Origin of the sequence: Rubritalea profundi (assembly GCF_002954445.1) — a bacterium.
GTDB classification, from domain to species: Bacteria; Verrucomicrobiota; Verrucomicrobiia; order Verrucomicrobiales; family Akkermansiaceae; genus Rubritalea; species Rubritalea profundi.
This window is the reverse complement of record NZ_MQWA01000001.1, coordinates 3505156-3562826: the sequence shown is the minus strand read 5'-3', so window position 1 is coordinate 3562826 and position 57671 is coordinate 3505156. Positions and strand designations below refer to the sequence as shown.

The window sequence follows — 57671 nt, the reverse complement described above, 5'->3', positions numbered from 1 at the left end:
GGCGGATCACGAGTAGCAATCGCCTCAATCGATAAGGACCTCAAGTACCATTGTAATCTCAGCTCCAACACACACGAACTACAGGCAGCTCTCAAGCAACTAGAGCCGAGCCAATTCCCGCTCTCACCCCAATCACTCTCTGAGCTGTCCATGCTAGAGAAATCCTCTGACGGAACTCGAGGATGCAGGATCATTTTGCTTTCAGATCTGGCCAATCCAACTGACCAGATGCCCGACCAAATCGAACTAGTCAGCATTGGCGAACCGACTAGCGACAATATTGGAATAACTTCGGTCGACATGGCGCCGCTCCCTGGCCAGCGAGCAAAACTATTCTTCACCCTCTATTCGAATGCTGAAGAAGAAACCGAGCTGGAATTAGAGCTCATAGAAAAATCGAGCGGTCGCATAGCCAAACTCATCACCGTCAATATCCCAGCAAAAGAAACGCTCAGCGAAGTCATAGAGATCGATGACGCACAAGCTGGGCTTTGGGTGCTCGAACTCCGACACGACGATTCATTCACAGAAGACAACAGAGTAGTCCTAGGACTCAGCCAGCCTAAGGCCATTGGCGTTTCCATTGCGGCAGCTAACCAGTACTTCTACTCGCGCTGTATCAATGCCTTTAGCGCAGCAGACAACCTATTAGAAATCCTTCCAGAAGGAAAAGCTGAAGTCCACATTACCGAGTCAACAGCACTAGAAAAACAAGGAGCCACACTCATTTTTGCGCCCCAAGAAGCCAGTCCCTACTGGATCAGCGCCACTGATGAGATCGAGCATGTCGTGGTGGAAAAGGTGGTCAAAAACCACCCACTAACCCAACACTTGAAGATTGATAACCTCACATTTTCAGGTGCCAGAAATCTAACCGCCCCGGAAGGAGCCATCGTGATCCTCCAAGATATCAGCGGCTCACCATTACTCTATGAAATCTCTGACGCCGGTCAAAAGGTTGTCGTCGCCAACTTCCAACCATCTAGAGATAACTTCTACCTTTCACCATGGTTTCCGATCATGGTCCACAATGCAGCACGGTATTTAGCTGGTCGAGAAGCCGACCTACCATCCGTCGTTAGAAATGGCTCCACAGTCCGGGTCCCTAGCCAGACTGCAGATGTCATCCAGCATTTCCACGCAACCGATCCTGAGAATAACATTGAGGTAGAACTCCCCACTATGCACTCGCTGCAATCTATAGGTGGCTACAGCTACGACACCCCTTCACAGAGCTGGTTTACCGGCGCCGCTGTTCTCTCAGAAGCTGAGTCGGGCGCTCAGGCTGGAACAACCAAACACCTAACTCACGGCCAACCCTCTAGTGGTTGGCCCATAGCTTGGTGGGTTTTGCTCGCTGCAGCCGCTATCGCTCTCACAGAAGAAGCCTTATATCACCGACGTAAAGTCGGTTAGACCCACATACCATGACCTTCGGAAATACCTTATCCCTCTATTTCATTCTACTGCTCATACCGATGGTATGGGTCTGGCGTCGTTCGCTTGTCGACCAAGATTCAGCTAAGAAAAAGCTTAGCCTCGTCCTGCGGCTACTGGGCTTTGTCGCCCTCGTTATTGCCCTTTGCCGACCATATCTCAAACAAGAAATCAATGACTTGCACGTTGTCTACCTCGTCGATTCATCGCAATCAATCGACCCCGCGTCACTAAGCGACGCCCAACAATGGATCGATGACAGCAGGCGTAAACAAGGCCCTAACGACAGCTCAGATATTTTCATCTTCGGCACCAAGGTGCGCAAGATGACCAGCGCCCAACTCAAACAATTTTCTGAGCAGGCGATCGCAGGCACCACTGAGAGTGGTTTCAGATCTGCCACCCCGATCTCCAAAGCTCTGCTATCCATGCGCACGGTCTTCCCGACCAATAAAGCTAAGCGTCTTGTCATCCTAACTGATGCCCGCAACACTGGCGCGCTCAGTGCCGATGCTTTAGAAACACTCAGCGATGAAGGTGTCGGTGTTGTCTACCACGTGCTCGATCCACTACAGAAGCCAGAAGTCGCGGTCGCCTCCCTCACCCCCTCCACCGACTTTGCCTACCAAGGTGAGATGCTCCGTCTCTCAGCCACCCTCATTTCTAATTGTGACCAAACAGTCGAGGCCAGACTACTCAACCGCGGCATTGTAGTCACCAGAGAAGAAGTAAAGCTCGTCTCAGATGAACAAAAGGTCATCAACATCGACGCCGAAATGCACACAGCTGGAGCCAGCCAATGGACGTTAGAGATCATTCCTAAAGAAGACTTCTTTGCCTCAAACAACTCTGCATCCACCACCATTAAGGTCAAAGGACTGCCCCGCTTCCTAGTCATCCACGAAGATGAAAAGCAGATGCGTCCCTTTGTGCGCTCCATGAAAAAGCAAGGAGTCACGCTCGAACTCCGCGGCGAATACGGCATCCCCAACAGCTTCAACGAGCTGCTCGCCTACGATGGACTAATCCTAGCCAACGTCTCCGCAACCTCGTTGAGTACTGAACAGATGGAAAACATAAGTCGCTACGTCACAGACTTTGGTGGCGGATTGCTGATGCTTGGATCAGAAAATTCCTACGGACTAGGCGGCTATTTCAAATCTCCTGTTGAAGACGTGCTACCACTCACATCTCGCTACGAAAAAGAGAAGCAAAAGCCGAGCCTCGCTATGGTGTTAGTCATCGATAAAAGTGGCTCCATGAGTGGCACACCAATCGCAATGGCAAGGGCCTCAGCGATGGCTGCAGCGGAACTTCTCAGCCCTAACGACCAAATTGCCATTGTTGGCTTTGATGGATCTCCCCAGCTCATCTGTCCGCTCACCTCTGCTGCTAACCAAGCTAGCATTCAGGCCGCCATTAGTTCACTTGCAGCCTCTGGTGGCACCAACCTCTACCCTGCGATGGTGGAAGGCCGCAATATCCTACAAGAAGCCACAGCTAAGATTAAGCACATGATCATCCTCTCTGACGGTCAAACGCGAGCAGCAAACTTCCAGTCGCTCACTCAAGAGATGGCTAATGAACAAATGACTATCTCCACTGTCGCACTCGGTAGCGGTGCAGCCAAAGACCTGATGCAGCAAATTGCCAACGAAGGAATGGGGCGCTATTACGAAACTAATGACCCGCAGAAAATGCCACAAATTTTCACCAAAGAAACGATGAAGGCATCCAGGTCGTCGATCAAAGAAGACCTCTTCAACTCACTGATTGTCGGAGATCATCCAGTGCTCAATGGCTATGCCGACGGTGAACTACCATTCGTGTTAGGATATGTCATGACTCGACCAAAGCCGACAGCTCAGGTCCTGCTAGCAGCCGAGACTGGTGACCCCTTGTTAGCTATCTCTCGCTACGGCCTAGGCATCGGAGCAGCATACACCTCAGACCTCACTGAGAAGTGGGGTGGCGAGTGGCTTAGCTCAGCCACTGGTGGACCATTCTGGGCTCAAACATTACGAGCTATTGCTAGAAAAGAAGAATCAGCTGGACTGACCTCGAAAATCACCCACGACGGAGAACGAATGATCATCACCGCTCAGCGACGCAATGAGCGCGGTGAGAGTGTAGAACTCGTCCCATGGGACATCAAGGCCAGCGACGAAAATGGCAAAGAAGTCACACTCCAACTCACCCAAAATGGACTCGGATCCTATCAAGGATCCCTATCCACTGAAGGCATCAATTCCTTAAATATTCGATTACACGACAAACTCGCCGACCTCACAAAATCTATTAATTGGCAAAGAGACTACCCCAGGGAGTACAAGCTTACCAATACCACAGACTCAGGCATCACTAGCCTACTCCAACCAAGATCCGACTCCGTATTTACCAATATCAGCCCGACTCATAGCTATAAAAATGCGTCTTGGATATTTGTCTTACTAGGCTTCTCATTGATACTTGGCGGACTAGTCATCAGAAGACTCTAAGTGTTCAGAGAGCCTGCGGCGGTCATTGGTCAAGAGTCAATGGTCATTGGGCTCGTAGGGTGGAACCTTGGACGATGAACCAAGTTTTAACCACAGGTTTACACAGATTCTCCCAGCCAGATGAATCGTTTCTACCGTGAAAAAAACGAAAGACGCTAAAAGGCCAGCACAATAAAACAGCTTTACCACGAATAGCACTCATTTCACGAATGTTCGCTAGCTCAATGAAGCGGTGAGTCGTCCTCCTAGGAGTGCTGAGCCCCAACTCGGCAGCCTACAGACCATAGTAGTGGCCCGCATTGCCTCAGGCTAACGAAAACTGCATTACTGGTAGCCCAACGGGCTTGCGGAACTCAGCCCAGTGTTGGGACGCTGTCGCAACGCTGGGATTCAATCAAAAGCCTAGGCAACTCTGAAGGAGTTGTGGAGCAATACCACCGTGATTTCAGTTACAGCTCATTCCATGTTCTGACCTTACTCATCTAGCTCGAGTCTTAATCAGAGCGAAGCAACTCAACGGTGGGTACTTCTTTTGACAGAATTGTCAGAATTTACAGAATTAGTTTCTGAGTCGTAATACTTTAGCCCTTTTGACTATCTAGTGGTATACTGCCACGCGCCATCTTTTGGGGTTTCAACGTTAAGTTTGGGCATAATAACTTAACACGTAAAACGTAACACCAGATAGCGCTGAAAGGGATCCGATTAGCTTCATCGCTCGCTCTCAGACTCACAATTCTTGATGCGCGTCAGTATATTACAGCTCATCCAATCTTCTGCCCGTACTGCTGCAACGGAATTATTAATTCTTAATTGAAGCACAGCGACTCCCACCACAGATTACACTGATTCACACAGATTTTTGGCCAAATTCTCGCACTAACTACTAACTACTAACTACTGGCTATTCGGCTATTCGGCTATTCGGCTATTCGGCTATTCGGCTATTCGGCTGCTGCAGGTGACTGCAGTTTCCAGTCTAGCCAAAGGATCTGGAAAGATTGAATCTTCATTGTCTCGAGCCATTGTCGATCTTGTTTAGCGCGTTTTAGATCTCCCTGTAAGTGGTATGCCAGACAACGATCCATAAGCAATGTGACATCTGGTCGGGTCATATTTAGCCTTTGATTCATCTCGACGACAGCTTCCGCTAACACCTGTTTGCGCTCAGTAGCCTCCAGAGGAAGTGTTTGAGCTAGGCGAATATTCCAAGTGCTTACAAACCGAGATTCCGTGCGGTATTTCAGAATCGTTGGCTTCACCTCTTTGCCCTCGCCGGCATCCAGCTTGGCATCAATCCACGAGTAGTGAAGAAGTTCGCTAGCTGATTTTTTAAACCCAATTGCCAGTTGTTGGTGGCGACGAATCAGTTCACCTAACTGCAAGTTAGTTATCGCCTGCTGTAAATACCAATCATCCGATGGCTTGGCCACTAGAGTCAGTGCTTCTGTGACACCATCGTACGAGCGCTGGTATTGCTTGGTGGTGAAATAGATATCGGATTTGGCTTTCAGCAGCCTCGCTTTACTTTCATCAGAGACAGCTCCTTTGAGTCTGCCATCTAATAGTTTTAAAGATTGATCGGGCTTTGACTGAACCGCCAATAAACGGGCTAAAGCAAGAGTGCTATTAAGATTACTCGGATCGATCCTCAGTACTGTTCTAAAATCAGCCACAGCATGGGACGCTTTCCCCAGAGATTTGTATTCAATAGCGCGCGCGTAGTAGAGCGCAGCATTTGTCGGAGTGCTTTCTATTCGATGACTCAGCTTATGAATCGTGTCGTGTGGCGATTCATGCGCGTGGAGACCGTCAGTTAGGAATATTGCCGATAGCAGGAATTCTCCCACTACCACGCGTCTAATAAAAAACCTAATAGACATCGACTATTTCTTTAAAATAAGAACCGGGTCGAGAGAGAAATCCGAGCTACCAATACCTGCATTATGCCCTTCTATAGCGATCACATTCACTCCAGGTTTGAGTAATTTTTTATTCGCCCCAAGTGGGAAATATTCTAGTTTACCTGCTTCGTGCGTATGGAACCCTTTGGCTTTAGAACCAGCCCCTGAGTCCACTCCTCTGCGTACGATTTCTTTGCCGTTGAGGTAAACAATGATCGCATCATCGTAGCTCACACCAAGCCCTAGAGCGCTAAAATCCGTTCCAGCTTCAAGCGTGAATTCCTTGCGAATATAGACCGCGCTGTACTTGTTTTTCATATCCAAATCAGTTTTATCATCCTTGTCGCTGTATCCAAATCCAGCCGCACCTAACTTCCAGTCGGAAACATCGAAAGGTGCAGATGCCCAGCCTTTTGCTGGATGAAGCTTAGCACCTGCTAGGTAGTGCCACGTCGCCCCTCTAGGAATAACATTGCTATAGTTTTTAGGCATTGAGTGTGGCTTGGATGACTTCGCCTTTGGTTCAGGTTCAATGAGTTTCGGTGCACGGGGATTTTCGACGATCGACCGAGTGACCTTGCCCCCTTTTTCTATCACGAATGTGTCTAGCACAGCTCCGTGAACATCAATCATCTCTCCAGTAAGCTTATCGCCCTTTATCTCCATGATCATTGATCCATGAAGCATGATTACCTTGCTCATAAGCGGGTGATTAGACTTTCGGCGCAGACCTGTTCCACCATGACCAGTCACAACCTGAACAGTTCCGTTGTGTGGAGCCAGCCCAGCACTTTTCTTATAAGCTCCGTCGCCCTTTGGGTCGCCATCACCATCGTCCAGCACCACTCCTTGATTGGTGCTAGGAGTAGCGTAGGCTCCATCGATCAGCATCGAACGCTCATAGATGTGCGAATGACCAGTGAATACTGCATCAACTCCAGATGCTTCAAGAATAGGCATGATATGCTCGCGCATCTCAATAAGTTGCTGTTCTCGGTCACTATCGTGAGACCCTTTGGTGTAAGGTGGATGGTGCCAAAATGCGACTAACCAATCAGCTTTTGTCTTCTGGAGATCGGCCTTTAACCACATAGCCATAGCCCCTAACGGACGACGATCCAGATCGTGTGAGTCCAAACAAATGAAGTGGGTATTAGCATAGTCAAATGAGTAATACGCTTCCGTGCCAGAGGCCAGACCTCCAGCTTCAGCTTTAGTCGGCAACACATAGGCATCGTAGTAGGGACCTTTCTGAGTCTCACCACTCGATGTCTGGCCTTCGTGATTCCCCATCGACGCCCAACACACGGTATTGCGCAGTGTTGGCTCGTACATATTGAAGAAGTTTCTTGAGAATTCTGGGTCAGTTCCTGAACGGTAGGCCATGTCTCCCACGTGAATATAGAAATCGAGCTTTAAAGATTCCATATACTTCTGCATTCCTTCGTGGACAGCTTTCTGCATAGCGCCACCTGTACCAGAATCTCCAACCACCCAAAACTTCACAGGCTTCTTGCTCCCTATAGACGGGTGAGTCGTGAATTGGTAACTGGCATCTGCTGGTGTGATACGTTTATCCTTGTCGTAAATAGCGTAAAAATACCTCACCGCAGGCTTTAGCCCAGTGACACGAGCTTCGTACTAGACTGTATTTGATGGCGCGGACACAGCCTCTTTCCCCTGCCACAGCGGATAACCAGAAGCATCTTTGCCTGCGACCATACGCACCAAAAATATCAGCCAGTGGCACAGAATTATCGAGATTATCCATCGTCGTTCCGAAACGAACAACTGGAGCTGTAGCACCATCGGTACGCCAGACAATCTGCATGCTATCAGAGGTCGCTAACTGGAGGTAGGGAGCGCGTGTCACTTCCGCAGCAAGGATAGACTGAGCATTCAGCAAACTTAGGGCGGTGAGAATAATTCGACGATTCATCATTTGCTACTATCCATGAGGTTTACGCTAGCATCTGTCCAACACCATTTACTGAAGTAAGTTACCCATGTTCTGACTCGTAACCGGTACCAACACTTTCCTCATTCTTAATTTTTAATTCTTAATTGGCCGTTCGCGGCCCCAACTCCATGTTCGAACAAACTTTCAAAATATCGATGACCTGCTCTTCAAAGACGCGAGCACTGACTCTGAGCTCAACTATATAGGCTGTCCTCGTGGATCATGTTCAAAAAAATATGATGTTAAATAAGTCCTCGCACTCCACCCGCCGCCACCGTTGGTGCGGCTGCGAGAAATGATACGCAACCACCTATAGCCTTGATGATTGCTCTCTTTTAGTGAAGCCTTACACAGATCTCGGTGAGTCAATTATGGCAAATGGAACAGTTTTCTCTCTACACAAGCATGAAGAGGATTTTTACCTCAAATTCAATGGCTTTAGAGCTGATGAGTACAGAGCAGACATACTCTGAGGAGATGCTGACTGACATCGGCTGCAAACACATTCTTCCAGACAAGAAAACAAGACCTGAGCACCCATGTGTGTTGATTGGAGAGATGGGCTTAGGCTTCACACTCAAGCGCGCCCTGCAGCTTGTGGGAAAGCCAGCCACGGTCAAAGTGTCCGAGCTGATGCCACAGCTCATCGCATGGAACCGCACGTTCTTGGTCGAATACAATGGCCCACTGCTCGATGACTCGCGCACTAAAATCACTCAGGGTGACTTCTTTGACACCATCCATAGCAAATCCACCAGCAGCTATGATGTGCTTCTGATCGATATCGACAACACGCCCGACGAGTTGATCACTGCTGGCAATTATAGACTCTATTCTCCGACTTTCCTTGCGAAGCTTCAGTGTATTCTGAAACCCGGCGGATACGTCACTTACTGGCTTTCAGAACCGGCTCCTAAGTTAAAGAAACTGCTAGGTAAAGCTGGGTTCAAGGTCGAGGAACACGCCGCCCGACCACAGATCAAGGCCAAGCGATCAAGACACTGCATTTATTTCGCACGAGATAGTACCAGAAATTATACCACTTAGATTTTTAAAAGTGACTAATGCAGGAGTTATTCCCTTAAGATACACCTAGTCCCCTCTGAATTTTATTTTGAGAATTAAAAAATGCCGCCTATAGTAGCTACATATTAAAGAACAAATATCATATGACCCATTTAACGAAGTATTGCATAAATCTGATTGGAGTCCTTGGCTTAATGACATCGACTCTCACAGCTGATACCCCGAGCGTGACTAGTATCGCTCAGCTTAAAGAGCTACAAAGTAAAATTCAAAAGGTTGTGAGCGTTGCCCAGCCCGCGACTGTAGCCCTCACCTCTAGCCGTACTGGATCTTGGGGGAGTGGAGTAGTTGTCTCTGAGAGTGGGACAATTCTCACAGCTGCCCACGTGGTTCAAGGAGCCAAGACGCTAGTTGTCATATTTCCCGATGGCACTGAGGCCTCAGCTGATGTTCTAGGTGCGAACCGTACCAAGGACACAGCTATGCTGAAAATCCGTGAGGCAGATGTGTATCCTTATGTAGAAGTCGGCGACTCAGATCCACTCGAAGTCGGAAGCTTCCTCGTTGCGATGGGCCACGCAGGTGGATATGACGCACTACGCAAACCGCCAGTTAGATTTGGCCGTTTGGTTTCTAAAAACATCGGAGGCTATTTCTCTAGTGACTGCACTTTGATCGGTGGCGACTCTGGCGGACCGATCTTTGATATTGATGGGAAACTGGTAGGGATCAATTCCTCGATTGGAGAGGACAGGAAAGCAAATAATCACGCAGGTCTGAGTGCCTTGAAGGCTGACTGGAAGAGGTTAGAAGCTGGTGAGACTTGGGGGAGCCTAGGCTCCAATCCACTGGCAAATATTGATAGCCCCATTCTCGGAGTCGCTATTCTCGGAGCAACTCGACAAGGAGTTCTTTTAGGTGAAATTGTCCCTGGTGGGCCAGCTCAACGGCTGGCATTAAATCACGTGATATTATTCTCAATGTGGAGGGGCACAAAGTGCTCGATGGTGGGCAGCTCTTGATTGAACTGAATAAATTTCGACCAGGTCAAACCGTGAAGTTGGAGATCCTTCGCAGCTCTGCCGTTATGCAAATCAAAGCCACGCTAGCCCGTAGGGGTGACCTGTACAAACAATAATCACCATATCATCTATGAAACATACAGTTCTATCAGTCAGCGTTTGGGCCACTCTCATAACCACCGGTTTTTCTCAGAGCCGTGAATCGGCTCGCCGTGGTTTGCCATTCCTTAGGCCAGACGATCAACAAATCCTCCAAAAACAATCGGAGGGTTTTTTCAAAGCAATCGATCCTATTGCGGATAAGACTGGTGAGAACGCGGTCAATGTCTTCTCATCCGGCAGAATGGTGGCACGAGGTACAGTCACCGCTGACGGAGTGCTGACTAAATGGTCCGAACTCGTTTCCAAAGGTGACAACATATGGGTTATTGGCCACGACGGGGTCAAACGTGATGCTTTTGTCAAAGGAGTCTATCTAGAATATGACCTAGCTCTACTTGACTACGGCGGCGGGCTCTCAGCTGTAGATATTAAGCAAGCCGAAGCGGTGAAACCTGGTGAGTTCCTCATCGCAGTGGGGCCAGCTAAAGAAGCGCATGGACTTGGGATTGTGAGCGTTGCTCCCAGAAGTCTCAGAGAGTCCGATAAAGCATTCCTCGGTGTGCGCATGGATTTCAATCCAATCAAAGGCGGTGGTGTGCGTCTAGAGTCAGTTGAGAAAGGATCAGCAGCAGCCAGAGCGGGCTTGGTTTCTGGAGATGTAGTGACGCAGGTGAATGAAAAAAAAGTCGACGGACTCCATGAAATGGGCAACTTTCTCCAGTCGCTCAAACCAGGTGACCAGATGGTGCTCCATTTTCGCAGAAATGCCCGAGAGTTCTCAGTCGATGTCGTTCTAGGTGCCCGCCCAGAGAGGGGGCAATTTTCTCCGCAACGTTTGAAGCAAATGAAGCGAATGGGCGGTACAATCAATGATGTAGCTGAAGGTTTCCCCGATGTACTCCAAAGCGATATGCAAATTGAAGCTCTCGATGCTGGCTCTCCAGTGTTCGATCTCGATGGGAAGTTCGTTGGATTGGTCGTCGCCCGAGCCAGTCGCATAAAGACCTATATAATCACAGCTGATAAGCTTGCTATACAGTTAGAGAAAGAGCCTAACATGTCCGTCGGTCTTGAGAAAAAAACGCGTCTCATCGATCGGCGTAAGGCCGGAATTACGGCAGTTGAAGCCAAAGAGCTGCGTCAGCTAGGCAATATCATTGAACGAGCCAAACGACGTATTCTTGAAATCGAAAATAGAGAATAAGGAGGAGTTTACTTACACGAAAAAAATTACGTACTTGTCCTTGTTTCTAAAAATAAATTAGTGCATTTTCCCGCCGTTGAGAGGGGTAACACTCACTGACAGAAAGTTCCGGCATAGCTCAGCGGTAGAGCGGGTGACTGTTAATCACTAGGTCCTTGGTTCGATCCCAAGTGCCGGAGCCATTTAATAGGCCTCATTTCCTTATAGGGAATGAGGCCTTCCTTTTGCCTACTAAACTGGTTCCTCGTTTATGAGTCCCTCTTCGTAGGCTTCCACGAGTCCTTCGAGTGCTTGAATTTGTTGATTTAGCCTTTCACCTTGTTCCGTATGTTTGATGAGTCGAGGACTGTCGTAGGTGCGAATTTTACGCATTATAGGGATAATGTCTTCCCCTGATCGAACGACTGAAACTGGGTCTTTGAAACCGTGATGTTCGGCGAGAAACTCACCACTATCAGTGAGAATGAGCGTGTACCCTCGGTCGCCGTAGGCTTCGGAGAATGCGCCATCAATAGTGACAGCATTGCCGCCTCGCTTTACAGGGTCTTCCCCTTTTTCCACTTTGACGGGGACATGTCCATTCACGATCAGACCGCCGCTCTCTACGCCCATGTCTTGGCATACTTGTTCGCAAAAATATTTGTCGTTGAGGAAGTCGAACCATGGGTTACGTGTCTCTTTGTGGGCCCCTTTATCTTCAATAAAGTAGGATTCGAAGGTTGCCATCTTGTCTTTACCAAAGAGAGGAGATCGTGGGCCGGCCCAGAGGTAGTAGAGCCAGTCTTTGTCATCTTGTTGTGCCATGGAGCCTTTGCGGAAAGCGCGTTTGATCACCTTATTGAATGCTCCAAATTGCTCTGGCCCGCATTTTTCTTCGCCATCAATTTCGAGTGGGAGATAGTCTCCATTTTCATCGAGTGAGAGGCAGGCGTGGAAAATGGCGGCTCGGTCTCTCACTTCGGCCATACTGCCGCGCTCGACTACCCACTTCATATGCTCCCAAAGGCGAGAAGAGCTAATAAATGATTCTACTAGCCTTTGCATGCAGTGTTCTTCTTCGGCTGAGAGCTTGTTAGGGTCCTGCGGGTCGATCGTTGGGAAATGTGCGTCGCGCAGCTTGTAGCTCTGGCCAGCGAGCTCGATGGAGCCGTTGGAGTAATCGATCATTTTGAGAACATTGCGGTCACTCATCTCCCATTCTGGATGACGCTCTACAATCTGGCCTTCGAGTTTGAACTGGATGATAGCGATTGCTTTTTGCATTCTGGCGATGGTGAGTTCATCGCGTTCACCACCACGCTTCGGCTTGAAAAACTCGGCGGGGTCATCGCTGTAAACATCTCTGGCTAGTAGCTCTAAAGCGTTTGTTAGAATGCCGTAGCCTTCCTCTAACTGGTACATCCGCCTGTAGCGTAACGAAACACGTAGGACGATTGCGATCAGAGCTTCGTGCCCGAGGCAGGCGCCCATCCAACTCACATCGTGATTACCCCAAACAATCGTGACGTTGGGTTGTTTCATTAGGTAGTCAACGACCCAGTCAAGACGAGCACCACGATCTCCTAAGTCGCCGGCTACAATCAGTTCTTCGACCGTGATATTACGAATGAAGCGTGAGGCGGCACGCAGCGCTTGGAAATCCATTTTTCTACGTACCAATTCTCTGATAGAGACAGTGAGGAAGGCTTCGTGATGACCATCCGCTGGGAAATTGAGCAAGATCTCAAAAAGTTCTCTGAACTGCTTTGGGGTGTAGTTCTTTATGTCTTTACGTCTCTTGGTGCGAACTTCGGCGCGGATGATTGTGAACTGTTGGGTAAGGGTCTTGAGCACCCATTGATAACGCGCTTCGTCATCATTTTTAAACTCTTCAGCTTTGAGTTGAAGGAGCTCAGTTGGGTAGTAGAGGAGGTGGAGGAATTCCTTGAACTCGCTGGACTCTGTGTCGCCACCAAAAAGTTCCGCCACCACGGGACGTAGTCTGCCTGAGGCATTGTTGATGACGTGACGCAGCTTACGCGCTTCGCCATGAACGTCAGATATAACGTGCGTGACACCTTTCGGCAGTTCGAGCTGAGCTTTGAGTGCTGCGATCTCGTAGACAGCGGACTCGGTGGACGGGTAGGACCTGGCGAGAATTTGGTGGATCAGTTTCTCCATAGAGTACTATTACTCGCAACTGTGACGCGGAGTAAGGGAATTCTATGTCCTATTTTCCATTTAATAGCTTGCCTACAATTTTACCTCTAACCATATAATCGTAGCTGAGGAGGAGGAGGGTAAAGCTGAAGAGGTTGACGAGGGGGAATTTAACCCAGCAGGATAGCGGCTAGTCTTGGAGCGCGAGTTGGAGGCCAAATACCAGCGGGAGGTGCGCGAGATAGAGCCAGTAGGAGGCGTCTGATAGGTAGCGCATTTTCGGGGATGGTTGGGAGAGCTTTTCACGGAAAAAGCCAATACAGCCGAAGATCATCAGCCAGCTGAGTAGATTAGTTAGTCACACGCATTGGCATGATGACGTAGAGGAAGGAGCCATCGATACGGATGACACCTGGACTCATTTCATCAATAAGATCGAGGTAGACATCTTGAGTGTCTAGGTTCTTCAAAGGAGCCATGAGGAATTCTGGGTTGAATGCGATGGCAAACTCAGCACCACCATAGGTCACATCGATACGCTCGGTAGCTTCACCAATGTCTTGGGTATTTGCCATGACATCGATGCTGTTAGCGCCGAATGCTAGCTTCACTGAGTTAGACTTATCTGAAGCAATCAATGAAACGCGGCGGACGGTTTCGAGGAAGGCTTCGCGGCCTACCTGGATTCGCTCAGATGTATTGTTTGGAATAACCTGACGGTAGTTAGGGTAGTTACCTTCGATCAACTTAGAGACCAAGAGGCTTCCATTGATTTCAAAAGCTACCTGGCTGTCAGTAAGGCGGATGATAACATCACCTTTGTCGGTCAAAAGACGCTGGAGTTCCTGAACTGCTTTAGACGGGATAATCACATCAGCTTCGTGGCTGGATGGGAACTCTAGATCGTTCTCAACCATTGCAAGACGACGGCCGTCGGTTGCAACAAGTGTGATTTTTCCATCTTTAAATGAAGTGTAAATACCATTGAGAACGTAACGTGTCTCGTCGGTAGAAATGGCGTAGGATGTTTTCTTCAGAGAATCTAAGAGAACTTCTTGAGACATCTTGTACTCCTTTGCCTCTTCAAACTTTGGAAGTGGTGGGAACTCATCTTCACCTAGACCAATGATCTTGAAAAATGATGGGCCAGACTTAATGCTCGCGTAGTTTTTACTATCGACTGATATTTCAACATTCTCAGCTGGCAGCTCACGGATAATGCTAACGAGACGTTTTGCTGGGAGAGTAGTAGCACCTTCCTTTTCAACATCAGCCATGACTGAACCACTCACTCCAACATCGAGGTCTGTGGTGGTAAGTTTGAGTTCACTCCCCTTAGCCTCGATCAATACGTTTGATAGAATAGGAAGAGTTGTGCGGTTACTTACCACGTGCTGCACCTGCTGGAGAGCATCGAGAAAAGACTGCTTGGAAATAGTAAATTTCATGAGTTTGGCCGTTGGTTATTCTCCCCGAGAATTAGGAAGAAGTGATGTTCGGGATTAAATTGAACTTTCCCCCAGCAAACGCAAGTCCCATTTAGAACAAACCACCACTTTTGCTCTATATGGCTACATTTACTCGCAACACCACAATATATGGTATGTTACTTTAGAGTGTGAATACCCTAACGATTTTAGAAATGTAAATGTTCCACAACAGTAGTCATCGCTGGGAACCACCTCAGAGGCTACCCTCCAAAAAAAGAGGCCCTCGCGAACGATGACCTCTTTAGTTAAAATGTATGTGTGAGTGAGACCACTAGCGCTGTAGCATTGCATCGAGCAAGTCTACAGTGTCGCGCACCATTGATTCATTACCAATGCGCTGCTCCACTTTCTTTACTGCGTGGATCACGGTCCCGTGATCGCGACCGCCAAAAGCGTCGCCAATCTCCATCAAAGAAGACTGAGTCATCTTTCGACTAAGGTACATGGCAACCTGCCGGGCAAATGCAATATTTGCTGGGCGGCGTCTGCTACTCATATCCGCAAGACGAATATCGAAGTGCTCTGAAACTGCTTTCTGAATAGCATCAATACTGACCTGCTTAGACCCTTCTTCGCGTAAAATGTCGCGGAGAAGTGTTTCTGCTCGTTCGATAGTGATCGATGTGCCACCGAGCGACGCATACGTTGCTAGTCTCACGAGCGCACCTTCTAGGCGGCGCACGTTACTGCGAATGCGCTCTGCTAAGAAGCGGATAACTTCGTCTGAGAGTTTCACATCCCAGTCATCCATCTTCTTACGAAGAATCGCTACACGAGTCTCCATGCGAGGAGTCTGCGTCTCTACAGTCAGTCCACTCTCAAAACGAGAAATGAGACGTGGCTCAAAATTCTTGATCTCACATGCTGGACGGTCACTAGTAAGGACAATCTGACTCTGGAGATCGAGTAATGTGTTGAAGGTGTGGAAGAATTCTTCTTGTGAGCGCTCTTTACCTGCGAGAAACTGAATATCATCGATGAGGAGAACATCAGCTTTGCGATACCTGCGACGGAACTTTTCGAGGTCCCCTTTCTTCACCGCATCGATAAACTCGTTAGTGAACTTTTCACTGGTGAGGTAGACCACCTTGGCATTGGGATTTTCCGAGAGCATGCGGTTCCCCACAGACTGCATCAAATGAGTTTTACCGAGCCCTGAGCTACCGTGGATGAAAAGTGGATTATAAGAAACTCCAGATCCTGAAGCGACGGCGGTACAGGCAGCGTGAGCAAACTCACTATTCTGTCCTACAACAAAGCGCTTGAAGTTGAAGAGCGGGTTCAGGCCTACTCCCTTAAGCTTCTTATTGAGGTTCGCTTTGTCGGCAGCTGGCATCGAGAGACCGGACTGTGAGCCATTCTCATCAGAATCGCCCGAGGACATCTCTTCTGAGCCTGCAACACAAACTCTGGCAACAACGGTCGCATCGAGAACTTTTGAAACTGCTGACTGAAGTTCAGGCATGAAGTTCGTTTCAATCCAAACTTGGTGGATGTCACTTGGCACTGCTATTCTGATTTCATTCTGTGAAATCTCGCCACAAGCCGCACCGTCAAACCAGCGCTGGTAGGCGTCTGGACTTAGCAGCTCTTGCAGATGTCCGGAAACGGCGTTCCAGATCGTTTGGTCTGCTGTACTGGGAGTAGTAATTTTTGATGCATATGATAGGTCGGTGGGTTTGATTTTTATTTCGGGCATTTTGGTAGCTTCCGCTCGTGTAGTATTCTTTCCTGAGGCTTGAGTAGGATAAGGATTCCTACTGCGATGTGACCGAGTTTATACACATACATTCCCTCGGTTGGAAAAACTTTTTAAAACTAGGAACTATCCAAAAAAGTTTTTAGAGTTTCCACAAGGGTTCCACGGGTATTTTTTTTTAGAGGCTTGACGAGACCGATCATTAACTTCTCTAAACTAACTTTTAACGACCGTTCACAAGTCATTGAAAAACCTACGAATGCCTTAGTTCTCAATGATTAAAGCGCACTTGAACATATTCTAACGGAATTTTTTTTGAAAAAAAAATAGGCGTAACTAAATATAAATTTTACGCTTAAAAAAAATTACTCCACCACAGCACTCGAGCGGATAACCACTTAGGATAGTTAGAAACCGCGGACACGACAGGTTTTGAGGCCCAATTTAAAATTCATCGGACTCAAGTATCAAGAGTCTGTCTGAGTTAGGTTTATTTGCTGAAAATTAAATTTACTAGAGGGTTTTCCACCTCATTTCGAATGAGGGAGATTTCTGCGCTATAGACTGAACCCACGGTGATATTTTGGCAGTTTAGCATGATTTTAAGCGTTCTAGGGAGGTTTTATCGCGAGCGGAGTGTTCGATTAGTCTCTTTACTCGTTAACTCACTTGGAGCATTTCATGCAGGCGTTTGCAGTTGTAGGCTAGACAGACAGTTCCCATTCGCCTGCCATTTTTTTGAATCCTCGGAGTCGAAAGCCACGAAAGCCAATGTCTGCTTTGATGATTCCAAAAATGGTTTCTATGGTTTGGGATTGAAGTTTGTAAATTAATTTTCCGTCTTCGCTGCTGAGTTTATCCCGCATCCTGAGATGGGTTTCGTTGCTGAGGTTTTTCTTCACCTTGGAGATTTCTGTGCGGTAATCTAGCTGCACTCGTTGTATGCGTCTTCAAGGTGGACTGTGAGGTAGATTTCGCAGTTGGTTTCTTTTGTTAAGTGTTCAATCGCCTCGTAGGCTGGGAGTAGTTCGTTTGAGTCACTTGAACACTGGCTGATGTGTTTCCTCACGATGAGGTAGCTGCCGCCGGCGTCGACACTGGCTTGAGGATTGATACTTTGGGTATAGGCTGCAGTTTTACTTTTGCGCATAACGCAGGTGTCGGAGCCTATAATTACGAATCTCTCAGCCATGCGCGAACTCTAGCAGATTTTAAAGTTGAGAGGTAGGTAAGTCCGACTGGCTCTTAGCCTCCAAAGGCTACCTCCAGCTACGCAAAACAAAGTTTAAAATAGACACAAGTCACACTATTAAAGACACCTCCAACACAGCCCCATCCCCTCTCTACTTTCCTCTTGGTACAGTCGTTCACAAACTGATACACCCCAGCATCCGTTTGCTACGCTTAGCATTCGTCAACTTTCCCCATGTTTTCCTTCCTACACACCGCTGACATTCACCTCGACAGTCCACTTCGAGGGCTCAATCAACACGCTGAGGCACCTATCGAGCAGATCCGTGGTGCCACCCGTCGGGCTCTCGAAAACCTAGTCAAACTCGCTCTTTATAGAGAAGTAGACTTCGTACTCATCGCTGGCGACCTCTACGATGGCGACTGGCCAGACTACAGCACCGGCCTCTTCTTCAACAAGCAGATGAGCCGATTGAATGAAGCTAACATCCCCGTCTATCTAATCAGCGGCAATCACGATGCCGCCTCTAAAATAACCAAGAGCCTCAAGCCGCCTTCGAACGTGACGACTCTCTCGACGAAGAAGCCTGAAACAGTCATCATCGACGGTCTCCCCGTCGCTATCCACGGTCAAGGATTTGCCACTCAGAGTGTGCCTGAGAACCTAGCCTTGGAATACCCGGTAGCCATTCCCGAGCATTTCAACATCGGCATGCTCCACACTAGTTTAGCTGGCAACCCAGAGCACGACACTTATGCCCCATGCTCCATCAGCGACCTTACGGAAAAAAGCTACGATTACTGGGCGCTCGGTCACATCCACCAACACACGATCGTCCACGAGTCCCCACACATCATCTACAGCGGAAACCCACAAGGACGTCACATCAAGGAGACCGGCGAGCGGGGGTGCTACCTCATCGAGGTCGACGAAAACCTCACCATCAAAAAGGCCACCTTCGAAGTCACTGACGTGGTGCGCTGGCAAGCTCTAGAAATCGACATCAGCGATCTATCCGATTCTGACGAAGTGCGGAAGTCAATCACCCAGTCTATCGAAGTAGCCCTAGCTGAAGCGAACGAACGTCTTCTCGCTCTCCGCATCACCCTCACAGGAGACTCAGCCCTGCACGACCAACTCCACGCAGACCTCACCCAATGGCAGGCCGAATGCGTCAGCATCGCGGCAGAAATAGAGGACGAACGGATCTGGTTCGAGCGTCTACGGATCAAAACAAAGCCCACCTATGACCCACAGGAACTTGCGGAGCGCGACGACCTCACCAAGCTCGTTCTCGAAGCTCTTGACCATTTCACACCAGCACAAGTCCCCGCCCCAGTGGCTCAGCTAAGTGAAAAGCTCAAAGGCATCGAGAGTCAAGACCTCCAAAGCGTACTCGCTACAGAGGATGACGAACAACTCAAAGAAGATGTCACCGCCATCGTCCTCCAAAGCATTTCGAGTAGCGCTCACTAACCTCACACTGGCAGTTTCATCATCCCCAGATCTGAACACTGAAACCTGAAATCTTCCCACATGCGATTCGACACCATTCACATTCCAGCCTTTGGCCCGTTCACCGACTTCTCCCGCGATTTCGTAAAAAACGGCCACGACATCCACCTCGTCTACGGAGCCAATGAAGCGGGCAAGAGCTCACTGCTCCGCGGCATCCATCAGATGTTCTTCGGCATCCCAGTGCAGTCAAAAGACAACTTCGTCCACGACAACACTAAACTGCGCATCGGCGGCACTGTCTCTAACGACACCAACAAATTCAGTTTCCTCCGTAAAAAGGGAAACAAGAACACCCTACTCGATACCCAAGGAAACACCATCGACGAAGCTCATCTAGAAGCCTTCCTCGGCACCGTCAATGGCGAGTTCTTCGACAACATGTTCGGACTCGACACCCAATCACTGCGCGATGGGGCTGGCGCATTACTCTCAGGTGAGGGTGACCTCGGCACCCAGCTCTTCTCAGCCAGCCTCGGCGGCACCCCGATCGAAGCTGCCATCACCAAGTTAGAAACCGAAGCTGACTCTCTCTACAAAGGTTCTGGCTCAAAGAACAAGACCATCCTTCCAGCGCTTAAAGCCTACAAGGAAGGTGAAAAACTAGCGAAATCTAGCGCCACCAAGGTCACCACCTGGAACGCACTTCTCAAAGACATCAAATTAGCGCAAGCAGAGTTCGAAAACATCGACCAAGGCCTCAGCGGAAATCGCTCGCGCGCAGTCAAGCTCAGCAACCTCACCAGCGCCCTGCCTACCTACAGCAAGTTCCTCCAACTCAGCAAGGAACTCTCGGAAAACACAGCCCCGGAAGTCAGCTCGGATTTTATCCCACGCTTCCGCAGCACACTCGCTCAGCAGAAAGATCTCAGCCGCAGTCTGCAGATTCAGCAGCAGATGATTGCCGACCAACAACAAGATCTAGCAAACATCCCTAGAAGCGATGAAGCCCTACAACACAAAGCCGACGTCGAAGCACTCAGCAATGGCTTCGAAACCTACCTGGCGAACCTTGAAGCTGTCGACCACCTGCAGCGTGAAATCGAATCCCTAGAGTCCACCCTCCAGCTCTATTCCGAACAACTCGAACTCGACTCGTCCGACCGAATCTCCCAGCTCAGCACTATTTCAGAAAAGCAACACAGCCAGTTCAAGCAACTCGCCCAAGCTCTCAGCAAGCAAGAACTCCGCAGACAAATCGCCGAGTCCGAACTCGCAGAGATCGAGTCCAACATTGCCCAATACCATGACGACCTGCAATGCTTCTCGAATAGCTCCGACACCACCGCACTAGAAGACCTCATCCAGCAGTGCGAAACTCATGCTGCCGAATTCCCTCACCAAGAGGACAGAGAAGAGCAAGCCCAGGGTCTCAACCGCAGTAAAGAAATTCTCATTTCTCAGCTCAATCTTGATATTACGGAAGACGACATTCCCACACTCGCAGTTCCCAGTGAGGCATCTATCAAGCAAGAATTAGAGCGAGAAAACGATCTGCTAGAAAAACTCCAGTCGCACCAACAAAAAATCGAAGACTACGATGAAGAACTAGCGACCGAGCAAACCCAACTCGATAGCCTCAAGGCGCAGGCTGCCATCTACAGCCAGGCCGACCTCACCAAAGCTCGCGAAAACAGAGACGGCCAACTCAGCCAGATCAGTGCCAACATCACTGCCGACATGAGCCTTCCTGACGACGCTATCACTCAGCTCAGCGCATCGGTCAAGCTAGCAGACACCATCGCCGACGCCCTTCACAGCAATGCTGAAAACATAGCGAAAGCGGAGACCCATCTCGTCAAAATCGAGACACTCACTCTGAAAAAACAAAACTCAGAGCGCTACAAACAAGAAGTCCTCACCGACCTCGAAAAATGGTCCACAGCCTGGCAAGCACGCTGCGCCGCCATCCCTGTGAACCCACAGTCACCTACCGACCTCCTCCAATGGAGATCCCAGTGGCTAGAGCTGTGTTCTTCCATCGAAGACCTCAACGAACTCCAGCGGAAAATTCAAAAACACAGCGACCTCAGCCAAGACCTCATCGCCCAGATGCAGGTCACTCTGCAAAGCAAAGACAGCAACTTCCGCGCCCTGCTCTCAACGCTCAAATCTGAATTCAAAGCAGCCACCCGCGGCCAAGGAAAGCTAGAAGCAGCGCAGACAGCGCTCGCATCCGCCCAACTCAAACGCACAACGGCAATCGAAAAGTTCGACTCCGCCGAGTCAGCCCTCGCTGACTCCCAGTCGTCCTGGTCAACCCTTTGCGCTAGTGATGATTTCCCCGCGAACCTGCATCCAGACCAAGTTCTCGACCTCATCGACAAGCGCAGCCTCGCTCAGCAAAAATCGATCGATTTCAACACCAGCCTCATGGAGATTGAATCGAAGACAGAGGCGATCAAAAGTTACAACTCCAAGGCCAGCGAGCTCACTCAGCTGCTTCTTGAAGAAAGTTCAGAGGATGCCACCCTCAGTGTGCCCCAGCTCAAGCATCACATCGCTCAAGCGCAGCAAGCACACACCAAAGCATCCACCATCCAGGACTCCATCACTGCCGAGGAAAGGAAACTCCCCGAGCTCGAACTCCAGAGCAAGGACCTCGATGCAGAACTTAAAAAACTCCTCGAGCAAGCTCAGGTCGATCACCTCGATGCCATGGAACCCGCCATCCTTGCAATCGAATCCAAGGCAAAACTCAGCGAAGCACTCGCCTCCCAGCGCGACACCCTCCAGTCACTCGCCGACCAAAGCAAACAGCCCGAGCTCGATTCCTTCTTTGCCGAACTCGACGGGCTCGACCGCGACCAACTCCAGCAAGAACTCGAAGCTCTGTCAGCGGCAGCTCGGCCACTACAACACGAACGCGACACCTCACTCAAAGCGCTCGACGAGTTCAAGCAACAGCAAAATGAGCTGCAGCAAGCCAGCGACGCGGCTGCCGCCCACAAACAAGACGCCGCCAATGCTTTAGCCCTCCTCGTCACCGACACCGAGCGCTTCATCCGCCTGCAGTACGCCATCACTTTCCTGCGTGATCAAGTCGAAGCCTTCCGCAAGAAGTCTCAAGGCCCGATGATGGAAAAAACCTCCCACTACTTCAGCGCCCTCACCAGCAATCTCTACAGCGGAGTCGCCGCCCAGTTAGATGACAATGATAAACCCCAGCTCGTCGCCCTCCGCAGAGAGGGAGACAACAATCTAGAAGTCCACACCGCAGGACTATCCGAAGGCACCGCCGACCAACTCTACCTCGCCCTGCGTCTAGCAGCCATCGACCTCCACCTCGACAAGCACACACCCATCCCCCTCATCCTAGACGACCTGCTGATGACCTTCGATGACCAACGCACCCGCGCCCTTCTCCCCGTCCTAGCCGAACTCAGCAAGAAGACCCAAATCCTCATCTTCACCCACCACTCCCACCTCAACCAGCTAGCCCAAGAGACCACCCCCGAACTCCAACTCCACCAGCTAACAGCATAATTCACTTTTTATCATTCTCCAAATGGCGGCACCTTCACTAACAACTGGCTCTCTTCCAACCCACATTCGGCGGATTGCCCTGCCGATGAGCATCGGGTATTTCTTTAACACGATGTATAATGTTGTAGATTCCTTCTACGCAGGACGCATCTCGACGGAAGCCTTGGCTGCGATGGCTCTATCGTTCCCAGTATTCTTTATCATTATTGCTATCAGTGGAGGACTCGCACGTGGAGCATCCGCACTGATAGCTAATGCCATTGGAGCCAACAACAAGGAAGAAGAAGCCACCCTCTCCGGACAAGTTTTCTCGCTGGCGTGCATTTGCGCTGCAGGGGTCAGCATCGTCGGGCTCAATGCAGCAAGCCCGCTCTTTAAGATTCTCGGTGCCAGTGGAAGCTACCTAGATTTAGCAACCGGCTACACCACGCCCCTCTTCATCGGCGCGATCTTCTTTTTGCTCAGTAGCATGAGCAATGCAATCCTTCTCGCCCACGGCGACAGCAGAACATACAGCAGAGTGCTGATCATTGGTTTCTTCCTAAACCTGATCCTCGACCCATGGTTTCTCTATGGTGGCTTTGGTCTTCCCGCTATGGGGATTGAAGGGATAGCGTGGGCAACAGTCTTGATCCAAGCTATTGGTGGCATCTATTTATTCTCAGTGGTGATTAGCCGTGGCCATGTGACCATCCGATGCGCTGAACACTTGCTACCAAATCTAAAAACTTACGCGCAGATCCTGCGCCAAGGGATCCCTACCAGCTTCAACCTCATGTCGATCGCCATGGGATTTTTTGTCACTACCTACTTCCTCAAATTTTATGGCGAGGGAGCAGTCGCAGCCTTCGGTGTGGGCACACGGATAGAACAGATCGCCTTGCTCCCAGCTATCGGCATAAGCTCAGCTATCGTCTCCATCGTCGGCCAGAATAATGGAGCCGGCCAAACCGATCGCGTTCGGGAATGTGTGCGACTTTGTTTTAAGTACGGCCTCTACCTCATTATTACAGCATCCATATTACTCTTCGCCTTCGCCACTCCCTTGGTGCAGATCTTCACTGATGACCCAGCAGTCATAGCGATCGGCACGCGCTACGTTCGTATCGTCACCTTCATCCAGTGGGCCTACGTCGCAGGGTTCGTCTACATCGGCTTCTTTCAGGCCATGAAGCGACCGATGTATGGACTGTTCGAGGCTTTAACCCGCAAGGTCATCCTGCCCGTCATTGTATTCAGCTTAGTCGTGCATGTTTTCGACCTAAGCCTTGAGGGGTTTTGGATGGCCATGTGTGCGATCAATATCGCAATGGCCGTCATCACAATCAGCTACGGCCAGTCAGTGCTGCGTAGACTGAGCTAGTCATCAATCATCAATCATCAATCATCAATCATCAGTCATCAGTCATCAGTCATCAGTCATCAGTCATCAGTCATTGGGCTAATGGGCTCGCTAGATGAAAGCTAAGGTTGTTGATAGTCCACTGCTGCGTCACTGAGGCTACCTTTAGTTACAACCTGAAACTTATCTGAATGGCCTTTGACTGATAGCATTCAACATAAGTTCAACAACAATTAGCCATTGATTCATCAAGCTTGTCTGAACACTGAACACTGCACCCCTCCGCAACCATCATCACTAGCGCCCTAAGTGAGTCTTGAATTATATGAAATCTAGGATAGTTAGTATCCATGAAAATTGTCACACTCGATGAAATCACCCAAGGGCAAGACTGGGTCGGTCTAGGTATTGCTGGGAACCAGGCTGAGCACCTTGCTCAAGCGGGTGAGGCTGATGATTTTAAAGAAGTCGTGGCGCTGGAGAATGCTCCAAAGGGGATGTTTCCATGGTATATCCCAGGTTCTGATAGTTTTCTCGGCGTCCATCCCCTTTCCCACGATCGCCTCAATAACAATAGCGAGGGATTCCTCCAGCCTGAGCCAGAAATCGCACTGGTGGTAAAATTCGAGTACTCAGACCGTGATGAAAAATTGTTAGATGACATCTCAGTACTTGGCTTTAGTGCCTTCAATGACTGCTCTCGCAGAGTCGCAGCTGCAAAAATCAGTCAGAAAAAGAATTGGGGAGCCGCCTCTCAAGGGATGGCTAAAGAAATCCTATCCATCGATGACTTCACCCGCGAAGGAGGCACAAGCGACAACTACCGCCTCACCTGCTACCTCAAGCGCGATGGCGAGCTTCTTCAATACGGTAAAGACACCGCCGTCACCGACTACTGTTATTCCAATCAGACTCTGGTTGATTGGATGGTAAACCAGATCAACACCCAGCAAGACAACGGCCCTCTCGAGCCTATTGGGCAGATGTTAGTGACCTCTAAACCCGCCTACGGCATCATCGCCATCGGAGCCACCTGCTATTCCGAATTTGGCAACAGCGAGATGCGATTCCTCAAAGAAGACGACGAGATCCTCGTCATAGCCTACGACGGAGACCAGCACACCACCTCAGCCCTAGAGAAATCATTGATTGGAAGCCCCTTACCAGAGAGCAATGCCTCACGACTCATCCTTCAGCAACAAGTCACTACCATTTCCCCCCCCCCCAACACTTCGCCGCAGGAGGCCTAGGGTGAATATCAAAATAGTGTTTGCGGACTCAGATATCGCGCTAATCTTGTGAATAGATGATTCATTCCCCTCTAGTGAAAATATGAGGCATGTGAAGCAACTACAGCTCAACAATATATCTGATAGACTTCCCTCCGCAGATTGCACAAACAGGATCACTCCTACGAGTTAGCACCACCAACTATAATAACCAATCCCCTAACACACATAACTGCAGTAAACTCTCCCCCCCTCTACAAAGCACTCAGCATGTCACCCTCACTCATACCAGCCTACCACGGATCTCTCATCGCAGATGCTTTAGCTATGCCTGTTCACTGGTATTATAATCGTCAGGCATTAGATCGAGATTACCCCGATCTTACTGTATTTACTAGTCCTCTGAAACTGCACCCTGATAGCATACTGTGGAGGTCCCAGTACTCATCCCTCAACGAAAAAGGAAATATCTTACACGACCAAGCATGCTTCTGGGGACAACCTGACATCCATTACCATCAAAACCTGTTAGCTGGAGAAAATACAGCTAACTACAAGCTGGCTAGACTTCTTTACGCACAAGTAAAAGAGGCTGGCGGCTACTCAGAAAATGCATGGCTCGAGCTCTATATAGAAAAGATGCTCACTCCTGGATGGCATCGCGATACCTACCTTGAAGAATACCATCGCGGATTTTTCACCCGATACTCCCAAGGCAAAGACCCTCGAAAGTGCGGTATCAAGGACGAACATATTGGTGGTCTTGCCACCGTCCCTGCACTCGTCGCAGCCTTACAGGGACGAGATCGAGATGAAATTAGACTGACAGTTAAGAGCCACGTCACACTCACGCATCGCCACAGCAATGTCCTGCGCGCTGCTGACTGCCTAACGAGATTACTCATTGACCTCTCAGAAGAAATCCCACTGCGCCAAGCCATCATGCAATCTGCTGGTGATTGGATTTCTACAAAAAAATCGACGGTATGGGCTAGGCAAGAAGACCGGGATATAGTCGGGGGAAAGCTCAGCTCAGCCTGCTACATTGACCAAGCCTTCCCAGCCGCTCTTTATCTTGCTTGGAAATACCACAATGACTTTGAGGCTGCAATCATAGCCAATGCAAAAGTCGGCGGTGACAACTGCCACCGCGCAGCAGTCGTCGGCGCCCTCGTTGCGATCTCTCAACCTGAAAAAGTTGCGAACTGGACCGCTAATCTACATGACATTTGATCCGCGAGAACCCTCGAGATATATCAGTCTACTGGCCGCATGCTCTGAGCTGGCAGCCTACCGCCACAGACTGAAACAAGTTGAAACTATAAGTATCGGCAATGTGTTGATTGTATTATCGGATATTATCCGATACGTTCTGACCTATGGATATTTTGAGACATGTTTTTCAAGTGATCATTGCCGTCGGACTACTGAATGTTTGGCTGCTTCGTTTAGGTAAAAAGACGCCCTACCGAGGTGGAGGAGCACAATCGATGCGTGAGGAGTTTGAAGTATATGGCTTACCCGCCTTCATGATGTATCTGATAGGTGCTCTCAAGGTGATCATCGCTCTATCGATGATTGCAGGCATTTGGTTACAGCCTCTCGTTGGACCATCAGCTGCGCTTCTTATTCTGCTGATGCTTGGAGCCTTCAGTATGCACATCAAGGTGAAAGACCCATTAGCAAAAGCGACTCCCTCTCTACTTATGCTCGCCATGGCCATTGCCGTAATTTTATTAGCCTAGCTAATAGATAGCTATCGCGAGGTATGCGTTGAGTACCATGTAGACGAACGCTGGCAGAGTTTGCTTCGTAGTGTCCTTGATCTTGACCCTCACACCGACCCCACAGAGCATCAAGATTGCTAGGCCGATGGATGCTATCTGACCTACCCAAGGTATCTGAATACCAATCACTAGCCCAAGCGCACCTAGTATCTGTAAAAAGCCTATCAAATTTTTGAATTTAGGCAGCCCGTAGCGATCATATTCTTGGCGCATCACACGTGAGAAGAAGCACCCAAATCCAAATAGGGTAAAGGAAACTGCAGAGATCCAGATGAGTACGGTGTCGATATTGTATCTTCGCACCGCATAGCTACAATAACAACCTGTAATAATAGGATATACTCAAGGCCCCTTCTAGCCGTAATACTGGCGCCAAGCAGATGATTACTGTTCAGCCATGGCCGCACGTTGAAACTATCATATAGGTGCATTCTATCACCGATAGAATGAAATAGTGCGCCGCAATTATACAAGGTGAGGTTTTAAGCAAGTGACGTGGGCTAAGTGGAAATGTCGTGCCCGATTCATATTAGATGACGATCGACAGCATTCTAGGCTGGCGAATTCTCAAAGTTTGCCTCAGTTTTTCGGCATCATCTTAGCGGTCGTTCCCATCTAATTTCCATGCGTCATCTTTCCAAATCAAAGCTCGTATCATTCAGACAATGCCCGAAGAGGCTTTGGTTAGACATCCACAAGCCCGAACTCCGGGACAACTCGGCATACCAGCACGTCTTTGGTATCGGCAACCGGGTGGGGGAAATTGCTATGAAGATCTACGACACGACGGGAGATGCTTACGAGATCAGTATCAGTGAGCTCGGATTCAATGAGGTATTTCAGAAAAGTGCCGAGCTGCTAGACGCTGGTGATAGACCTATATTTGAAGCGGGAGTCAAAGTTGCTGGAGGACTGGCCTTTGCCGACGTGATGATCCCCAGTCGCACTAGCGGCGAATTGTGCTGGAAGATGGTAGAAGTGAAATCAGCCACTAAAACCAAAGACTACCACCGCGACGACGCAGCCCTGCTGCATTACCTGTTCGAGCAAGCTGGAGCGAAGTTACACTCAGTCTCGGTTGCACACATCGATAATAGCTTTGTCTACGCAGGCGACGGAAATTACCAGGGCTTATTGCTGGAGAACGACATCACCGAGGAGGTAAGGTCGCGGGTGGCTGAAATGAATCAATGGATCGCTGATGCTCAAGCCACAATAAAGCTAACAGATGAACCTGAGATAGGCTGTGGAACTCAGTGCCATAGTCCATTTACCTGCCCATTCCTAGCACATTGCTCGCGTGAGGATGGTAAAGCTGAGCACCCTCTCAGCCTGTTGCCAAATTTTCATGGAAAGAAAGCTAATCTCCTAGCAGAACAAGGTGTCGTCGAGCTCGCGGATGTGCCGAAGGACTTCCTCTCGGAGATCCAACAAAGGGTCCAACAGTGCACGCTTTCAGGTGAAACTTATTTCGATAGTGAAGCCACTGTTGAAGAACTTTCACAGTACGGATTCCCAGCTTATTTCCTAGATTTCGAGACCTCCAACAGCGCCGTACCGATGTGGAAAGGCACACGTCCTTACCAACAACTCCCCTTCCAATTCAGTGTCCACGTGCTAGATGAAGACGGGACGTTCACTCAGGAGAGCTTCCTTGATCTCAGTGGCAATGATCCCCGCCTAGGCTTCACCGAGTCACTGCTACAAAACTGTGGCAACTCCGGTCCCATCTTTGTCTACAATATCGCGTTTGAGCGAAAGATTATCAACCAACAAGCAGCGCACTTCCCTCAGCATGCTAAGCAACTCGGCGCTATCGCCGATCGCTTGGTCGACCTACTACCTATTGCCCGTGCTCACTACTACCACCCAAGCCAGTGCGGCAAGTGGGGCATCAAATCTGTCCTGCCAGCCATCAGCCCGGACCTCGACTACTCTGAGCTAGATGGAGTAAAAGACGGCAACATGGCCATGGTCGCCTTCCAAGAAGCCATCCACCCAGACACCAGCGAAGAACGTAAAACCGAAATCTACAACCAGCTCGACAAGTACTGTCAGCTAGACACCCTGGCGATGGTTCGCATCTGGGAGGTCTTTACTGGTAAACAAACCAGATCCATTGTGAGTTAGAGTGCCCAACAGCGGGCTATAAACAAGTCGATGAACTGCTGGAGTTATTAGATACTTGAGCATCACGATGAACAAAGCTCCACCAGATTTTGGTGTTAGAATAAGCGCTTATCGATAGGGCTGCTGCACATTCTATTTACTCCTTCTGATGAGCCATCAGGGTCCGTGACACATGCTTATTTCTGACTATTCCCCAGAGAGTTGGATGCTCGGAGAAGCGGTCCCAAGCAATGGCTTGGCCTTTTATCGCCAGACCTTTTTCTTCACGTAGGAAGCGCAATTCGCCTTCTACCATCTGCAGAACGTAGACGCTCGCGTGATCATGACCTGTGATGTAAAGCTTCCCATCAGCCTCCCATGAACCACCAGAGCAACTCATCCGGCCCCAATGCTCCACCACGCTATGTGGGAAAAAATAGTGCGCCTTCTGAGTGAACTCCCCATCAACATATTGGTATTGTAGTAGTTGCGTTTGGCGATTTTTTATTTTCCCATAGACGCCATAACACATCCACCAATCCCCATTGGAATCCTTATCGACCCAGGTCAACGAGCCATGATCTCTCGGCATTTTGATCGATTTTTCATGCGCCATCTCCCCCCCTGCCAAATCCCAGATTTCGACCGAGCAATTGTTCGCATCCACGCCGTAGCGCGAATGCGCACAATAGAGTTTGTCACCAACCACGGTCCCACTATTCAAATGTTTAAAATGGGAAAACTCTTCCTGAGAAGTATCTGCCTTCCATTTCCGCAGAACTCGTCCAGAGGATTTGTCACACATCTGCACAGATGTGTTGCTAATCGCATAGAAGTGATCCTTGCCAACTGCGACCCCCTGGCTCGCTATAATTGGAAATATTTTTACTTCTCTATTGCCACCACCTTTGGCGGGCCCAGCCCCTGCCCGAATACTTGTAAATAAAATGAGAATACACCACATGGCGTATTTCCATTCAAAGCCCACATCCCGATACCTCATCATTTTATTGAGACAATTGCAGTTCATCCTATACACATAGAGCTTCCACTCCCGAATAGACGATCCTTCTGCATTGATAGGTTTGGTGGTCATCGGCAGACACCACAATTATTAGACCACTCTTTCAAGCAATAAATTTCATAAGTGATTGAGTGTCAAAATCTACAAATCCAGAAAATACCCCGGAGCAGAGTCGAACTGCTATCTAAGCTTTAGGAAAGCCTTGTTCTATCCATTGAACTACCAGGGCGTTGGGTGCTGGGATTGCGGTGCAAAGCTAGACATGAATGTTAGTGGTGACAAGCCTTCAATCCACTTGCAATCCGTATAATCCTAGCTATGACATCGACCCCGATCTAGGTGTTTCACGATGAAATGCGCTATCTCATTCACCCTAAAAGGATAACAAACCGATGCCCAACGTATTTATCAAAACTTACGGATGACAAATGAACGAACGTGATTCTGAGCAGGTTGCTCGGATGTTTACGGAAGGTGGATACACGGTCACCAAAGATGAATTCGATGCAGATGCTATCCTTGTCAACACTTGCTCGGTTCGCGATCAAGCTGAGCAAAAGGCACTGGGGAAAATGGGCCACATGGGCGCGCACCGTCAGCGTAAACCACACGTGGTCTATGGCTTCATGGGCTGCATGGCTCAGTCGCGCGGCTCCGAGTTGTTCCAAAACATCCCCCACCTCGATGTGGTAGTTGGAACCCAGAAGTACCACAAGGTCTTTGAATATGTGAATAGTATCCTGCAAGACAGACTTGAGCGCCGAATGGATGATCTCAAGCTGACTTACAAGGGCGACAATATTTGCGACATCGAGGAGGAAAAGGACTCTCAGAACACGATCAAGGATCACGTCAATACGACGACTGACCCGACAGCTTTCGTCTCAATCATGCAGGGCTGCAACATGAAGTGTTCCTACTGCATCGTGCCCGACACCCGTGGCCGCGAGCGTGGCCGGCCGATCGCTGACATTGTGAGAGAATGTGAGACCCTCGCCGAACGTGGTGTGAAAGAAGTCACTTTGCTTGGCCAGATCGTCAACCTCTACGGTCGTACAGAATTTCCAAAGGTCGATGGTAAGTCACCATTCGTCCAGCTGCTCGAAGCAGTGCATGCGATCGATGGGATCAAGCGCATCCGCTTCACCTCGCCCCACCCGATCGGTTTCCGCGATGACTTAATATCAGCGTATGGCTACCTGCCTAAGCTGTGTTCCCACATTCACTTCCCAATGCAAAGTGGCAGCGACCGAGTACTGAAACAAATGCGCCGGCCGTACAAGAACGCGAAGTTTATCGATATCATTGAGAAAATCAAAGCGGTGCGTCCAGAGATGTCAGTCACCACCGACGTCATCGTTGGCTTCCCGAGTGAGACTGACGAGGAATTCCAGCAAACTTTCGACACCATGGAGCAGCTCCAGTTCGACAATGCTTTTGTCTATCGCTACTCAGAACGCCGCAACACACCTGCTGCGGAAAGGCTGGATCAAATCCCTGAGCTAATCAAAGAGAAGCGAAACCAAGTCCTTCTCGCCTTGGTCGACGAAGTCGCCCAGCGCACGAACCACGCACTAGTAGGAACCGTTCAAGAAGTGCTCTGTACTGGGCCATCTAAGAATAACCCAGACACACTCAACTCACGCACGGGGCAGAACAAAATTGTCATCATCGAGGGCAACTCAGACCGTCTAGTGGGCAAGATCTTCAAAACGAAGATTCACGCCTGCACCGGCTTCACTCTCTACGGCACGCCTATAGTCGATTCGATCGAAGACTAGACCAATAGAAATACCAAATTCCCACAAGGTCCAATCCAGCAATGGTTTGGGCCTTATCGTGTCCTACTCTAAACAGAATTTTGAGAACTCCTGATTATTCTGTATGAGTAGACGATTGGTTGACTCTGAATGAAACTGCTAGATATCCCCCTGCTTCATCACACCCACGTAAGGAAGATTCCTATATCGTCCTTGGTAGTCGAGACCGTAGCCGATGACGAATTCATCGTCGATATCGAAGGCTTTAAAGTCGGCCTCGCAGTCACCGGCGCGTTGTTTCCGTTTATTCAAAAGCACACAGTTACGCACTTCGGCGGCTCCCAGTGCCAGCAAAGCATCTGTCACAGCACGCATCGTCAGTCCAGTGTCGAGAATGTCGTCCATAATGAGAACTTTCTTGTCCGCGACCTCTGGCATTTTCTTATCGAGGAACTCTACTTTCCCACTCGTTTTAATATCACCATGGTAACTAGAAATATTGAGACACTCTACCGTCATGGTCACAGGCAGTCTTCTACACATATCTGCCGCAAAAACTAAGGCTCCTTTGAGTAAAATGACGACTACTAGACCATCGCAGGCAAATTCAGCCATCACCTTCTTCGCTACAAAATCGAGCCTCTCTCGAATCTCCTCCTCATTAATTAGTATGCGTTCCACGTCTCTATGCATTAACTCTTTATAGCCAATAATCACTTTTGAGCAATCAACATCGGCATTTCTTGTTTTTATTAAGACTTAGAATTATTCTAAATAAGGCTTGATCGCGCTAAATCCCCGAGCTAAGCTTTTTCATAAGTTATGAGCACATCAACAGACACACTCAATATCCCAGGCTTGCGCATGACAAAACAGCGCAAGGAGGTGTATCGCGTGCTCACTGAAACTCGTGATCACCCTACTGCCGCTGATGTTTACGATCGGGTGAAACTCAGCACACCAGGCATCTCACTTGCCACAGTCTATAATTGCCTCGAGACACTGGTAGAGCACAAGGCAGTGAAGCAAGTAAACTTCGAGCGCGAATCTTCTCGCTATTGTCCAAATCTCAATGAACACGGGCACTTCCACGATGAAATAACGGGTACGATTCACGATATCAAATTCAAAGATGGCATCAAGCTTAGCGATTTTCTCGATATCCCAGAAGACACTCATATCACCAACCTTGATATCACACTCCGCGGTATTTTACCTAAGAACTAAAGAGCTTTCCCCCACCAAACAATTTTTGCGGTTTCGATCGCAACCAAAACCTAAATAAATCAACAAAACACTACACAACAAAAGTCATGTCAATAATCATCAAAGATCTCCACGCTAAAATCGGTGACACCGAGATACTCAAAGGACTCAACCTCGAAATCCCGACGGGTGAAGTACACGCTATCATGGGACCAAATGGCTCAGGTAAATCCACTCTTTCTAAAGTCATTGCTGGACACGACGACTATGAAGTGACTGCTGGCTCTATCACAATGGACGGAGTTGACGTGCTCGGACTCGACGTAGATGAGCGCTCACGTGCCGGTATCTTCCTCGCATTCCAGTACCCGATGGAAATCCCAGGTGTTTCTAATGCTAACTTCATCCGTGCAGCACTTTCAGCCCGCCTTCCTGATGGTGACGAGCTCGACGCTGTAGCCTATTATAAGAATCTCTACTCCAAGATGGAAGTACTAGACATGGACCGTAAGTTCACTGCACGTGCAGTAAATGAAGGTTTCTCGGGTGGTGAAAAAAAGCGTAATGAAATTCTCCAGATGATGATGCTCGACCCGCGTTACTGTATCCTAGACGAGACTGACTCAGCCTCGACATCGATGCTCTCAAGGTTGTTTCTGATGGAGTAAACATGCTTCGCGACGCAAACCGCGGCTTCCTCGTGATCACCCACTACCAGCGCCTCCTCAACTACATCAAACCAGACTACGTGCACGTTCTTGCTGACGGAAGAATCGTCAAGAGTGGCGGCCCAGAGCTCGCTCTCGAGCTTGAGGAAAAAGGTTACGACCACCTCACTAACAAGCCTGTAGCAGTCTAAACGTAAAAGAGGCTTCCAGCCTCTTTGCAAATACAGGCAAACTCAATACTTACTTTTATACTCAACCTAAAAACACCTAACTCAAAAGAGCCTAAAAGGCTCTTCTACGATTATGGAAATTTCAGACACAACAATTGCTCCTGAGATCGATCAGGACACTCAGGCCGCGATCGACGTCGACCGCGCTACGGGCGACTTCCGTTTCCCAGAGAACCACAAATTTGATGCTGGTTACGGTCTCAATGCAGACACCGTACGCTATATTTCGAACGTCAAAAAAGAAAAGGACTGGATCCTCGAGTTCCGCCTCAAAGCACTCGACGTTTTCGAATCCAAGCCGATGCCTACTAACTGGGCAACGGACGACCTCAACAACATCGACTTCGACGCGATCCGCTACTACCTCTCAGATGGTCAGCAGCCAAAACGTAGCTGGGACGATGTTCCAGACGACATCAAGGAAACTTTCGAGCGTCTCGGTATTCCTCAACAAGAACGGGCATTCCTCGCAGGTGTGGAAGCTCAGTTCGACTCAGAAGCAGCTTACTCGAACGTCAAAGAAGCTCTCAGTAAAGAAGGTGTGATCTTTGTCAACTCTACTGAAGGCCTCCGCGAGCACGAAGAAATCTTCCGCCCGTATTTCGGTAAAGTTATCCCAACTGGAGACAACAAATTCTCTGCTCTCAACTCCGCAGTGTTTTCCGGGGGCTCATTTATCTACATCCCTAAGGGCGTGAAGCTCAAGCAACCACTTCAAGCCTATTTCCGTATCAACTCTGAAAACTTCGGTCAGTTTGAGCGCACGCTCATCATCGCTGACGAAGGATCTGAGGTCATGTATATGGAAGGCTGTACTGCTCCTAAATTTGAAACAGCGACTCTCCACTCAGCAGTGGTTGAGTTAGTAGCTCTCAAAGGCGCTAAGATCCAGTACATTACAGTTCAAAACTGGTCATCCAATGTATTCAACCTCGTGACAAAGCGCGGTATCGCTCACGAAGATGCCGAGATCCGCTGGATCGACTGCAACATCGGTTCACGCCTCACCATGAAATACCCTGGTGTTGTGATGAAAGGCGAAGGTGCCCGTGGTGAAGTAATCTCCATAGCTCTCGCCAACGACGGACAACTCCAAGACACTGGTGCCAAAATGATCCACGCTGCAGACAACACCACGTCCAATGTGGTATCTAAGTCCATTTCCGTAGGTAAAGGCAACTCAACTTACCGCGGCCAGGTTCACATTCCTAAACACCTCAAAGGCTGTAAGAACAACACCGAGTGTGACGCATTGCTTATCAATAGCACCTCGCGCACTGACACCTACCCGGCAATCACAGTTCGCGGTAACCAGCACGTAACGCAGCACGAAGCATCCGTCTCTCAGGTTTCTGAAGACATGCTCTTCTACATGCAGCAACGCGGACTCAATGAAGGCCAAGCAATGTCGCTCGCAGTCAACGGATTCATCAACGAGCTCGTCCGCGAGTTTCCTATGGAATACTCGGTCGAACTCAAGCGTCTCATCGACCTCGAAATGGAAGGTTCAGTCGGATAAATCCGACAATTAAGAATTAACAATTAAGAATTAAGAATTGTGCTCAGGCTGGTGCCAAACTCTTTGCAGCGTAGCTGCCAGTCCACTTCACTCTTCACACTTCACACTTAATACTCACTTAATGACAACTTTAGAATTACCAAGCATCACTGCTGAACAGCCCAGCACACTTGCTGATGCTCCACAATGGTTCACTGACGCGCAAAACGCGGCTTGGCAGACCTACCTCGACTCACCAGCCCCTTCCCGCAAGATGGAGACTTGGCGTTTCGGTGAACTCAAGCAGCTCGATTTCGATAGCTTCACACCGGCGGCATTCGCTGACTCTCAAGACATCGATGTTGCCATCTCAGGTCTCGACGAAACATCTGCTCAGTTCATCTTCACTAACGACTCGCTCGCACATGCTGAAGCGGATCTTCCAGATGGTGTTATTTGTCTCCCACTCGAAGACGCACTTCAGCAGCACCCAGAGCTGGTTGAGAAACACTTCATGAAGGGTGACTCCAAGCTCGGCTCAGCCAAGTTTGCAGCACTGCATAAAGCGCACCTCTCCAACGGACTCTTCGTTTACGTTCCTAAGGGCGTGGAGGTAGTAAAGCCAATCGAGGTGTATCACATTCTCGCAGGTGACAAGCTAGCGATCTTCCCGCACACCCTCATCGTTACAGAAGCGAATGCAAAGGTCACTGTGGTCGATTACTTCAAGAGCGCCGGAGATGGTGCTGGTCTCTGCATCGCAATGAACGACCTCATCGCAGGGCCGGGCTCACAGCTCAACTACTCCGCGATTCAAGACTTCAACCTCAGCTCGAAGATCATCCAGATCAATAACACGACAGCTGAGCGCGACTCCAACGCAAAGGCATTCACGCTCAACATCGGTTGTGCATGGGCACGTAACGAGTCACTCTCATTGCTTAGCGGCAAAGGGGCTAACTCCGACATGCTTTCGCTCAACATCCCATCTGGTGAGCAGAAGTTTGACCAACGCACATTCCAGCACCACGCTGCACCGCACACATTCAGTGACTTGCTCTACAAAAACACACTCTACGATAAATCAAAGACTGTGTTCTCTGGCCTGATCACTGTGGACCCTGGAGCGCATTTTACTGACGCCTACCAGACTTGCCGTAACTTGCTGATGGACGACACCACTGAAATCAACTCCATGCCTGGTCTTCAGATCAGCGCTGACCAAGTGAAATGCTCGCACGGCTCCACAGCTTCTGCGATCAGCGACGAGGAAATTTTCTACCTTCAGGCGCGTGGTATCCACCCGAAGAAAGCGCGCCAGCTCATCGCTCGCGGCTTCTGCGTGGAAGTCATCGAACGCATCGGCAACGAAGCACTCGAAGCACTCGTTCTCAGCTACGTCGATGCCAAGTTCGCCACCATCGCGTAATTAGCTAAACGCACACTTTACGAAGGCGACCTCAATGTGAGGTCGCCTTTTTTCGTTTATAGTCTTGATCAGAATGAAGGCTATCGTTCACTTTATCTCAAGCTGAACAGCACATTTCCCATGGAGAAAGAAAACCACACTTTTGAATTCTACGACACCGACCCACTCATCAGAGCTCAAGATCTACTGCAGGAATGGAAGCCAAAATTCAGCCTATTGAAACAACGCACTATTGCACGCAGAGCTATTGATATTTCATTGAATTGCCTACCAGCCTGGTTGATTCTTACTCAAACTTACAGTAGATTTCCACAATCTAGGGAAAAAGCACTCAACGCTATCAGTATCGGAAAAGCGATTCTCCCCTGCCCGTTTGAGCTCGAGGTCGAAACTGGAGAAGGTGATGAAAAAGTAGTCATCACCCGTGAGCTAGATGTGCAAGAGCATAGCTTCCTCGCGATCATTCAGCATATGGCCAAGCTCTACTTCAAAACGAAAGACTACGACTCGGCTATTGAAATTTTACATCTAGGCCTCAGTTACACGGAGGAAGATCCACTCCACTTGCGCGCGGATCTCTGCGCCACTTTGCTTTTTGACCAACAGTTCGATGAGGCCGAAAAACTAGCCAGTAATGAGAATTTTGAAAAATCGCTCGCCAGTAGAGTAGCTCAAGCTTACCTCCATTTCAAAACGGAACTTCCTGACTGGACGCCAGATCAAATGGACGAGATCGACGACCAACTCTGCGGTCGCACACTCTGGCAATGGATGCACGAGCAATCCAACGGCATGAAGCGCCACATTCGCGCTATCAATCATGCCAACCTTTCTTTGCACCTTCATGCTCAACCCGCAATGCGGCAAAATTAAGCTACCACTCAAACTCACAACGCGCCACGCCTCAGAAGCTCTCGCAGTCGCTCAGACTCACCATGAACTATGGGCCGACGAAGAATTACCACTCAAGCTGCTAGAGGAATTCCCTTGGGACAACCCGACGAAGAAAGAGATTATCAAAGAGGACAAACCACTTCTCCTAGCAACCATCAAACAGCTAGAGAAACACCGTGACTCACTGCGTCACCAAGCTGAGAAAGATCACCTTGACGACCATCATTACTATTAGCCCTTCAGCTCAGAGAGTTTTATACAGAATTATCAAAAAAAATCAGAATTCACAAAATTTGCATCTGATACAGGAACCATGGATTTTGTAAATTTTGAGACATTCTGCAATTCTGTATAATTTCACAGGGTTTGTTGTCGTGTCCTTGTGAAGCATTTGAATAAATAGCTCCAGCTTCACGTCGAATGGGCATGAGGCAAAAAAATGTATTCTATACGTCGGTAGTTCTAGCTCTCAGCCTGGGCTCATCCGCTGGAGTTTATCTTTCACACCATCAACTCAACTCGGGGTGGAAAGACCTACGTTCCTCAAAATTTGAGACACTTGAGCTCAAAGAGGACGTTGAAGCTCGATCACACAAGATTGCTTCTCGAGAAAATGCTGCTGCGGATTTACAAAAAATTGCACAGCAGCTAAGCACCAATCACTACAGGCAATTTCTGAGTCTCAAGCAGAAAAAGAACACGCCACCAAACTACATCATAAGCTAGAAAATCAGATCAACGAATCAGCACAGGCACAAAAACAAGCTGAGCTAGCCCGCTCCCGTGCCGACGATGCTTCTCGTTCAGCCAAACGAGAAGCCGACAAAAGCAGCAAACTGCAATCGCACTATGTCGATGCTCAAGTGCTGGCTACTGCTGCAGAAAAAGAATCTCTAGCAGCCAAATCACAATATCAAACCTCCCACTCGAGGTCCTTGAGGGAGTTTGATAAAATGAAAAATGAGAGCGTGAATCTCGCTAAACTTCAGCAAGACGTTCAATATCAAATGGACGATGCAGAAGCACTAAGCGCTCAGGCAAACCAAGTGATCGGAGAACACAATGCTCTAGAGAGAGAAATAAGCTCATTAGAAAATGATATTTGCCAACTCAAGAGTGAACTTTCCACGAGGAATACTAACATCCACCACCACCGCCAACGGCTCCACAATTTAGAATCTGAGAAGAATCGTTTGCACTGCCAACTCGATGCCGAACACTCAAAAAATAACTCCCTCGAAAGTGAAGTCCGCAGCCTGCAGTCAAAGCTCAACAGCAGAGCCACAAGCTCCAATAGCCACTCACCAAGAATGCCAAAAGCTCATGTGACTCACCAAAAGAAACGAGTGGCTTGTACAACTCAAACAAACAGATTGAACATAAGTAAAGCCAAACTGGATAGTTTCCGCTCAAAAAATATTACTCTCAGGCACTAAGATCGCTCAGATATTTGAGCCTTTTACCTACGATCTCCGCTCCTACCTTCAGACTGTCAAATGCCTAAAAGTCGAATTCCAGTGAGAGCGCATGGTAGCGATATTAAATGATCAAAATCACAAGACTTAGATCTCTAGTCCTTAGACCTTCCAACCGTAGACTCATCCAACATCTGTAGGGATCGAGTGGCCAGTATTAGTGACACATACTCCAATTGTCGGCACCGATCAAAACATGATACATCGCAGTACAAATCTCACTTTTTCTTTGTTTTTTTAGAGTCCTCTTTAGACGTGAATGGAATCAGATTTTTAGTATAAGTGACAAGATCATGGATCATTTCACCGGTACGAGAGCGCGGCGGCGCTCCCTCGTCAACATTGATACGCACACGCACAGTTTTGATTTTTGGTTCTTCATCCATAATTACTATCTATAATTTATAACTTGTTTTTCATTACTTTCCAATCACCGAATGTCACAGCCCCTAAGATATCTGGAGTAATTTCTCTTATAGAGGTGAAACTCGGTGAGCCCTACGCCCCCTATTCCTTGCCGTACAACACCAATTAATGTCCGGGTTCATTGGTGCGATTTTAGTCGTTACCGAGGCTGATGGATCTTCGGTGGAACGCTTTTATTATAATGCCGTCTGCTGGGCCAAAGAACCAAGCGAACAGGAAGAGAATGGAGCCAGCCACCACCATTGCAGCAGCAAATGAACAATCCATCCAAACGTAGAGGTAGAGCCCCATCACTGAGGAAATGAGCGCGTGAACTCCAGAGAGCAATAGCATTACCTTTAGCCGATGCGAGCATAGATACGCGCTCGCTGCCGGGATAATTAGCAGTGCTATCACTAGGATGGCCCCCACCGCCTGAAAAGAAGTCACCACCACCATCGAAAGCACCGCCATCAATGCGTAATGCACAATACGTGGACGGTAGCCAATAGACGCAGCCATACCAGGATCGAAGGAGCTCAAAAGAAGAATTCGGTAACAAACAATAACAGTCAGCATGGTCAGTATGGCAACAATTGCCGAGGTAACGAGCGGCTTGGGAACATCGTAGCCCAACATAGTAACGCTATCGTGGTCGAGGATACTGACTAGCTTGCCGTAGACTACACAGTCGGCATCGATGTGCACCTTACTGGCGTATACACTGACAAGAATGACTCCTATTGCGAAAAGGCTGGTGAAGGCGATACCGATGGCAGCGTCTTGCTTCACCCTCGTTTTACTATGGATCATCTCGATCATGAAAGTAACGAGGAGTCCCGCGCCCGAAGCCCCAACGAGCAACCAGGGTGAGGATAGATCCTCGGTGAACAAAAATGCCACAACAATCCCAGGGAGTACACTATGGCTAATGGCATCCCCCACCAAAGACATGCGACGCAGCACTAAAAACGCCCCTAATTGTGAACACGGTAGAGCCACAAAAAACGCCATCATAACTAGGTAAAAGACATCTTCCGCCCCTAAAATAAACGGTCTCTCAATCCACTCAACCATATTAATAACCTGTTGCTCCTTTCTGAGATCCACCATCGCTTTGCTGAGCCATAGTCTGGCTGACAGAAGGAATCGGTTTTCCATGTGGATCTAGCACGGGGAAATCCAAATCACGCTCTAACTGGCGCACAGTGCTGGCACCGATCACGTGCTCGATCTTCTCAGCATCGTCGTGGACGTGATCCGCATCGTAGTCAGCTTGGTTGGTGAGGTAAAGTTCCCACAGTCGGTGATTTCGGACAATTTCAACCGCACGCCTCCAACCAGATGGTGTGAGGTAAATCCCCGATTTTGCATCGTCAAAGGAAGCTTCCTTTGATTTCCTCAACCTCTGCACATCCAATTTTACTTCTTCGATCGAGCGCTTGCGGACTTCAGCCAGATCACGCAGCCCCACGCCATCATGGGCGAAACCTTCATTCTCTAGCATTTTATAAATAGCTTTGAGTGTATTCTCGCGGTTAATTCGCTGCTTTCTTCTGAACACCTTCAAGGACTTTGAAATTACTCCATGCTGAGGAGCCATTAGATAGACAAGGCCAAATAATATGGCCGCTGTCAGGGCAATCAAAGGGCCTGTCGGAACATCGGCAGAATCTATAGTCAAGGAAACGTAGCAACCTAACAGACCAGAGGCTACAGCAAAGCCCACTGCATAAAGCATCATCCGGTACAGCCGATCAGTCAGCAAATAGGCCGTAGCAGCAGGTGTAATCAACAATGCCGACACCAAGATCACTCCTACAGCCTGCATCGAAACCACCACTGAAAATGTAAGTAATGTGTAAAATATAAAGTTCAGCCATTTCACTGGGTAGCCCAAACCTACTGCAAATCCACTATCAAAGCTGACAACCAACAATGGACGAATCAGCAACCAAACAACTACTACTAACACAAATGTAGTCCAGAACATTGCCGCCAAGTCAGCGTCGCTGATCATCGCAGCATTGCCGTAGATGTAAGTGCTAATTCCCGCTCTGTTATCGATATAATCCTTCAGTCCAGACTGCATTGCTAGACCGACTCCAAAAAAGCTCGCCAGTACAATACCCAGTGCGGCATCTGACTTCAGCCGAGTGGTAGACTCGATCGCGCGTACCATCCCCGCCCCCAGTAAGCCAATGCTCACCGCGCAGCTAAAAATAACCCACGGGTTTTTGTCTATGCCGAGCATATGACACATCACAAAACCTAACACCACACCTGGCAGCACAGCATGGGACAAGGCATCCCCCACTAGCGCAATCCGCCTGACGACAACAAATGCCCCCAAGAGTCCTGATGCCACACCTAAGATAATGGTAGCGAGAAACGCCTTCTGGTTGATGGTAAAGGAGGCTAAGGTGGTGAAATCATAATCCATCACTATGGCTGTACATCCTTCCCTTGTTTAGCGGCCTTCTCAGCTATTTCACTGAGCACAGTGAGTCGACCACCATAGGTTTTGTGTAAAAGTTCTTGGGTGAAAATATCTTTGGTTTCACCAAAGGCGACTAAACGCATATTGAGCAACAAGAGCATATCAAAGTACTCTTGTGCTGATTGGAGATCGTGGTGCACCACGATCACCGTTTTGCCGTTCTCGCGCATTTCTTGCAAGAGCTTGATGATAGCAGCCTCAGTGGCGGCATCTACCCCAGCGAATGGCTCATCCATCAAGTACAGATCACTGTCCTGAGCGAGAGCTCGAGCTAGGAAAACACGCTGTTGCTGTCCTCCACTGAGGTTTCCAATCTGACGGTTGGCGTAGGGCAACATGCCTAGCTTATCGAGCGATTCAGAGGCGATCATGCGCTCCTTTTTCCCAGGCCTCCGGAATAGACCTAAGCGTCCATAAGTACCCATCAGCGCCACATCCATCACGGTCACGGGGAAATCCCAGTCGACACTCTCGCGCTGCGGCACATAGCCCACACGGTGGAGACTCTCTTTAAGCGGTTTTCCAAAAATTTTGACCCAGCCACCTGACGATGGGACGACCCCCATGATGGATTTGATAAAAGTCGATTTACCCGCGCCATTGGGGCCAATAATACCGACGAGGTTCCCCTCAGGGATAGCCACATCCACTCCATAAAGCACTGGGCGCTTGTGATAGGTTACTGTGAGGTCGTGAGTCTCTAGAGCTGGAATGTTCATATACTTTGCTTAAGTGATAGAGAAAAAGGGAAAAGGGAAAAATGCAATGTTCGGCCTCAAAACCAAAGATCACACTTTTTCGTGTTATGAAGAAATTCTTACTTCTGGCCTCTAGATTCTTTCAGCTTACTTCAGTCCTTCAACCACAACATTCACGTTGTGCTTGATCATTCCGATGTAAGTGCCTTTGTCGTACTTTTCACCATGGACGTCGACGACATCTCCAGGAGTTCCGCAAGCGTCTGAGAAGAGGTGCTGCTTACTGACTGATACACCAGCATTGTCAGCGACAGCTTTGATGCCTTTGTCGTTCACGCTGGACTCAGGGAAGATCATCTTGAGGTTGTTCTCCTTGATGAAAGCTATGAGCATGTTCGCGCTGCCTAGTCCTGCTGAATCAGCAGATGATATACCTTGAAGACCTTTTACTTTGAAGCCAAATGCATTTCCGAAGTACTCGAATGCGTCGTGGCTAGTCACCATCACGCGCTGTCCTTCAGGGATTTCTTGAACACGTGTGAGCGCCCATGATTTGAGCTCGATGAGTTGTGCACGATATGCTTCGCCACGCTGCTGAAACTCAGCTGCGTGTGCTGCATCCACAGCACTGAGGCCTTTAACAACCTCATCGATAGTGTGCGCCCAGATCTCTGGATCTCCCCATACGTGTGGATCGTGTGCATGGTCAGCTCCGAGGATCTGCTCGTGTGGGATCGCATCCGTCACAGCGTAGACGTTATCGCCTTTCGCAGTGCGCTTCTCGAGTCCTTCCTGCATTCTACCTTCAAGGTGTAGTCCTGAGTAGAACACGACATCCGCACTTTTGATCGCAGCTGTGTCTTCGAAGGTCTGAGCGTAAGCGTGAGGATCCACTGTTGGGTCCATCAAGCCGATCACCTCGACTTGATCTCCGCCAATGATTTTCACCATGTCAGTCACCATCGTCGAAGTCGCTACCGCATGGATCTTAGCGTCTTCCTGCCAGATGCCTGCAGACTTTCCATCTTTGTTACCACAACTCGTGAGCGCAAGTGCGAGACCTGCTGCTGCAGCTGTAATTAGTTTTGTTAGTTTCATAAGTATATTTGTTTAAATTTAAATTTTAGAATGATGCTGAAAATCTGACGCCGCCGATAAGTGCGTCACTGACACTCGAGCTTCCTGATGGGTTGAGGATGTATTGAACCTCTGGCTGTAACGCAAAGTGGTCGTTCAGTTGGAAACGATAGAATGCATCGATAGTGCACTCATCTTTGGCAAAACCATCACCATCGTTTGCATAGGAATCATCTGAAAGATCAACATAAGTCACATAGACACCTGCTGAGTCAGAAGAACGGCCAGCAACAGAGCCTTCGCTCATAAGTCCAAGAGCAATGTGCTGAGCAATCTCGCTCACGTTCTCGTCAGCTGTTGCGTACTGTGCAAATACGTAAATTCCTTCTGCTGAATCTTCAGCACGCGTTGTGAGTCGCTGTTCTGCGGTGAAAAAGAAACCAAACGCGCCGGAGTCGGAGCCACCAGAAAAGGTTTCAAAGCTGCCACTGTGATACCAGGCACCTGCGCTGAGGCGACCTTCGTCCAAGCTGCAAAGTGACTCCCAAGTTTGTTCCCCCTGAAGGATATGAAAGTAATCGTTAGAGCTATCACCCGAGAAATACGAGGATGGACCACTTCGACCCGTTTCCACTCCATCAACAGCGGTACCACCATCGTTTAGGCCGTAGCCTACGGTAAATGCAGTAACGTCATTTTCTACCAGAGTAGCAAACACGTTCACACTCATCGCTGGATTTGGATACGTTGGAAAAGTAAAGATTGTTGGTGAGAAACCAGCTGAGGAATTCGAAAAATTGCCACCTGCGTCAACATAGTTAAACTCGCTATTCGCGTCGACCTTACCCACTTTGACTCGGTATTTTCCGTCTGCAAATTTCTGCTCAAACCAAAGTTCGTACAAGACATCCATTGAACGATCTGACCCAATATTGGTGAATCCTTGAATGTCGCCAGCATCTGCGGATCCACCTCTTTCGGCGTTCACATGCAAATACTGCGCAAACACTGTTGCACCTTTAAGACCAAAAATATTTTCCAGATCAAACTCCGCATCAAAGACAAAAAGGTTGCGGTCAGACCCGCCACTCTTCACGCCGCCATCGAGTACGTTGGTGTATTCGTAGACGTACTCACCTGCGATCGAGACGCCCGCATCACTCGCCCGCTCCAGTGAGTTCTCAAATTTATTTAACAACATCCTCGACTCAGCATGCTCATGGGGCTGGATAGGGTGCTTTTGACCATCCTCTCCGTGGTGTGGATGGGCCGACTCAGCTAGCACTGAAACACAAGCCGCAGCCATAGTGCCGACCACTAGTAATTCACTCTTCATATTCTCAACTTCTAAAATGGTGATCGAATTTCTCGATTGTAAGGCGCTTTCACACGACCACCTCTTCGATGTCTCTCCAATCTGGTAGGCTTGTAGACCGACCCATTATTTGCGTCAACTACAAAAATTAGTCTAGGCTAATTTTATTCACAAGCATTCATTTTATCATCACAAACTAAGATTCAGTAATTCGTTTGAGAAATGGAGAGAGTCCAATAGTTGCTGAGAACTATTTTTGCTTATCCCAGCGATAGAAATCACTTTCTTTTTGACGGATACTGACCAATGGTAGTTTCATTAGCATGAGCAAACTTATTTTCAGTACAATCGAGGAAATCATCGCAGACATTGCTGCCGGCAAGATCATCATCTGCGCCGACGACCCATCCCGCGAGAATGAAGCAGACCTCATCTGCGCTGGCAGTCTGGTTACCAAAGAAATCGTAGCCTTCATGGCCACCCACGGACGCGGGCTTATCTGCGCTCCCATTTCTGCGGAACAAGCAGACAAACTGGATCTACCACAAATGAGCCGACGTAACACGGAAGCTCTCAAGACTGCATTCACCGTTTCAGTCGACGCCAAAGATGGAATCACCACGGGCATATCTGCAGCAGATCGCGCTCTCGCATTGCGAATCTTGGCCAACCCTGACAGCTCTGCTGACATGCTAGTTAAGCCTGGACACGTCTTTCCGCTACAGGCAGCCGAAGGCGGAGTACTCCGCCGCACTGGCCACACAGAAGCCGCCGTCGATCTTGCACGCCTCGCTGGGTTAGAACCCGCCGGTGTGATCTGTGAGATCATGAACGAAAATGGTGAGATGGCACGTGTCGGTGACCTCGGCGACTACCAACAACAACACGGCCTCAAAGCATGCACCATTGCCCAGCTCGTAGAACACCGACGCAAATCTGAAAAGCTAGTCCATTGCACAGAAGTCATTAAGCTTCCAACAGATTTCGGTGAGTTCGATTGCCACCTGTATGAAGTCGACACCGACGACTCTCACCACCTTGCCCTCGTCCGCGGTGAAATTGACCCCACTAAACCCATCATCGTGCGAGTCCATTCAGAATGCCTCACTGGTGACGTTTTCATGTCCCGTCGTTGTGATTGTGGTGGCCAGCTCCACCAAGCACTTGAGCACATCGCCAAAGATGGCGGCGTATTACTCTACCTCCGTCAAGAAGGCCGCGGCATTGGACTCCCAGCCAAAATCCACGCCTACAAGCTCCAAGAGCAAGGCTATGACACCGTCGAAGCAAACGAAAAGCTCGGCTACGGTGCCGACCTTCGTGACTACGGCATGGGTGCCCAAATCCTCCACGACCTTGGAGTACGCCACATTCGACTGCTCACTAATAACCCAAAAAAGATGGTGGGCCTTCAAGGCTACGGTCTCGATATAGTAGAACAACTTCCGATTCGTCAGACCTCTAACGAGCATAACGAAAAGTACCTTCAGACTAAAAAAGACCGCATGGACCACCTGCTCTAGTTTGAGTAGTAGCAAGTATTCAGTAGCGAGTGGCTAGTAGCCGCAGGCTTGACCTCTCTTTGCTCTTTCCTCTTCTTAATTCTCAAAAAATGTCTAATAAAATCAAAGGCGCATGGGAGAAATCCATGCCGAAACTTCAGTTCGACTTCATGCGTAAAGTCCTCGCCGCTCCTAGTCCAATCGGTCTCGAAGCCGCCATGTCCTACGGTGTGCTCAAGCCCGCATTTGAAAAGTTTATGCCGAAATCATCGGCTATCCACCAATTCAAAGGCAATGCAGGCATTGTCGTCGACACCCATCCAGGCCGCGACGACATGACCTCCGTGATGATCATCGGTCACGCTGACAAGATTCGCCTTCAAGTCCGTAAAATCGACTCCGACGGCAAGATTTGGATCAACACCGATTCGTTCCTCCCCTGCACCCTCGTTGGCCACGAAGTAACACTTTTCTGCCAGAACCCTAAAAATCCAGGCAACTACCGCAGTATTGACGGTGGCACTATCGAGGCCCTCGGAGCCATCCACTTTTCAGAGCCAGCCCAGCGCACTGGAGAAAAAGGTCTCAAGCCTGAGATGATGTATCTCGAACTCCAAATGCACGGAAAAGACTGCAAGAAGCGCATTGAAGAACTCGGCATTCGCGCAGGTGACCCGATCATCCTCAACCGCCCAATCAAGCGCGGATTCTCCGAAGATTCCTTCTACGGTGCCTACCTCGACAACGGGCTAGGTTGTTTCGTGGTTGCTGAAATCGCTAAGCTACTCGCAAAGTCACCACTCAAAAACATCCGCGTGCTTTACACCATTGCTACCCACGAAGAAATCGGTCGCTTTGGTGCCACAGCTATCGCAGGTGAACTCAAGCCGGACATCCTCATTGGATCAGACGTCAACCACGACTACGATGCCGCACCAGGAATGAGCGCCAAGCGCATGAACCCACTCACAATGGGTAAAGGCTTCTCAATCACCAAAGGTTCCATCACCAGCGAACATCTCAACTCCATCATCGAAGAAGCATGTATGGCCGAGGGCATCCCCTACCAAATGGACTTCTCTGGTCGTGACACAGGCACTGACGCGATGGCCGCAGCCCTCGCTGGATTCGATGCCGCAGCCACTTCTATCGGTTTCCCAATCCGCAACATGCACACCATCTCCGAGACTGGCCACACCGCCGACGTACTAGCCGCCATTCACGGCATGATTGCCACTTTCCGCGCGATGGACGAAATGAACCGTGGCAAAGGAATCACCCGTGATGACCTCAAAAATGGCCACCCAAGACTCGATACAGCAACATCACTCACGTAGTCCATTCTACTAATAAAGCAACACCAGCCCTGCTCGCCCACCAGCGACAGGGCTTTTTTAGTTTAAAAAGAGTCTCAGCTCTGGACTGCGTTTCTCCACTCTACTAGTGCTAGAAAACGGCTCTAACAGCCAAGGCTTCATAGTGCTCGTCGGAACACTAAAAACCGAACACTCTTACTGATCTTCGGTCGGCTTTCTGGTGCGCTTCACCTCTTTAGCAACGATCTCTACGTAGAACGACTCGAGTACATCCTTCTCGGCTTGATCGATCGCTACAAAGAGTTGCTTTAAATGCACAGGAAGAGCAACTTCAGCATCCGCGCCGAACTGGCAATTGAAGTCCCAGAAATCCATACCTTCTGTGAGCGTCTTCTTGCGCTCGCGCTTGATGTACTTATTGATCGTTTTTTTTGCAGCTTCCACCATGCGTGCTGGTTTCTTGTTCTCGTCAATAAGGGTAAATACTTTTTTCATAATCAGTTCTGGATAAATGGCAACACCACTCACTCATAAAGAAAATTGAGCACGAAAGTGCATTGCCGCCCCGCAGCTCTACATGTAATGCCACCAGATGCAAAACAAAGTTCACGTGTCGCTGCGCTCTAATTAAGAATTAACAATCAATAATTTTCCAACTAATCTATATTGGTGTAAGCTAATTTTTAAGTTGCGACCCGTACTTTACGCCATGCTGATCATATGGGACCAGCGTAGTAAGCTACAATCAGTGCATCTTTCTGCTTTGGTAGTGAATCGGTAAATTGCTCCCCCTGAATATCTGCGTAATGCATAGCTCCTGGCACGTGACCAGCATTGAACTTCTTTATGCGATTCGCATCAATCACTGTAATGGCACCTTTTGCTAGCTCAGCTTTCAGATCCGAAACACTAAGATCAGCAAAGGAATGCTTTTCCTTCTTAGGTTTCTCATCTGGTGTTGCCTTCTCAACTGGTGCAGAAGGCTTAACCTCTTCTGAGAAGGCTGTTGTCATTGGGATGATAAGCGACAATGACACCACAAATACATGATTCCTTTTCATAGCCTTCCTAACTCACATAATTGCTAGTATAGATAGATCACCCCTGTTATATCTAATTGATTATCTGCACTACACACAGAGCTAAATCGACATCAAAGCCGACTGAAACAACACTCTAGAATCCAACTCCACTCGTGATAATTAGTGCGCTTCATGGCCGGGGGGCGCTTCGCTCCTAATTAGGAATTTTTATGCTTTCGCGTGTTTTGCGGTAAAAATCGTTTCGTGTTGGTCTGAAAACTGGTTACTGAACACTTCTACTCAATTTAGCTGCTTCTTCTTTTGCTAAAGCTCTAAGCAACTCCTTGCCACGAACTATACATTGATCATGTTGGACACCTAGGTTTGTAATAGCATAGTGACGGTCGAACATGGCTTCGGCTCCGTCCTCGATACGACCAGCCATGACCACCACAGTCTTGCCTGCGGCCTTGGCCATCTGAGCGACGCCAGCGGGCCCCTTACCTTCTGCAGTTTGTGCATCGAGACTACCTTCCCCGGTGATCACCACATCGGCCTCGGCGATGCGTTGCTCTAGCTTCAACTCACCTGCTAGCCACTCAAAACCATTCACCAATGTGCCTCCAGAAAAATGCATCAGGCCAAATCCTAGTCCACCTGAAGCTCCTGAGCCATCCAGACTGGCGACAGCCTCGCCGCCACTCACACGCATGATAGTCTCAATAATTTTCTCCATCTTAGGAATATTCTCCACGCCTTTCTGTGGGCCATAAATGGCGGTTGCTCCATTTTCGCCTAACAGCGGGTTGCGCACGTCGCAGGCAACTAAGATTTCAGGCATCTGCATTATCCCACCAAGGTCAGCTTTTGCTGCCCGCTCAAGCTCGGCTGGGACTGGCATCAAGTGCTGTCCCTCGGCATCGTAGAACTTGGCACCCAATTCGACCGCCATTCCTGTACCAGCGTCATTGGTGGCGCTACCGCCGATTCCCATCACTATTCTCTTCACTTTGTGGGTTAAAATAGCATCCCGCATCATTATTCCCACACCAGCCGTATTAGAATATTCTGGATCTCTAAGGTCTTTTTCAATCATTTCTAGTCCACAGGACTCCGCCATTTCCATCACTGCGTTGTCTCCGATGATGAGGTATCGCGACTCGCAAGCACGCCCTAGAGCATCCAGAGAACTACAGCTAACCCACTCGCCACCAATGGAGTCACGTACAGCCTCGGTAAATCCTTCACCACCATCCGCTATCGGAGCTTGTTCGATCTCCAATCCGGGGCATCCCTCCGACAAGCCTTTGGCGATAGCCTCACACGCCTCAGCGGCGGTCATCGATCCTTTAAACTTATCGCATGCAATCAGTATTTTCATAATCAAACACTTATAAAAAAAGTGCAAAAAAATACCACTGTTTACTTGCCAAATCCGAAGAAATAAGTTTTCTTTCCCCCGCAGCTAACGCATCACGGAGGGGTGGCAGAGTGGTTTAATGCACCGGTCTTGAAAACCGACGTAGGGTTAAACCTACCGTGAGTTCGAATCTCACCCCCTCTGCCAGCGTGGCAGCTAAAAAAGCGAATCGGAAACGATTCGCTTTTTTGTGCCCCCGAGACTACACGACGCCGTGAGGCAGAAACCCCTACCGGAGTATCACGGGAGAAACCATTCACCGTCCTCATTTTGAGAGTTAAGTATTTGAGCACATCCAAGTTCAGATTTAAAAAAACACTAAGGGTGTGACAGTCTATTTAGTACACTTCTCGATAATTTGGCCACAGTTCAAAACTCTCCGTATAGCAACGCGGCTTAGCCCCTCGGTCATGAAACCCTATCAGCACAGCCCCTAAGTGGGCAGGCACAAGCCCGTAAGAGACCAGCTCCAGGAGAATCTACCCTGCCTATTGATTTGTTAAGTCCCTGTGATTCGTGGTGGGAGCTCGTTTCATTGTGTTGGGTTTGCCGCATGAATTTGGCAAATTTCTAATTTTTTATTGATTCGTCACAATCGCTAGAGATCATACATCTATGCCAATTCACAGCTACACAGGAGGCCATGTATCCACTAATGGTTATATTATTGAGCACGAGGGTGCATGTATCGTGATCGATGCCCCAGCTCTGATTCATGAAATAATCGAGCAAGAAGGGCTCAAGCCTACGCACCTCTTGCTGACTCATCAACATTTTGATCACACTGAGGATGTCGAAGCGCTTCAGACAATGGGCGTGGAGGTTTTGATGCACTCGCCTTACTCAGAGACGTTGATCCGCCAAAAGGAAGCTCGTGAGAACTGGGGGCTACCAGTGCAGATCGCTCCCTTTACCCCTGACGTTTTACTCGATGGTAATGCAAGCTATACGATTGGTGGGCTTGAGTTCAAGATCGCTCATATTCCTGGGCATTCGCCTGACTCAGTCAGCTACTACTTCCCAGCAGTAGGTGCCGTTTTTGCTGGCGACACTCTGATGGAGGGATCGATCGGCAGAACTGACCTACCAGGTGGCTCCCACGAGCAATTGCTAGAAGGCATTCGGACAAAACTCTTCACTCTGCCAGACATAACAGTCGTCTGCTCAGGCCATGGCAGCCAAACCACTATTGGTCACGAGAAAGAGCACAATCCATTTGTGTAATGCGGTACTGACACGCATCAATATTTGTGAAATTTAGAATGAGCGATGAAGCCTTGGGCATCCCTTTCAGCGCAACGTGGTGTTACGTTTAAGGTTGTTATGCCAGCAATGATGAGCAAATCCCAGAGTATAACATTTTCGTGAAATCGCGCCCTCAACACTTTCAGCGTAGTTTACTCTTCTGCATAGTCACCCAGCGTAGGCTCACTGAGCCAACACTGAGAGCCAACACTGGGCTAAGCTAGGTAAGCCCGATGGGCTATCTAGTACCACTAAGGGTTCTCAAAATAATTCTGTCAATTCTTTCTAAAAAACAACTCATCATGCGTAAGGCTTGGTGAGCACCAAAAAACCTCCCAGAGTCTAACTCTGCGAGGTTTTTAGAAATTTTGGAGAGGGCCGAAGCTTACTTTACAGTAGCTTCAACGCGCTTGAGCACTTCTTCGTAGGCTTCCATCACACCACCGAGGTCTTGGCGAAAACGGTCTTTGTCCATTTTCTTGCCAGTCTCTATGTCCCAAAGACGGCATGTGTCTGGGCTGATCTCGTCAGCAAGAACGATCTTCGCGTCAGCATCCTTTGTACGGCCAAACTCGACTTTAAAGTCAACGAGCTTGAGTCCAGCGTGCTGGAAAAATTCGATCATCACATCATTGATGATAAGTGCCTTAGATTTAAGCTCAGCACACTCCTCAGGAGTTGCTAGACCCATTTCGCGAGCGTAATCGTCGTTGATCAATGGATCGCCTAGTTCGTCACTCTTGTAGGAGAACTCAACGATTGGCTGGTTGAATGGTGTGCCTTCTTTTACGCCTAGACGCTTGGAAAAAGAACCTGCCGCGACGTTACGCACGATGACTTCCACCATGAGGATATCCACATTCTTAACCAGAAGATTGGTGTCATCGATGGACTCCAGAAGGTGTGTCTCCACGCCCTTAGCTTCGAGCATACGGTACATTGCAAGTGTGATTGCAGTGTTGAGGCGGCCCTTGTTTTCGAACTCAGCTTTCTTCTCAGCATTGAATGCTGTAGCTTCATCCTTGTACTCCATGCGGAGGACATTTGGGTCGTCAGTAGTGTAGAGTCGCTTGGCTTTGCCTTCGTAAAGTGGTTCCATGGTCATTTCCTACGGCTAACTCCCCTCTAGGTCAAGCCCTTGAAGAAGCATTTTTCTCGAATCAATAGGCACCAGCAGAGTAAGTAAGCTCATAGCTATGAGAATAAATCTCAAAGACCACACCGAACGGATCCTCTACGTAGACCATCCTGTAGGGTTTCTCTCCCGGATAATAATAGCGAACTGGCATCCGCTGTTTGCCTCCATGCGCTATAATTTTTTCCACCAACTCTTCTAAGTTGGGGTCTTGAACACAGAAATGGAATGTTCCTGTTTTATAGTATTCAAATTCATTTGGCTGATGGTTGTTTCTAAATTCAAAGAGCTCGACTCCCATTTTATCACCAGTCGACATGTGAGCGATTTTAAAACCTCCCCATCCTTCACCAAACACATCTGCGCACATCACCCCAATAGAGGTACTCGAGTCTTCTTCTATTTCTGTAGGCTCCATGATGACATACCAGCCCATCACCTCTCTATAAAACTCAACGGCTTTCTCTAAATTTGGCACAGATAGACCAATATGCGACATCGTTTTCGGGTACGTTTTCATAGCTTTCTTATTTTCAATCATTGTGGAGTCTAACACACTAATTTTGAACCATCACAGAAAAAAACCTCCTCAATATCTCAAGCTAGAAATCGGTTCTCGGCTTGTATTTCCTAACGCTCACTCGACCGCCATTCACCTTACGCATCGGCTCGAAAACCAAATCCATCCCCACTTCTTTGAGATCACAGACTGACTCCAGCAGCTCACCTAGCCGGCCCTTGGGAAATCCGCGCTCCTTAAACCAAGAAAGATATTCTGGAGGAAGGTCCATGATTGGCACCCCGCGTGGTGGATAATCCTTGGGCCCAAACTTACCGAATGGCATCCAGGACTGGCCAATTTCGATGAGCAAATTGCGAAAGTCCCCGCGATCAATTTCTGTAAAATCCATTCTTCACGCTTTTTTTAGCAAATCCGACGTCGGCTACAAGCTAAGACGACAAGCGTTCGTACAGAATTATCAAAATTACTCAGGTTTTACAAATTTCTTCTGAGATTTAGCACCGTGAGATCCATCTAGCTAGGATGTAGCGAGCCAGAGGCATTCCTCTACCTAGCGTTCATTATGAGCGTGGTTAGTGTCTTTCTGCTCGGATTAGGGTTGAAATTATGCAATTGCCAGTGCACCAGTCACTCATGCTTCGCATCTGCTTCATCGGTGGTTATGCCACCTTCCTCATTTTAGTGATCGCTCTACTAGCCATCAAAGTCATTGCTGTGGTTGGCCCAGGTGGACTTGGCGACGTTGCCTCAGAGTGGGCCGAGGTGCTTTTCACTGTCAAGAATCTCGTAACTTGGGGACTAGCGCTAGGAGTTGGATTCATCACTTGGTTACTCGCCCTCTTCGCTATCGCTAAGCGCTCACCTGAGTGGGAAAAATCATGGGTGAAGACGCTCATCATCGGCTGCCTCTTTATGAGCGGCTTCTTCCTCGCTCTCAGTATCCTAGGAGCGAGCGCTTTTTTACTAGACGGTTTTGCCGGTGAAGTCGCGGCTAAGATCGCAGGCTACATGAGTTCCCCTGTATTCATGGAGCTCGGATTTTTCCTTATCGGACTCTTCCTGCTTATGAGTTTCAACGTCGTTAGGAAAATTTACGAAGGTGATGACTTCGTGGAAATCGAAATTCCTAACCACCTCTTAGAAGACGAAAAAGAGAAGGAGTAGAGTCCCCTCTCTCACGTAGAAGCCTGCTTCCAGCCGCTTTCATCATGATGGCCTTACTACCTCTCAAGCTAGCTATCGAAAAGATCGGTAACAAATTCTATATCTGCGTCTGATGTCATGACCTCGCGCACATCAGACGCCAGCGTCACTTAAAAACTGGAGAGGTCGACAAAATCTAAAACGCTTCCAACTGCATTTCCGAGGTGAATTATCAACTGCGATAGCAAAGTCAACCGCAGCAGAATCTTCGTGTGAGTGCTTCAAGACGATATTGGTTGGAGCTGATAACGGGCTTTTCATCTCGATCTACCATCCAAAGTCTTCGGCCACGCGCAGTCCAGAGCTTTATTGTGTTCTCTTTATCCACCTAATCGGACGCTTCGGAGAAAAATCCCAGCCTGAAGATTCGTGCAATCGGTGCGGATTCGTGTTAGAGCTGTTTCATCGTGGAGGCCTTTCGAACCTTTCGTGGTTAGATCGCTTTATTGGACAGGCTTGTCCCCGTCGCCGGCTCAAATCTAAACCGTTGGGGTCCCGGGTTTCCGGGCTCCTAGCTTGTCGTTGAGGTAAAGTAACCCTGTGACATCGTCATCAATACGTTTCAGTGTTGTGATCACTTCTTCCACACTTTTTTCTTCCTCCACTTGCTCGTCTAAAAACCATTGCAAATGGCTTTTTGTAGTATGATCATTGAGTCGCAAAGCTATTTCATAAAGCTTGTTGATCGACTTTGTGTTTTCTTGTTCAGTCTCGAGCGAAAATTCAAATGCTTCTAGGGGTCCAGAAAAACTAGAACGAGGCTTCTCGATAGCTTCTAGCTCAAGCTGGCCACCTCTGTCCAAAAGATAGGTTTGCAGCCTTTGAGCGTGGGACAACTCTTCCAAGTGCTGCAAATGCATCCATGAGGAAAAACCGTCTAGGTTATCCTCCTCAAAGTAAGCCGAGATTGCTAAATAATTGTAAGCGGCTGTCAGTTCTTGATTGATCTGACTATTCAGTGCGTCTTGTAATTCTTGATGTATCATAAAATTTATTTTTAAAGATACCCTATACTAACAATAAAATCTAGCTCAAATACTATAAGCTTTGGTCGAAAGCGCCACAGGCTTGCATAGTGATTTTTTGGTATTCGATACACGTGCACATTTGCGACAAGCGTACTCAGGCTTGCTTGTCAGCTTACTGAGCAGATCCATATTCTTGAGAATATCTTTTCCGCTCCACTTACAGAATGTTTTTATTTTTGCCATGGTTAAGACTCACTATTGATAATGAATCTCAATATCTTAGATTTACAGAAATATGCAACCTAACATGGTGTAAAAGGGAGTTTACCAGCTGAGACCATAGTCTGAAATACTAGCCGAGTAGTGACTACTCCTTGTTTTCGTCAGTTTCTTCCTCTTTCTGAGAACCACCACCGAAGAGCCCACCGAGTCCGCGTTGAATGATATCAGAACCCGTTTTGATTGGATCTGTGATGTCTCCATTTTTTCCGGAATCGAGTATATTTCGTCCAGCTTGGATGACATTATTATCGCGTATTACATCTGTGAGACCTGAAGCATCAAGAGCACTAGGTAAGTCCCCGAGCGATTCAACAGCTTGATTGGTGAAGCGAAGGACTTGTTGCCCCCCTGCCATCTCGAACAAGCGATCTAGAGCCGCAGCTTTGATTCGATCTGTGAGATCTTCCTCGATAGCATCCACAGTGCCGCCAATATTGACGACTGCCCAGTGCATGCCTTCTTTACCGGGGAGAAATACTTTGTCCTCTGCCCCTGGGATGTGACTGAGTGTGCCCGGATTCAGTCCTACATTGAACCGACCACTCAAACGATCTCCATTCATATCCAGTTTCCCTTCGATGCGCATAAGGCCATCACAATGGACATAAATATTGCTGATTCGTAGTAGCTCTCCGAAGCGGTAGAAGTCACAGCTAAATTCAGAGAATCGTAGACGCTTAAAATCACGAATCACAGTGTAGGCAGCAATCGTGTCTAAAACCGGTAGAGCAGTTAGTTGTCCGTCAATAATTTTGATGCTTCCATTGAACTCAGGCTCATTCCCGCCTTTTGGTTTCACTGTGAATTTCGCCTCGACATCACCACTCAGTTTTTGCCTCCAGTCCTCATCGACTATATCGGCACATTTTAGTCCAGAAAGAATTCCAAAGAAACTATAATTGGGGGTTGGTGCACCTAGTTCCACCTGACCATCTAGCCCTAGTTTCCCACTGCCAAAAACATCAAAGCTCGCTCGATCTACCACCACTCTCTGCTCCATAAGACGCAGGGATGCGGTTTTCAGTTCCGCTTCATTCAGGATAGGAAATGGTAATTTTAACATCCCTTTTGTGAGTTCAGCTTTGTAGCCAAAATCTTCCTTTGTTAGATCGATTTGAGTTCCCTCTACGACATAGGCTCCACCTTTGGTTATGATTTTAGCATCAGCTCGGACAACCGAAGCATCTAGCAATTCAGCTTTAGCTGGCAGCATCTCTTCAAGCCACGACTTCTTAGCCTGAGGGATGTCAATTTTAGTAAATTCTTTTCTGAGGTCGAGCTCTAGTGATGCGGTCTGGACCACGACATCGGAGATTTTCCAGACATCACGCTTGATGTAATCAGTATCGACATTGAGAGAAATTTGATTGGCCTCTATTTTTTCGATCGCACCTTGAGAGGAAGCCGTGACCGATTCGTTGTCGAGGTGTAACCCGCTCCACGTCAATTCACCCAACTCTACAGGAACGCCCAACTCACCGCTAACCTTGGTGCTTACTTTCTCGCGAAAGCCATCACTGTGCAGAAATTGGATGACCATTTGATAGCCTACGACGGATGCTATCAGTAATAAGGTGACGGCCCCAAGTGCCCATTTCCAGAGCGCTGGAAATCCTTTTTTCTGCTTTTTTGAACTCTTTGATCTATGTTGACGTCGCTGCGACATGTTGCAGAACCTACCGCGTCGTTGGCTTGGCGCAAGAATTCTTCTAGCCTAGAACAAATATTTATTATT

General features: G+C 48.6%; 51 protein-coding genes, 3 tRNA genes and 1 pseudogene (1 of these 55 running past the window's edge). 28 read left to right on the top strand and 27 right to left on the bottom strand.

The features are described 5' to 3' along the window. Together BSZ32_RS15640 and BSZ32_RS15635 are read left to right on the top strand one after the other, a co-directional pair. Positions 1 to 1416: the 3' portion of a vWA domain-containing protein gene (locus tag BSZ32_RS15640; protein ID WP_105044279.1), read on the top strand. The gene continues 372 nt to the left of window position 1, outside the view; 1416 of the gene's 1788 nt are visible here — the last part of the coding sequence; its start codon lies beyond the left edge, outside the window; it ends in the stop codon at positions 1414 to 1416. Positions 1417 to 1427: 11 nt separating this feature from the next. Continuing rightward, positions 1428 to 3935, top strand: coding sequence for a VWA domain-containing protein (locus tag BSZ32_RS15635; protein WP_105044278.1), 2508 nt, complete (start codon positions 1428 to 1430; stop codon positions 3933 to 3935). A 944-nt stretch (positions 3936 to 4879) separates the two neighbouring features. Here the strand turns inward: BSZ32_RS15635 and BSZ32_RS15630 are convergent. Genes BSZ32_RS15630 through BSZ32_RS18500 form a run of 3 tightly spaced genes read right to left on the bottom strand, consistent with a single transcriptional unit; the run spans position 4880 to position 7781 of the window. Next, positions 4880 to 5818 (bottom strand): tetratricopeptide repeat protein, encoded by a 939-nt coding sequence (locus tag BSZ32_RS15630; RefSeq protein WP_105044277.1) that lies wholly within the window; start codon positions 5816 to 5818, stop codon positions 4880 to 4882. Positions 5819 to 5821: 3 nt separating this feature from the next. After that, positions 5822 to 7447: a metallophosphoesterase family protein gene (locus tag BSZ32_RS15625; RefSeq protein WP_105044276.1), complete on the bottom strand. Its 1626-nt coding sequence runs from the start codon at positions 7445 to 7447 to the stop codon at positions 5822 to 5824. Further along, positions 7413 to 7781, bottom strand: coding sequence for a fibronectin type III domain-containing protein (locus BSZ32_RS18500; RefSeq protein WP_129589792.1), 369 nt, complete (start codon positions 7779 to 7781; stop codon positions 7413 to 7415). The genes BSZ32_RS15625 and BSZ32_RS18500 overlap by 35 nt, the downstream gene beginning before the upstream one ends. A gap of 423 nt (positions 7782 to 8204) precedes the next feature. Between BSZ32_RS18500 and BSZ32_RS15620 the strand changes: the two genes are divergently transcribed. The 5 genes from BSZ32_RS15620 to BSZ32_RS15600 all read left to right on the top strand — a co-directional run bounded on the left by BSZ32_RS15620 (position 8205) and on the right by BSZ32_RS15600 (position 11335). Further along, positions 8205 to 8846 (top strand): spermidine synthase family protein, encoded by a 642-nt coding sequence (locus tag BSZ32_RS15620; protein ID WP_165788890.1) that lies wholly within the window; start codon positions 8205 to 8207, stop codon positions 8844 to 8846. 122 nt (positions 8847 to 8968) lie between these two features. Further along, positions 8969 to 9847, top strand: coding sequence for a S1C family serine protease (locus tag BSZ32_RS15615; RefSeq protein ID WP_105044274.1), 879 nt, complete (start codon positions 8969 to 8971; stop codon positions 9845 to 9847). After that, positions 9808 to 9963 carry a hypothetical protein gene (locus tag BSZ32_RS20645; protein ID WP_165788889.1) on the top strand — a complete coding sequence of 52 codons (156 nt, stop codon included), beginning with the start codon at positions 9808 to 9810 and terminating at the stop codon, positions 9961 to 9963. Before BSZ32_RS15615 ends, BSZ32_RS20645 begins: the two co-directional genes overlap by 40 nt. A gap of 14 nt (positions 9964 to 9977) precedes the next feature. Continuing rightward, positions 9978 to 11153, top strand: a complete 1176-nt coding sequence (locus BSZ32_RS15605) for a S1C family serine protease (protein ID WP_105044272.1) — start codon at positions 9978 to 9980, stop codon at positions 11151 to 11153. A gap of 107 nt (positions 11154 to 11260) precedes the next feature. Further along, positions 11261 to 11335: transfer RNA gene (locus BSZ32_RS15600), tRNA-Asn, on the top strand. 49 nt (positions 11336 to 11384) lie between these two features. On the opposite strand, the gene BSZ32_RS15595 is transcribed toward BSZ32_RS15600, so the two are convergent. The 6 genes from BSZ32_RS15595 to BSZ32_RS15575 all read right to left on the bottom strand — a co-directional run bounded on the left by BSZ32_RS15595 (position 11385) and on the right by BSZ32_RS15575 (position 17673). Beyond that, a complete protein-coding gene (locus BSZ32_RS15595) occupies positions 11385 to 13313 on the bottom strand; it encodes a fructose-bisphosphatase class III (RefSeq protein WP_105044271.1) in 1929 nt (642 codons plus the stop codon). Positions 13314 to 13482: 169 nt separating this feature from the next. Continuing rightward, positions 13483 to 13626: an acyltransferase family protein gene (locus BSZ32_RS18495; protein WP_129589790.1), complete on the bottom strand. Its 144-nt coding sequence runs from the start codon at positions 13624 to 13626 to the stop codon at positions 13483 to 13485. 16 nt (positions 13627 to 13642) lie between these two features. Then, on the bottom strand, positions 13643 to 14740 hold the full coding sequence (gene dnaN, locus BSZ32_RS15590; protein WP_105044270.1) for a DNA polymerase III subunit beta: 1098 nt from the start codon (positions 14738 to 14740) through the stop codon (positions 13643 to 13645). 313 nt (positions 14741 to 15053) lie between these two features. After that, positions 15054 to 16481 carry a chromosomal replication initiator protein DnaA gene (gene dnaA, locus BSZ32_RS15585; RefSeq protein ID WP_105044269.1) on the bottom strand — a complete coding sequence of 476 codons (1428 nt, stop codon included), beginning with the start codon at positions 16479 to 16481 and terminating at the stop codon, positions 15054 to 15056. Between the two features lie 704 nt (positions 16482 to 17185). Continuing rightward, on the bottom strand, positions 17186 to 17383 hold the full coding sequence (locus tag BSZ32_RS15580) for a transposase (protein ID WP_129589789.1): 198 nt from the start codon (positions 17381 to 17383) through the stop codon (positions 17186 to 17188). A 23-nt stretch (positions 17384 to 17406) separates the two neighbouring features. Continuing rightward, positions 17407 to 17673, bottom strand: coding sequence for a hypothetical protein (locus tag BSZ32_RS15575; protein ID WP_105044267.1), 267 nt, complete (start codon positions 17671 to 17673; stop codon positions 17407 to 17409). A 234-nt stretch (positions 17674 to 17907) separates the two neighbouring features. Between BSZ32_RS15575 and BSZ32_RS15570 the strand changes: the two genes are divergently transcribed. The 6 genes from BSZ32_RS15570 to BSZ32_RS15545 all read left to right on the top strand — a co-directional run bounded on the left by BSZ32_RS15570 (position 17908) and on the right by BSZ32_RS15545 (position 26990). After that, positions 17908 to 19149, top strand: coding sequence for a metallophosphoesterase family protein (locus tag BSZ32_RS15570; protein ID WP_105044266.1), 1242 nt, complete (start codon positions 17908 to 17910; stop codon positions 19147 to 19149). 60 nt (positions 19150 to 19209) lie between these two features. Continuing rightward, positions 19210 to 22674 (top strand): YhaN family protein, encoded by a 3465-nt coding sequence (locus BSZ32_RS15565; RefSeq protein WP_105044265.1) that lies wholly within the window; start codon positions 19210 to 19212, stop codon positions 22672 to 22674. Positions 22675 to 22696: 22 nt separating this feature from the next. Next, complete coding sequence (locus tag BSZ32_RS15560) at positions 22697 to 24037, top strand: MATE family efflux transporter (RefSeq protein ID WP_105044264.1); 1341 nt, start codon at positions 22697 to 22699, stop codon at positions 24035 to 24037. A 329-nt stretch (positions 24038 to 24366) separates the two neighbouring features. After that, the gene (locus BSZ32_RS15555; RefSeq protein ID WP_105044263.1) at positions 24367 to 25266 is read left to right on the top strand and encodes a DUF5718 family protein; all 900 of its coding nucleotides are present in this window, start codon (positions 24367 to 24369) and stop codon (positions 25264 to 25266) included. A 249-nt stretch (positions 25267 to 25515) separates the two neighbouring features. Continuing rightward, the gene (locus BSZ32_RS15550) at positions 25516 to 26478 is read left to right on the top strand and encodes an ADP-ribosylglycohydrolase family protein (RefSeq protein WP_105044262.1); all 963 of its coding nucleotides are present in this window, start codon (positions 25516 to 25518) and stop codon (positions 26476 to 26478) included. A gap of 146 nt (positions 26479 to 26624) precedes the next feature. Beyond that, on the top strand, positions 26625 to 26990 hold the full coding sequence (locus BSZ32_RS15545) for a DoxX family protein (protein ID WP_105044261.1): 366 nt from the start codon (positions 26625 to 26627) through the stop codon (positions 26988 to 26990). Here BSZ32_RS15545 and BSZ32_RS15540 read toward each other — a convergent pair whose 3' ends face one another. Then, complete coding sequence (locus tag BSZ32_RS15540; protein WP_165788888.1) at positions 26991 to 27335, bottom strand: DoxX family protein; 345 nt, start codon at positions 27333 to 27335, stop codon at positions 26991 to 26993. 321 nt (positions 27336 to 27656) lie between these two features. Between BSZ32_RS15540 and BSZ32_RS15535 the strand changes: the two genes are divergently transcribed. Next, a complete protein-coding gene (locus BSZ32_RS15535; protein ID WP_105044259.1) occupies positions 27657 to 29162 on the top strand; it encodes a DUF2779 domain-containing protein in 1506 nt (501 codons plus the stop codon). 136 nt (positions 29163 to 29298) lie between these two features. Here the strand turns inward: BSZ32_RS15535 and BSZ32_RS15530 are convergent, their stop codons facing one another. Then, on the bottom strand, positions 29299 to 30237 hold the full coding sequence (locus BSZ32_RS15530; RefSeq protein ID WP_105044258.1) for a hypothetical protein: 939 nt from the start codon (positions 30235 to 30237) through the stop codon (positions 29299 to 29301). Positions 30238 to 30322: 85 nt separating this feature from the next. Next, positions 30323 to 30394 (bottom strand) — tRNA-Arg (locus BSZ32_RS15525). A 199-nt stretch (positions 30395 to 30593) separates the two neighbouring features. Between BSZ32_RS15525 and miaB the strand changes: the two genes are divergently transcribed. Continuing rightward, a complete protein-coding gene (gene miaB, locus BSZ32_RS15520) occupies positions 30594 to 31946 on the top strand; it encodes a tRNA (N6-isopentenyl adenosine(37)-C2)-methylthiotransferase MiaB (RefSeq protein ID WP_105044257.1) in 1353 nt (450 codons plus the stop codon). A gap of 138 nt (positions 31947 to 32084) precedes the next feature. On the opposite strand, the gene hpt is transcribed toward miaB, so the two are convergent. Next, positions 32085 to 32606 (bottom strand): hypoxanthine phosphoribosyltransferase, encoded by a 522-nt coding sequence (gene hpt, locus BSZ32_RS15515; protein ID WP_206018883.1) that lies wholly within the window; start codon positions 32604 to 32606, stop codon positions 32085 to 32087. A gap of 141 nt (positions 32607 to 32747) precedes the next feature. Here hpt and BSZ32_RS15510 point away from each other — a divergent pair, with 141 nt between their 5' ends. The 8 genes and pseudogenes from BSZ32_RS15510 (at position 32748) to BSZ32_RS15475 (ending at position 39286) form a co-directional block, all read left to right on the top strand. Continuing rightward, positions 32748 to 33152: a Fur family transcriptional regulator gene (locus tag BSZ32_RS15510; RefSeq protein WP_105044256.1), complete on the top strand. Its 405-nt coding sequence runs from the start codon at positions 32748 to 32750 to the stop codon at positions 33150 to 33152. A gap of 86 nt (positions 33153 to 33238) precedes the next feature. Next, positions 33239 to 33990: pseudogene (sufC, locus tag BSZ32_RS15505) on the top strand (Fe-S cluster assembly ATPase SufC). A gap of 112 nt (positions 33991 to 34102) precedes the next feature. Beyond that, positions 34103 to 35548, top strand: a complete 1446-nt coding sequence (sufB, locus tag BSZ32_RS15500; RefSeq protein ID WP_105044255.1) for a Fe-S cluster assembly protein SufB — start codon at positions 34103 to 34105, stop codon at positions 35546 to 35548. A gap of 121 nt (positions 35549 to 35669) precedes the next feature. After that, positions 35670 to 36956: a Fe-S cluster assembly protein SufD gene (gene sufD / locus BSZ32_RS15495; protein WP_105044254.1), complete on the top strand. Its 1287-nt coding sequence runs from the start codon at positions 35670 to 35672 to the stop codon at positions 36954 to 36956. A gap of 120 nt (positions 36957 to 37076) precedes the next feature. Continuing rightward, complete coding sequence (locus BSZ32_RS15490) at positions 37077 to 37829, top strand: YfgM family protein (RefSeq protein WP_105044253.1); 753 nt, start codon at positions 37077 to 37079, stop codon at positions 37827 to 37829. Further along, complete coding sequence (locus tag BSZ32_RS15485; RefSeq protein ID WP_129589788.1) at positions 37777 to 38085, top strand: hypothetical protein; 309 nt, start codon at positions 37777 to 37779, stop codon at positions 38083 to 38085. The genes BSZ32_RS15490 and BSZ32_RS15485 overlap by 53 nt, the downstream gene beginning before the upstream one ends. Positions 38086 to 38276: 191 nt before the next feature. Then, positions 38277 to 38576 (top strand): hypothetical protein, encoded by a 300-nt coding sequence (locus BSZ32_RS19485; RefSeq protein WP_129589787.1) that lies wholly within the window; start codon positions 38277 to 38279, stop codon positions 38574 to 38576. 242 nt (positions 38577 to 38818) lie between these two features. Beyond that, positions 38819 to 39286 (top strand): hypothetical protein, encoded by a 468-nt coding sequence (locus tag BSZ32_RS15475; RefSeq protein ID WP_165788887.1) that lies wholly within the window; start codon positions 38819 to 38821, stop codon positions 39284 to 39286. 257 nt (positions 39287 to 39543) lie between these two features. On the opposite strand, the gene BSZ32_RS19000 is transcribed toward BSZ32_RS15475, so the two are convergent. The 6 genes from BSZ32_RS19000 to BSZ32_RS15450 form a co-directional block, all read right to left on the bottom strand. Continuing rightward, positions 39544 to 39711 carry a hypothetical protein gene (locus BSZ32_RS19000; RefSeq protein ID WP_165788886.1) on the bottom strand — a complete coding sequence of 56 codons (168 nt, stop codon included), beginning with the start codon at positions 39709 to 39711 and terminating at the stop codon, positions 39544 to 39546. 172 nt (positions 39712 to 39883) lie between these two features. Further along, positions 39884 to 40807, bottom strand: a complete 924-nt coding sequence (locus tag BSZ32_RS15470) for a metal ABC transporter permease (protein WP_165788885.1) — start codon at positions 40805 to 40807, stop codon at positions 39884 to 39886. Position 40808: 1 nt separating this feature from the next. Further along, positions 40809 to 42173 (bottom strand): metal ABC transporter permease, encoded by a 1365-nt coding sequence (locus tag BSZ32_RS15465; protein WP_105044248.1) that lies wholly within the window; start codon positions 42171 to 42173, stop codon positions 40809 to 40811. Positions 42174 to 42175: 2 nt separating this feature from the next. Beyond that, positions 42176 to 42949, bottom strand: coding sequence for a metal ABC transporter ATP-binding protein (locus BSZ32_RS15460; RefSeq protein WP_105044247.1), 774 nt, complete (start codon positions 42947 to 42949; stop codon positions 42176 to 42178). Between the two features lie 126 nt (positions 42950 to 43075). After that, entirely contained in the window at positions 43076 to 44026 is a 951-nt protein-coding gene (locus BSZ32_RS15455) for a metal ABC transporter solute-binding protein, Zn/Mn family (protein WP_105044246.1), read from the bottom strand. A gap of 25 nt (positions 44027 to 44051) precedes the next feature. After that, a complete protein-coding gene (locus BSZ32_RS15450) occupies positions 44052 to 45341 on the bottom strand; it encodes a carbohydrate porin (protein ID WP_105044245.1) in 1290 nt (429 codons plus the stop codon). A 302-nt stretch (positions 45342 to 45643) separates the two neighbouring features. On the opposite strand from BSZ32_RS15450, the gene BSZ32_RS15445 reads away from it, so the two are divergent. After that, the gene (locus tag BSZ32_RS15445) at positions 45644 to 46843 is read left to right on the top strand and encodes a bifunctional 3,4-dihydroxy-2-butanone-4-phosphate synthase/GTP cyclohydrolase II (protein WP_105044244.1); all 1200 of its coding nucleotides are present in this window, start codon (positions 45644 to 45646) and stop codon (positions 46841 to 46843) included. An 89-nt stretch (positions 46844 to 46932) separates the two neighbouring features. Next, the gene (locus tag BSZ32_RS15440) at positions 46933 to 48159 is read left to right on the top strand and encodes a peptidase M42 (protein WP_105044243.1); all 1227 of its coding nucleotides are present in this window, start codon (positions 46933 to 46935) and stop codon (positions 48157 to 48159) included. A gap of 174 nt (positions 48160 to 48333) precedes the next feature. Here the strand turns inward: BSZ32_RS15440 and BSZ32_RS15435 are convergent, their stop codons facing one another. The 3 genes from BSZ32_RS15435 to BSZ32_RS15425 form a co-directional block, all read right to left on the bottom strand. Continuing rightward, on the bottom strand, positions 48334 to 48633 hold the full coding sequence (locus tag BSZ32_RS15435; RefSeq protein WP_105044242.1) for a DUF6172 family protein: 300 nt from the start codon (positions 48631 to 48633) through the stop codon (positions 48334 to 48336). Positions 48634 to 48854: 221 nt separating this feature from the next. Further along, positions 48855 to 49199 carry a rhodanese-like domain-containing protein gene (locus tag BSZ32_RS15430; protein ID WP_105044241.1) on the bottom strand — a complete coding sequence of 115 codons (345 nt, stop codon included), beginning with the start codon at positions 49197 to 49199 and terminating at the stop codon, positions 48855 to 48857. A 244-nt stretch (positions 49200 to 49443) separates the two neighbouring features. After that, complete coding sequence (locus BSZ32_RS15425) at positions 49444 to 50541, bottom strand: glycerate kinase (protein ID WP_105044240.1); 1098 nt, start codon at positions 50539 to 50541, stop codon at positions 49444 to 49446. A gap of 96 nt (positions 50542 to 50637) precedes the next feature. Between BSZ32_RS15425 and BSZ32_RS15420 the strand changes: the two genes are divergently transcribed. Both BSZ32_RS15420 and BSZ32_RS15415 read left to right on the top strand, forming a co-directional pair. Then, a tRNA-Ser gene (locus tag BSZ32_RS15420) sits at positions 50638 to 50727 on the top strand. A gap of 468 nt (positions 50728 to 51195) precedes the next feature. After that, positions 51196 to 51804, top strand: a complete 609-nt coding sequence (locus BSZ32_RS15415) for an MBL fold metallo-hydrolase (RefSeq protein WP_105044239.1) — start codon at positions 51196 to 51198, stop codon at positions 51802 to 51804. Between the two features lie 406 nt (positions 51805 to 52210). On the opposite strand, the gene purC is transcribed toward BSZ32_RS15415, so the two are convergent. The 3 genes from purC to BSZ32_RS15400 form a co-directional block, all read right to left on the bottom strand. After that, entirely contained in the window at positions 52211 to 52924 is a 714-nt protein-coding gene (gene purC / locus BSZ32_RS15410; RefSeq protein ID WP_105044879.1) for a phosphoribosylaminoimidazolesuccinocarboxamide synthase, read from the bottom strand. Positions 52925 to 52985: 61 nt separating this feature from the next. Next, complete coding sequence (locus BSZ32_RS15405) at positions 52986 to 53480, bottom strand: lactoylglutathione lyase family protein (RefSeq protein ID WP_105044878.1); 495 nt, start codon at positions 53478 to 53480, stop codon at positions 52986 to 52988. A gap of 82 nt (positions 53481 to 53562) precedes the next feature. Then, positions 53563 to 53871, bottom strand: a complete 309-nt coding sequence (locus tag BSZ32_RS15400; RefSeq protein ID WP_105044238.1) for a putative quorum-sensing-regulated virulence factor — start codon at positions 53869 to 53871, stop codon at positions 53563 to 53565. A gap of 218 nt (positions 53872 to 54089) precedes the next feature. On the opposite strand from BSZ32_RS15400, the gene BSZ32_RS15395 reads away from it, so the two are divergent. Next, complete coding sequence (locus BSZ32_RS15395) at positions 54090 to 54647, top strand: hypothetical protein (RefSeq protein ID WP_105044237.1); 558 nt, start codon at positions 54090 to 54092, stop codon at positions 54645 to 54647. A gap of 518 nt (positions 54648 to 55165) precedes the next feature. Here the strand turns inward: BSZ32_RS15395 and BSZ32_RS15390 are convergent. Further along, positions 55166 to 55672 (bottom strand): ferritin, encoded by a 507-nt coding sequence (locus BSZ32_RS15390; RefSeq protein WP_105044236.1) that lies wholly within the window; start codon positions 55670 to 55672, stop codon positions 55166 to 55168. Between the two features lie 349 nt (positions 55673 to 56021). Continuing rightward, positions 56022 to 57602 (bottom strand): translocation/assembly module TamB domain-containing protein, encoded by a 1581-nt coding sequence (locus BSZ32_RS15380; protein WP_105044234.1) that lies wholly within the window; start codon positions 57600 to 57602, stop codon positions 56022 to 56024. Between the last annotated feature and the right edge of the window lie 69 nt (positions 57603 to 57671).

Bases quoted from the DNA above. Each gene is read 5' to 3' on its own strand.
- BSZ32_RS15605 (WP_105044272.1), top strand. From the start codon at position 9,978: ATGAAACATACAGTTCTATCAGTCAGCGTTTGGGCCACTCTCATAACC.
- BSZ32_RS15630 (WP_105044277.1), bottom strand. From the start codon at position 5,818: ATGTCTATTAGGTTTTTTATTAGACGCGTGGTAGTGGGAGAATTCCTG.
- BSZ32_RS15425 (WP_105044240.1), bottom strand. From the start codon at position 50,541: ATGAAAATACTGATTGCATGCGATAAGTTTAAAGGATCGATGACCGCC.
- BSZ32_RS15445 (WP_105044244.1), top strand. From the start codon at position 45,644: ATGAGCAAACTTATTTTCAGTACAATCGAGGAAATCATCGCAGACATT.
- BSZ32_RS15485 (WP_129589788.1), top strand. From the start codon at position 37,777: ATGCCAACCTTTCTTTGCACCTTCATGCTCAACCCGCAATGCGGCAAA.
- BSZ32_RS15455 (WP_105044246.1), bottom strand. From the start codon at position 44,026: ATGAAACTAACAAAACTAATTACAGCTGCAGCAGCAGGTCTCGCACTT.
- dnaN (WP_105044270.1), bottom strand. From the start codon at position 14,740: ATGAAATTTACTATTTCCAAGCAGTCTTTTCTCGATGCTCTCCAGCAG.
- BSZ32_RS15430 (WP_105044241.1), bottom strand. From the start codon at position 49,199: ATGAAAAGGAATCATGTATTTGTGGTGTCATTGTCGCTTATCATCCCA.
- BSZ32_RS15465 (WP_105044248.1), bottom strand. From the start codon at position 42,173: ATGGATTATGATTTCACCACCTTAGCCTCCTTTACCATCAACCAGAAG.
- BSZ32_RS15570 (WP_105044266.1), top strand. From the start codon at position 17,908: ATGTTTTCCTTCCTACACACCGCTGACATTCACCTCGACAGTCCACTT.
- miaB (WP_105044257.1), top strand. From the start codon at position 30,594: ATGAACGAACGTGATTCTGAGCAGGTTGCTCGGATGTTTACGGAAGGT.
- BSZ32_RS15595 (WP_105044271.1), bottom strand. From the start codon at position 13,313: ATGGAGAAACTGATCCACCAAATTCTCGCCAGGTCCTACCCGTCCACC.
- BSZ32_RS15545 (WP_105044261.1), top strand. From the start codon at position 26,625: ATGGATATTTTGAGACATGTTTTTCAAGTGATCATTGCCGTCGGACTA.
- BSZ32_RS15635 (WP_105044278.1), top strand. From the start codon at position 1,428: ATGACCTTCGGAAATACCTTATCCCTCTATTTCATTCTACTGCTCATA.
- purC (WP_105044879.1), bottom strand. From the start codon at position 52,924: ATGGAACCACTTTACGAAGGCAAAGCCAAGCGACTCTACACTACTGAC.
- sufB (WP_105044255.1), top strand. From the start codon at position 34,103: ATGGAAATTTCAGACACAACAATTGCTCCTGAGATCGATCAGGACACT.
- BSZ32_RS15440 (WP_105044243.1), top strand. From the start codon at position 46,933: ATGTCTAATAAAATCAAAGGCGCATGGGAGAAATCCATGCCGAAACTT.
- BSZ32_RS15510 (WP_105044256.1), top strand. From the start codon at position 32,748: ATGAGCACATCAACAGACACACTCAATATCCCAGGCTTGCGCATGACA.
- sufD (WP_105044254.1), top strand. From the start codon at position 35,670: ATGACAACTTTAGAATTACCAAGCATCACTGCTGAACAGCCCAGCACA.
- BSZ32_RS15615 (WP_105044274.1), top strand. From the start codon at position 8,969: ATGACCCATTTAACGAAGTATTGCATAAATCTGATTGGAGTCCTTGGC.
- BSZ32_RS15380 (WP_105044234.1), bottom strand. From the start codon at position 57,602: ATGTCGCAGCGACGTCAACATAGATCAAAGAGTTCAAAAAAGCAGAAA.
- BSZ32_RS15405 (WP_105044878.1), bottom strand. From the start codon at position 53,480: ATGAAAACGTACCCGAAAACGATGTCGCATATTGGTCTATCTGTGCCA.
- BSZ32_RS15450 (WP_105044245.1), bottom strand. From the start codon at position 45,341: ATGAAGAGTGAATTACTAGTGGTCGGCACTATGGCTGCGGCTTGTGTT.
- BSZ32_RS15400 (WP_105044238.1), bottom strand. From the start codon at position 53,871: ATGGATTTTACAGAAATTGATCGCGGGGACTTTCGCAATTTGCTCATC.
- BSZ32_RS15415 (WP_105044239.1), top strand. From the start codon at position 51,196: ATGCCAATTCACAGCTACACAGGAGGCCATGTATCCACTAATGGTTAT.
- BSZ32_RS19000 (WP_165788886.1), bottom strand. From the start codon at position 39,711: ATGGATGAAGAACCAAAAATCAAAACTGTGCGTGTGCGTATCAATGTT.
- dnaA (WP_105044269.1), bottom strand. From the start codon at position 16,481: ATGCCCGAAATAAAAATCAAACCCACCGACCTATCATATGCATCAAAA.
- BSZ32_RS15490 (WP_105044253.1), top strand. From the start codon at position 37,077: ATGGAGAAAGAAAACCACACTTTTGAATTCTACGACACCGACCCACTC.
- BSZ32_RS15555 (WP_105044263.1), top strand. From the start codon at position 24,367: ATGAAAATTGTCACACTCGATGAAATCACCCAAGGGCAAGACTGGGTC.
- BSZ32_RS19485 (WP_129589787.1), top strand. From the start codon at position 38,277: ATGAGGCAAAAAAATGTATTCTATACGTCGGTAGTTCTAGCTCTCAGC.
- BSZ32_RS18500 (WP_129589792.1), bottom strand. From the start codon at position 7,781: ATGATGAATCGTCGAATTATTCTCACCGCCCTAAGTTTGCTGAATGCT.
- BSZ32_RS15560 (WP_105044264.1), top strand. From the start codon at position 22,697: ATGGCGGCACCTTCACTAACAACTGGCTCTCTTCCAACCCACATTCGG.
- BSZ32_RS15470 (WP_165788885.1), bottom strand. From the start codon at position 40,807: ATGGTTGAGTGGATTGAGAGACCGTTTATTTTAGGGGCGGAAGATGTC.
- BSZ32_RS15550 (WP_105044262.1), top strand. From the start codon at position 25,516: ATGTCACCCTCACTCATACCAGCCTACCACGGATCTCTCATCGCAGAT.
- BSZ32_RS18495 (WP_129589790.1), bottom strand. From the start codon at position 13,626: ATGATCTTCGGCTGTATTGGCTTTTTCCGTGAAAAGCTCTCCCAACCA.
- BSZ32_RS15390 (WP_105044236.1), bottom strand. From the start codon at position 55,672: ATGATACATCAAGAATTACAAGACGCACTGAATAGTCAGATCAATCAA.
- BSZ32_RS15535 (WP_105044259.1), top strand. From the start codon at position 27,657: ATGCGTCATCTTTCCAAATCAAAGCTCGTATCATTCAGACAATGCCCG.
- BSZ32_RS15435 (WP_105044242.1), bottom strand. From the start codon at position 48,633: ATGAAAAAAGTATTTACCCTTATTGACGAGAACAAGAAACCAGCACGC.
- BSZ32_RS15460 (WP_105044247.1), bottom strand. From the start codon at position 42,949: ATGAACATTCCAGCTCTAGAGACTCACGACCTCACAGTAACCTATCAC.
- BSZ32_RS15565 (WP_105044265.1), top strand. From the start codon at position 19,210: ATGCGATTCGACACCATTCACATTCCAGCCTTTGGCCCGTTCACCGAC.
- BSZ32_RS15575 (WP_105044267.1), bottom strand. From the start codon at position 17,673: ATGGCTGAGAGATTCGTAATTATAGGCTCCGACACCTGCGTTATGCGC.
- BSZ32_RS15620 (WP_165788890.1), top strand. From the start codon at position 8,205: ATGAAGAGGATTTTTACCTCAAATTCAATGGCTTTAGAGCTGATGAGT.
- BSZ32_RS15395 (WP_105044237.1), top strand. From the start codon at position 54,090: ATGCAATTGCCAGTGCACCAGTCACTCATGCTTCGCATCTGCTTCATC.
- BSZ32_RS15530 (WP_105044258.1), bottom strand. From the start codon at position 30,237: ATGACCACCAAACCTATCAATGCAGAAGGATCGTCTATTCGGGAGTGG.